The organism is Mycobacterium sp. E2989, from assembly GCF_001667595.1.
Lineage (GTDB): Bacteria > Actinomycetota > Actinomycetes > Mycobacteriales > Mycobacteriaceae > Mycobacterium.
Genome location: NZ_LZJX01000132.1, coordinates 1 through 56,838, shown reverse-complemented (window position 1 = coordinate 56,838; position 56,838 = coordinate 1). Strand labels below are relative to the sequence as shown.

The 56,838-nt window shown below is 68.2% G+C and carries 55 protein-coding genes and 1 tRNA gene (1 of these 56 only partly in view); 33 read left to right on the top strand and 23 right to left on the bottom strand.

The features are described from left to right. A protein-coding gene (locus A5680_RS24125) for an alpha-1,4-glucan--maltose-1-phosphate maltosyltransferase (RefSeq protein WP_067824023.1) crosses the window boundary here: on the bottom strand, positions 1-1,469 show its 5' portion. It extends 646 nt beyond the left edge of the window; 1,469 of the gene's 2,115 nt are visible here — the first part of the coding sequence; its start codon is at positions 1,467-1,469; its stop codon lies off the left edge, out of view. A gap of 246 nt (positions 1,470-1,715) precedes the next feature. On the opposite strand from A5680_RS24125, the gene glgP reads away from it, so the two are divergent. Continuing rightward, on the top strand, positions 1,716-4,361 hold the full coding sequence (gene glgP, locus A5680_RS24120) for an alpha-glucan family phosphorylase (protein ID WP_067824020.1): 2,646 nt from the start codon (positions 1,716-1,718) through the stop codon (positions 4,359-4,361). On the opposite strand, the gene A5680_RS24115 is transcribed toward glgP, so the two are convergent. Together A5680_RS24115 and A5680_RS24110 are read right to left on the bottom strand one after the other, a co-directional pair. Further along, on the bottom strand, positions 4,345-6,354 hold the full coding sequence (locus A5680_RS24115; RefSeq protein ID WP_156675218.1) for an ATP-dependent DNA helicase: 2,010 nt from the start codon (positions 6,352-6,354) through the stop codon (positions 4,345-4,347). The genes glgP and A5680_RS24115 overlap by 17 nt on opposite strands. A 26-nt stretch (positions 6,355-6,380) precedes the next feature. Next, positions 6,381-7,694: a nicotinate phosphoribosyltransferase gene (locus A5680_RS24110; protein WP_067824017.1), complete on the bottom strand. Its 1,314-nt coding sequence runs from the start codon at positions 7,692-7,694 to the stop codon at positions 6,381-6,383. Positions 7,695-7,761: 67 nt separating this feature from the next. Here A5680_RS24110 and clpS point away from each other — a divergent pair, with 67 nt between their 5' ends. The 8 genes from clpS to rdgB all read left to right on the top strand — a co-directional run bounded on the left by clpS (position 7,762) and on the right by rdgB (position 13,501). Next, positions 7,762-8,067: an ATP-dependent Clp protease adapter ClpS gene (gene clpS / locus A5680_RS24105; RefSeq protein ID WP_055404466.1), complete on the top strand. Its 306-nt coding sequence runs from the start codon at positions 7,762-7,764 to the stop codon at positions 8,065-8,067. Positions 8,068-8,092: 25 nt separating this feature from the next. Continuing rightward, positions 8,093-8,680, top strand: coding sequence for a DUF2017 domain-containing protein (locus A5680_RS24100; RefSeq protein ID WP_055404464.1), 588 nt, complete (start codon positions 8,093-8,095; stop codon positions 8,678-8,680). Continuing rightward, the gene (locus A5680_RS24095) at positions 8,677-9,717 is read left to right on the top strand and encodes a P1 family peptidase (RefSeq protein ID WP_055404462.1); all 1,041 of its coding nucleotides are present in this window, start codon (positions 8,677-8,679) and stop codon (positions 9,715-9,717) included. The genes A5680_RS24100 and A5680_RS24095 overlap by 4 nt, the downstream gene beginning before the upstream one ends. A 36-nt stretch (positions 9,718-9,753) precedes the next feature. Further along, on the top strand, positions 9,754-10,434 hold the full coding sequence (locus A5680_RS24090) for a rhomboid family intramembrane serine protease (RefSeq protein ID WP_231633853.1): 681 nt from the start codon (positions 9,754-9,756) through the stop codon (positions 10,432-10,434). Next, complete coding sequence (murI, locus tag A5680_RS24085; protein WP_055404457.1) at positions 10,431-11,246, top strand: glutamate racemase; 816 nt, start codon at positions 10,431-10,433, stop codon at positions 11,244-11,246. Before A5680_RS24090 ends, murI begins: the two co-directional genes overlap by 4 nt. 73 nt (positions 11,247-11,319) lie before the next feature. After that, positions 11,320-12,102: a cyclic nucleotide-degrading phosphodiesterase gene (locus tag A5680_RS24080; RefSeq protein WP_055404455.1), complete on the top strand. Its 783-nt coding sequence runs from the start codon at positions 11,320-11,322 to the stop codon at positions 12,100-12,102. Positions 12,103-12,125: 23 nt separating this feature from the next. Further along, positions 12,126-12,905, top strand: coding sequence for a ribonuclease PH (rph, locus tag A5680_RS24075; RefSeq protein WP_055404453.1), 780 nt, complete (start codon positions 12,126-12,128; stop codon positions 12,903-12,905). Continuing rightward, entirely contained in the window at positions 12,902-13,501 is a 600-nt protein-coding gene (gene rdgB, locus A5680_RS24070; protein WP_067824014.1) for an RdgB/HAM1 family non-canonical purine NTP pyrophosphatase, read from the top strand. The genes rph and rdgB overlap by 4 nt, the downstream gene beginning before the upstream one ends. A gap of 6 nt (positions 13,502-13,507) precedes the next feature. Here rdgB and A5680_RS24065 read toward each other — a convergent pair whose 3' ends face one another. Together A5680_RS24065 and A5680_RS24060 are read right to left on the bottom strand one after the other, a co-directional pair. After that, a complete protein-coding gene (locus tag A5680_RS24065; RefSeq protein WP_055404449.1) occupies positions 13,508-13,858 on the bottom strand; it encodes a DUF3817 domain-containing protein in 351 nt (116 codons plus the stop codon). Continuing rightward, positions 13,855-14,232, bottom strand: coding sequence for a hypothetical protein (locus A5680_RS24060; RefSeq protein WP_067824011.1), 378 nt, complete (start codon positions 14,230-14,232; stop codon positions 13,855-13,857). Before A5680_RS24060 ends, A5680_RS24065 begins: the two co-directional genes overlap by 4 nt. Positions 14,233-14,329: 97 nt before the next feature. Here A5680_RS24060 and A5680_RS24055 point away from each other — a divergent pair. Both A5680_RS24055 and A5680_RS24050 read left to right on the top strand, forming a co-directional pair. After that, positions 14,330-14,416, top strand: a tRNA-Leu gene (locus A5680_RS24055). A 73-nt stretch (positions 14,417-14,489) separates the two neighbouring features. Beyond that, positions 14,490-14,807 (top strand): hypothetical protein, encoded by a 318-nt coding sequence (locus tag A5680_RS24050; RefSeq protein WP_067824008.1) that lies wholly within the window; start codon positions 14,490-14,492, stop codon positions 14,805-14,807. Here the strand turns inward: A5680_RS24050 and A5680_RS24045 are convergent. Further along, positions 14,804-15,229, bottom strand: a complete 426-nt coding sequence (locus A5680_RS24045; protein ID WP_067824005.1) for a thiol-disulfide oxidoreductase DCC family protein — start codon at positions 15,227-15,229, stop codon at positions 14,804-14,806. The two genes, A5680_RS24050 and A5680_RS24045, sit on opposite strands and share 4 nt — an antisense overlap. Positions 15,230-15,385: 156 nt before the next feature. On the opposite strand from A5680_RS24045, the gene A5680_RS24040 reads away from it, so the two are divergent. The 3 genes from A5680_RS24040 (at position 15,386) to A5680_RS24030 (ending at position 20,858) form a co-directional block, all read left to right on the top strand. After that, positions 15,386-17,968, top strand: a complete 2,583-nt coding sequence (locus A5680_RS24040; protein ID WP_067824002.1) for an ABC transporter ATP-binding protein/permease — start codon at positions 15,386-15,388, stop codon at positions 17,966-17,968. Continuing rightward, entirely contained in the window at positions 17,965-19,701 is a 1,737-nt protein-coding gene (locus A5680_RS24035) for an ABC transporter ATP-binding protein (protein WP_067823999.1), read from the top strand. The genes A5680_RS24040 and A5680_RS24035 overlap by 4 nt, the downstream gene beginning before the upstream one ends. Before the next feature lie 80 nt (positions 19,702-19,781). Next, complete coding sequence (locus tag A5680_RS24030) at positions 19,782-20,858, top strand: phosphotransferase family protein (RefSeq protein ID WP_067824072.1); 1,077 nt, start codon at positions 19,782-19,784, stop codon at positions 20,856-20,858. A 5-nt stretch (positions 20,859-20,863) separates the two neighbouring features. On the opposite strand, the gene A5680_RS24025 is transcribed toward A5680_RS24030, so the two are convergent. The 3 genes from A5680_RS24025 to A5680_RS24015 are packed head-to-tail and all read right to left on the bottom strand — an operon-like array spanning position 20,864 to position 23,336. Then, positions 20,864-21,289 (bottom strand): pyridoxamine 5'-phosphate oxidase family protein, encoded by a 426-nt coding sequence (locus tag A5680_RS24025; RefSeq protein ID WP_067823996.1) that lies wholly within the window; start codon positions 21,287-21,289, stop codon positions 20,864-20,866. Between the two features lie 43 nt (positions 21,290-21,332). Continuing rightward, the gene (locus tag A5680_RS24020) at positions 21,333-22,154 is read right to left on the bottom strand and encodes a mycofactocin-coupled SDR family oxidoreductase (RefSeq protein WP_055405189.1); all 822 of its coding nucleotides are present in this window, start codon (positions 22,152-22,154) and stop codon (positions 21,333-21,335) included. 9 nt (positions 22,155-22,163) lie between these two features. Further along, positions 22,164-23,336 carry an acyl-CoA dehydrogenase family protein gene (locus A5680_RS24015; RefSeq protein WP_067823993.1) on the bottom strand — a complete coding sequence of 391 codons (1,173 nt, stop codon included), beginning with the start codon at positions 23,334-23,336 and terminating at the stop codon, positions 22,164-22,166. A 113-nt stretch (positions 23,337-23,449) separates the two neighbouring features. Between A5680_RS24015 and fabG the strand changes: the two genes are divergently transcribed. The 6 genes from fabG (at position 23,450) to A5680_RS23985 (ending at position 28,935) form a co-directional block, all read left to right on the top strand. Beyond that, positions 23,450-24,199: a 3-oxoacyl-ACP reductase FabG gene (gene fabG, locus A5680_RS24010; protein WP_067824069.1), complete on the top strand. Its 750-nt coding sequence runs from the start codon at positions 23,450-23,452 to the stop codon at positions 24,197-24,199. Further along, positions 24,196-25,416: an acetyl-CoA C-acetyltransferase gene (locus A5680_RS24005; RefSeq protein ID WP_067823990.1), complete on the top strand. Its 1,221-nt coding sequence runs from the start codon at positions 24,196-24,198 to the stop codon at positions 25,414-25,416. The genes fabG and A5680_RS24005 overlap by 4 nt, the downstream gene beginning before the upstream one ends. Beyond that, positions 25,413-26,606, top strand: coding sequence for a CoA transferase (locus tag A5680_RS24000; RefSeq protein WP_067823987.1), 1,194 nt, complete (start codon positions 25,413-25,415; stop codon positions 26,604-26,606). The genes A5680_RS24005 and A5680_RS24000 overlap by 4 nt, the downstream gene beginning before the upstream one ends. A gap of 25 nt (positions 26,607-26,631) precedes the next feature. Beyond that, positions 26,632-27,825, top strand: coding sequence for an acyl-CoA dehydrogenase family protein (locus A5680_RS23995; RefSeq protein ID WP_067823984.1), 1,194 nt, complete (start codon positions 26,632-26,634; stop codon positions 27,823-27,825). 2 nt (positions 27,826-27,827) lie between these two features. Next, positions 27,828-28,505, top strand: coding sequence for a GntR family transcriptional regulator (locus A5680_RS23990; protein WP_067823981.1), 678 nt, complete (start codon positions 27,828-27,830; stop codon positions 28,503-28,505). Between the two features lie 67 nt (positions 28,506-28,572). After that, positions 28,573-28,935: a hypothetical protein gene (locus A5680_RS23985; RefSeq protein ID WP_055405207.1), complete on the top strand. Its 363-nt coding sequence runs from the start codon at positions 28,573-28,575 to the stop codon at positions 28,933-28,935. Between the two features lie 16 nt (positions 28,936-28,951). Here A5680_RS23985 and A5680_RS23980 read toward each other — a convergent pair whose 3' ends face one another. Beyond that, positions 28,952-29,896 carry a GlxA family transcriptional regulator gene (locus tag A5680_RS23980; protein WP_067824066.1) on the bottom strand — a complete coding sequence of 315 codons (945 nt, stop codon included), beginning with the start codon at positions 29,894-29,896 and terminating at the stop codon, positions 28,952-28,954. Positions 29,897-29,971: 75 nt separating this feature from the next. Between A5680_RS23980 and A5680_RS23975 the strand changes: the two genes are divergently transcribed. Further along, positions 29,972-30,628, top strand: a complete 657-nt coding sequence (locus A5680_RS23975) for a DJ-1/PfpI family protein (protein ID WP_067823978.1) — start codon at positions 29,972-29,974, stop codon at positions 30,626-30,628. Position 30,629: 1 nt separating this feature from the next. After that, a complete protein-coding gene (locus tag A5680_RS23970; protein ID WP_055405205.1) occupies positions 30,630-30,938 on the top strand; it encodes a hypothetical protein in 309 nt (102 codons plus the stop codon). Between the two features lie 13 nt (positions 30,939-30,951). Here A5680_RS23970 and A5680_RS23965 read toward each other — a convergent pair whose 3' ends face one another. From A5680_RS23965 to A5680_RS23940, 6 genes are read right to left on the bottom strand one after another with little or no spacing between them, the layout of a single operon-like run. Then, entirely contained in the window at positions 30,952-32,475 is a 1,524-nt protein-coding gene (locus A5680_RS23965) for a class I adenylate-forming enzyme family protein (protein WP_067823974.1), read from the bottom strand. Beyond that, positions 32,468-34,051, bottom strand: coding sequence for a class I adenylate-forming enzyme family protein (locus tag A5680_RS23960; RefSeq protein WP_067823971.1), 1,584 nt, complete (start codon positions 34,049-34,051; stop codon positions 32,468-32,470). Before A5680_RS23960 ends, A5680_RS23965 begins: the two co-directional genes overlap by 8 nt. Further along, a complete protein-coding gene (locus tag A5680_RS23955; protein WP_067823968.1) occupies positions 34,041-35,507 on the bottom strand; it encodes a class I adenylate-forming enzyme family protein in 1,467 nt (488 codons plus the stop codon). Before A5680_RS23955 ends, A5680_RS23960 begins: the two co-directional genes overlap by 11 nt. Beyond that, complete coding sequence (locus A5680_RS23950; protein WP_055405201.1) at positions 35,507-36,292, bottom strand: enoyl-CoA hydratase/isomerase family protein; 786 nt, start codon at positions 36,290-36,292, stop codon at positions 35,507-35,509. Before A5680_RS23950 ends, A5680_RS23955 begins: the two co-directional genes overlap by 1 nt. Next, on the bottom strand, positions 36,289-37,101 hold the full coding sequence (locus A5680_RS23945; RefSeq protein ID WP_055405200.1) for an enoyl-CoA hydratase/isomerase family protein: 813 nt from the start codon (positions 37,099-37,101) through the stop codon (positions 36,289-36,291). The genes A5680_RS23950 and A5680_RS23945 overlap by 4 nt, the downstream gene beginning before the upstream one ends. 9 nt (positions 37,102-37,110) lie before the next feature. Further along, positions 37,111-37,923: an enoyl-CoA hydratase/isomerase family protein gene (locus tag A5680_RS23940; protein WP_067823966.1), complete on the bottom strand. Its 813-nt coding sequence runs from the start codon at positions 37,921-37,923 to the stop codon at positions 37,111-37,113. Between the two features lie 131 nt (positions 37,924-38,054). Between A5680_RS23940 and A5680_RS23935 the strand changes: the two genes are divergently transcribed. Both A5680_RS23935 and A5680_RS23930 read left to right on the top strand, forming a co-directional pair. After that, positions 38,055-38,762 carry a hypothetical protein gene (locus tag A5680_RS23935; RefSeq protein WP_067823964.1) on the top strand — a complete coding sequence of 236 codons (708 nt, stop codon included), beginning with the start codon at positions 38,055-38,057 and terminating at the stop codon, positions 38,760-38,762. Then, entirely contained in the window at positions 38,759-39,655 is an 897-nt protein-coding gene (locus A5680_RS23930; protein WP_067823961.1) for an enoyl-CoA hydratase/isomerase family protein, read from the top strand. Before A5680_RS23935 ends, A5680_RS23930 begins: the two co-directional genes overlap by 4 nt. Before the next feature lie 15 nt (positions 39,656-39,670). On the opposite strand, the gene A5680_RS23925 is transcribed toward A5680_RS23930, so the two are convergent. Next, positions 39,671-40,480, bottom strand: a complete 810-nt coding sequence (locus A5680_RS23925) for a TetR/AcrR family transcriptional regulator (RefSeq protein WP_067823958.1) — start codon at positions 40,478-40,480, stop codon at positions 39,671-39,673. Between the two features lie 221 nt (positions 40,481-40,701). Between A5680_RS23925 and A5680_RS23920 the strand changes: the two genes are divergently transcribed. Both A5680_RS23920 and A5680_RS23915 read left to right on the top strand, forming a co-directional pair. After that, on the top strand, positions 40,702-41,499 hold the full coding sequence (locus A5680_RS23920) for an SDR family NAD(P)-dependent oxidoreductase (protein WP_067823955.1): 798 nt from the start codon (positions 40,702-40,704) through the stop codon (positions 41,497-41,499). A gap of 35 nt (positions 41,500-41,534) precedes the next feature. Next, positions 41,535-42,542, top strand: a complete 1,008-nt coding sequence (locus A5680_RS23915; protein WP_055404617.1) for a dihydrodipicolinate synthase family protein — start codon at positions 41,535-41,537, stop codon at positions 42,540-42,542. A 76-nt stretch (positions 42,543-42,618) separates the two neighbouring features. Here the strand turns inward: A5680_RS23915 and A5680_RS23910 are convergent, their stop codons facing one another. Further along, positions 42,619-42,855 (bottom strand): CsbD family protein, encoded by a 237-nt coding sequence (locus A5680_RS23910; protein ID WP_067823952.1) that lies wholly within the window; start codon positions 42,853-42,855, stop codon positions 42,619-42,621. A gap of 282 nt (positions 42,856-43,137) precedes the next feature. On the opposite strand from A5680_RS23910, the gene A5680_RS23905 reads away from it, so the two are divergent. The 6 genes from A5680_RS23905 to A5680_RS23880 are packed head-to-tail and all read left to right on the top strand — an operon-like array spanning position 43,138 to position 49,960. Beyond that, positions 43,138-43,980 (top strand): enoyl-CoA hydratase, encoded by an 843-nt coding sequence (locus A5680_RS23905; RefSeq protein WP_067823949.1) that lies wholly within the window; start codon positions 43,138-43,140, stop codon positions 43,978-43,980. 31 nt (positions 43,981-44,011) lie between these two features. Further along, positions 44,012-45,214 (top strand): amidohydrolase family protein, encoded by a 1,203-nt coding sequence (locus A5680_RS23900; protein ID WP_067824063.1) that lies wholly within the window; start codon positions 44,012-44,014, stop codon positions 45,212-45,214. Positions 45,215-45,225: 11 nt separating this feature from the next. Continuing rightward, a complete protein-coding gene (locus A5680_RS23895) occupies positions 45,226-46,893 on the top strand; it encodes an acyl-CoA synthetase (RefSeq protein ID WP_067823946.1) in 1,668 nt (555 codons plus the stop codon). Continuing rightward, positions 46,874-47,707, top strand: a complete 834-nt coding sequence (locus tag A5680_RS23890) for an amidohydrolase family protein (RefSeq protein WP_067823943.1) — start codon at positions 46,874-46,876, stop codon at positions 47,705-47,707. The genes A5680_RS23895 and A5680_RS23890 overlap by 20 nt, the downstream gene beginning before the upstream one ends. Before the next feature lie 2 nt (positions 47,708-47,709). Further along, positions 47,710-48,753 carry an acyl-CoA dehydrogenase family protein gene (locus tag A5680_RS23885; protein ID WP_067823940.1) on the top strand — a complete coding sequence of 348 codons (1,044 nt, stop codon included), beginning with the start codon at positions 47,710-47,712 and terminating at the stop codon, positions 48,751-48,753. Positions 48,754-48,766: 13 nt separating this feature from the next. Continuing rightward, positions 48,767-49,960: an acyl-CoA dehydrogenase family protein gene (locus A5680_RS23880; protein ID WP_067823938.1), complete on the top strand. Its 1,194-nt coding sequence runs from the start codon at positions 48,767-48,769 to the stop codon at positions 49,958-49,960. A 77-nt stretch (positions 49,961-50,037) separates the two neighbouring features. Here the strand turns inward: A5680_RS23880 and A5680_RS23875 are convergent, their stop codons facing one another. The 5 genes from A5680_RS23875 to A5680_RS23855 form a co-directional block, all read right to left on the bottom strand. Next, positions 50,038-51,255: a CaiB/BaiF CoA-transferase family protein gene (locus A5680_RS23875; RefSeq protein WP_067824058.1), complete on the bottom strand. Its 1,218-nt coding sequence runs from the start codon at positions 51,253-51,255 to the stop codon at positions 50,038-50,040. A 22-nt stretch (positions 51,256-51,277) separates the two neighbouring features. Beyond that, on the bottom strand, positions 51,278-52,474 hold the full coding sequence (locus tag A5680_RS23870; protein WP_369827709.1) for a cytochrome P450: 1,197 nt from the start codon (positions 52,472-52,474) through the stop codon (positions 51,278-51,280). Positions 52,475-52,616: 142 nt separating this feature from the next. After that, the gene (locus A5680_RS23865; RefSeq protein WP_067823930.1) at positions 52,617-53,510 is read right to left on the bottom strand and encodes a 2-hydroxy-3-oxopropionate reductase; all 894 of its coding nucleotides are present in this window, start codon (positions 53,508-53,510) and stop codon (positions 52,617-52,619) included. Positions 53,511-53,562: 52 nt separating this feature from the next. Next, positions 53,563-54,522: an alpha/beta fold hydrolase gene (locus tag A5680_RS23860; RefSeq protein WP_082970485.1), complete on the bottom strand. Its 960-nt coding sequence runs from the start codon at positions 54,520-54,522 to the stop codon at positions 53,563-53,565. A 99-nt stretch (positions 54,523-54,621) separates the two neighbouring features. Beyond that, positions 54,622-55,485, bottom strand: a complete 864-nt coding sequence (locus tag A5680_RS23855) for an alpha/beta fold hydrolase (protein ID WP_197499841.1) — start codon at positions 55,483-55,485, stop codon at positions 54,622-54,624. Positions 55,486-56,363: 878 nt separating this feature from the next. Between A5680_RS23855 and A5680_RS23850 the strand changes: the two genes are divergently transcribed. Next, a complete protein-coding gene (locus A5680_RS23850; RefSeq protein WP_231977686.1) occupies positions 56,364-56,645 on the top strand; it encodes a putative quinol monooxygenase in 282 nt (93 codons plus the stop codon). Positions 56,646-56,838: the final 193 nt, after the last annotated feature.

Here is a 56,838-nt window from a genome sequence, read left to right as displayed (position 1 = left end):
CGCCGGAAATCCGCGGCGGCGGCGATGGCGTCGCCGAACTCGGTGAGTTCCTGCTTGGCCGTGCGCCAGGTGAAGTAGCTGTAGGACTGGGTGAAGCCGAGCTTGGCCAGCCCGTACTGCCGGGCCGGCGGGGTGAAGGCCTCCGACAGGAAAAGCACGTCGGGGTCGATGCTCTTGGCCTGGGCGATCAGCCATGCCCAGAAGTTCGGCGGCTTGGTATGCGGGTTGTCCACCCGAAAGAACTTGACCCCGTGGTCCATCCAGTGCCGCACGACCCGCAGCACCTCGTCGTAGAGGCCGGCCGGGTCGTTGTCGAAGTTGAGCGGGTAGATGTCCTGGTATTTCTTGGGCGGGTTTTCCGCGTAGGCGATGGTGCCGTCGGGCAATTCGGTGAACCACTCGCGATGCTCGCGGGCCCACGGATGGTCCGGTGCGCACTGCAACGCCAGGTCCAGTGCCACCTCCATGCCCAGTTCGCCCGCCGCGGCCACGAAGGCGTCGAAGTCCTCGATGGTGCCAAGCTCCGGATGGATGGCGTCGTGGCCGCCCTCGTCACTACCAATTGCCCAGGGGGAGCCCACATCTGAAGGGGCGGCGGTCGGAGAGTTGTTGCGGCCCTTGCGGTGGACCTTACCGATCGGGTGGATCGGCGGCAGGTACACGACGTCGAATCCCATTGCCGCGATGCGGGGAAGCTGGGCGGCCGCCGTGGCGAACGTGCCGTGCACGGGTTTGCCTTTGGCGTCCCACCCACCGGTCGAGCGGGGAAACATCTCGTACCACGAACCGAAGCGCGCCAGCGGCCGATCCACCCAGACCCCGTACTGATCGCCGCGGGTGACCAAATCGCGCAACGGATACTCGGCGAGGATCTCGTCGATCTCCGGCGCCAGGGCCAGCGCGGTGCGGGTGGTCGGGTCCCCGGGGCTTCGCAGCGCCGTGGCGGCCGCCAGCAGCGGGTCGCGCCGCGCGCGCGGCACTCCGGTGGCGGCGCGCTCGTACAGCGCGGCCCCCACCAGCAGGTCGTTGGACAGTTCGGTCTCGCCCTGACCGGCCTCGAGCTTGGCGACCAGACCGTGCCGCCAGGAGTCGATGGGGTCACCCCAACCGTCCACTCTGAACGTCCACAGGCCGACCCGGTCGGGCGTGAATTGGCCGTGGAACACGTAGGGCTCGAGGCCCAGTGTCATCGGCAGGAGCAGCGGCTTGATCCGTTGCTGGTCCACGCCGCCGTCGACCTCGGATGCGAGCTTGACCGGAGCCTGCACCGCCTTGAGTCGGCGCGTCTCGGTCACTTGCGGATAGCGTGGCCCGAGGTAGCGCACCACCAGGGTCGCCGCTACGGCCTCGTGGCCTTCCCGCCACACCGCCGCGCTGACCGGTACGGTCTCGCCGACCACGGCCTTGGCGGGATAAGCGCCGCAGGAGACGACGGGTTGGACGTTATCGATCTCGACACGACCAGGCACAACACTCCATTTCCGAATCGTCGTCGGCTGGTTCCGATTGTGTGCGGCCAAACCGCGGTGTGCTCCGTCGCGGAATGCCTCTCGTCTGGCGAAACTTCCTGTCGTGGGGAACTTCCTCTGCGGGGAAGCGCCGTTGCGGCCCCAGTAACTAACCGATACCCACCCTAGTGTCCGGTCACACCCTTGGCTCGAAAAGCGCTCTCCGCCGCCGTGCACCGAGCGAAATCCTCAGTAAGGTAAGGACGCGTGAAAGCCCTCCGCCGCTTTACCGTCCGAGCTCACCTTCCCGAGCGGCTGGCCGCGCTGGACCAGCTGTCGACCAACTTGCGATGGTCATGGGACAGGCCCACCCAGGACTTGTTCGCGACGGTGGACGCGGGGTTGTGGCAGCGGTGCGGCGCCGACCCGGTCGCGTTGCTGGGCGCGGTCAATCCGGCCCGCCTCGACGAGCTGGCGCTCGACGAGGCGTTCCTCGGTCGGCTCGACCAACTGGCCGCCGACCTGAACGATTACCTGAGCCGTCCGCTCTGGTATCAGCAGCAGCAGGCCGAAGGTCGGGCGATGCCGGCGGCCATCGCCTACTTCTCGATGGAGTTCGGCGTCGCCGAGGTGCTGCCCAATTACTCGGGCGGTTTGGGCATCCTCGCCGGGGACCACCTGAAGGCGGCGTCGGACCTGGGCGCGCCGCTGGTGGCGGTCGGCCTCTACTACCGGTCCGGGTATTTCCGGCAGTCGCTGACCGCGGACGGCTGGCAGAACGAGACCTACCCGTCGCTGGACCCGCAGGGGCTGCCGTTGCGGCTGCTCACCGATGCCGCCGGCGACCCCGTCCTGGTCGAACTGACGCTGCCCGACGCCGCCCAGCTGCACGCACGGATCTGGGTGGCGCAGGTGGGCCGGGTGCCGCTGCTGCTGCTCGATTCCGACGTCCCCGAGAACGAGCACGAGCTGCGCAGCATCACCGACCGGCTGTACGGCGGCGACCAAGAGCACCGGATGCGTCAGGAGCTGCTGGCCGGCATCGGAGGGGTGCGCGCGATCCGCGCGTTCACCGCCATCGAGGGCCTGCCCGCCCCCGAGGTGTTCCACATGAACGAGGGGCACGCCGGGTTCCTCGGAGCCGAACGCATCCGCGAGCTGATGACCGATGCGGGGCTGGACTTCGACACCGCGCTGGCCGTCGTGCGCTCCAGCACGGTCTTCACCACCCACACCCCGGTGCCCGCCGGCATCGACCGGTTTCCGATCGACATGGTGCGGCTCTACTTCGACGGGCATGTCGAGGAGGACGCCGGCAAGAAGACCGAGAAGGCCGGTGGCAAGAGCGCGCCCGTGTTGTTGCCGGGCGTGCCGACCGCCCGCGTTCTCGCGCTCGGCGCCGAGGACGATCCGACCAAATTCAACATGGCGCACATGGGTCTGCGGTTGGCGCAGCGGGCCAACGGCGTATCGCTGCTGCACGGCGAGGTAAGCCGGGCCATGTTCAGCGAGCTGTGGTCGGGCTTCGACGCCGACGAGGTGCCGATCGGGTCGATCACCAACGGAGTTCACGCGCGCACCTGGGCGGCTCCGCAATGGTTGCAGTTGGGGCACGAGCTGGCGGGCTCGGACTCCTTCGCCGACCCGGGTGTCTGGCTGCGCCTGAACCAGGTTGATTCGGGCCATCTTTGGTGGATCCGGTCCCAACTGCGCTCGCTGTTGGTCGAGGACGTGCGGCGGCGGCTGCGCAAATCGTGGCTGGAACGCGGCGCGTCCGACGCCGAATTGGGTTGGATTGCAAAGGCGTTCGACCCCGACGTGCTCACCATCGGTTTCGCGCGGCGGGTGCCCACGTACAAGCGGTTGACGCTGATGCTGCGTGACCCGGAGCGGCTCGAACGCCTGCTGGTCGACGAGCAGAGGCCGATCCAGCTGATCGTCGCGGGTAAGTCGCACCCGGCCGACGACGGCGGCAAGGCGTTGATCCAGCAGGTGGTGCGCTTCGCCGACCGGCCGGAGGTGCGGCACCGCATCGCGTTTCTGCCGGACTACGACATGTCCATGGCGCGGCTTCTGTACTGGGGATGCGATGTCTGGTTGAACAACCCGCTGCGGCCGCTGGAGGCCTGCGGCACGTCCGGAATGAAGAGCGCGCTCAACGGCGGGTTGAACCTGTCCATTCGCGACGGCTGGTGGGACGAGTGGTACGACGGCGAAAACGGTTGGGAGATACCGTCCGCCGACGGTGTGACGGACGAAACCCGTCGCGACGACCTGGAGGCCAGCGCCCTCTACGACCTCCTGGAACAGTCCGTGGCGCCCAAGTTCTACGAACGAGACGAACACGGGGTGCCGCCGCGCTGGATCGAGATGGTGCGGCACACCTTGCAGACGCTCGGGCCGAAGGTACTGGCGTCGCGGATGGTGCTCGATTACGTGCAGCAGTACTACCTGCCCGCGGCGCAGTCGCTGCGCAGGACCGTGGGGCCAGCCGAGGACGGCGAGGACGGCGGCGAGTTCGGCGCGGCGCGCGAGGTGGCGGCCTACCGTCGGCGCGCGGAGGAGGCCTGGCCCAAGATCACCATCACCGACGTCGACAGCACCGGATTGCCGGACACCCCCGTGCTCGGCTCCAAGTTGACCCTGACGGCCACCGTCGCGCTGGACGGGCTGGCGCCCGACGAGGTCACGGTCCAGGGCCTGGTGGGCCGGGTGGACTCCAGCGATGCGCTGCTGGACCCGGTCACCGTCGAGATGTCGTACACCGGCACCGCCGAAGGGGGCAACCAGGTGTTCTCGACGACGCTGTCGTTACCGCTGGCGGGTGCGGTCGGGTACACGGTGCGCGTGCTGCCCCGTCACCCGATGCTGGCCTCCAGCGCCGAGTTGGGTCTGGTCACCCTGGCCCGCTGACCGTCGGCGGCCCCTCCGGCGCGGCGCGCAGTCGCTCCAGCGCCGCGCGGACCTGCGCGGGGTCGGTGGTCTGCCAGAACGGCGGCAGCGAGGCGCACAGGTAGGCGCCGTAGCCGGCGGTGACCATCCGCGAGTCCAGCACCGCGACCACTCCGCGGTCGGTGACGCGCCGCAACAGCCGGCCCGCGCCCTGGGCCAACAACAAGGCGGCGTGGCTGGCGGCGACGGCCATGAAACCGTTGCCGCCGCGCGCGGCGACCGCGCGCTGCCGGGCGCCCAGCAGCGGGTCGTCCGGCCGCGGAAACGGGATGCGATCGATGAGTACCAGGGACAGCGACGGCCCGGGAACGTCGACACCCTGCCACAGCGACAGCGTGCCGAACAGCGAGGTCTGAGGGTCGGCGCTGAACTGCTCGACCAGCGCGGAGGTGCTGTCGTCACCCTGACACAGCACCGGCGTCGACAATCGCTGGCGCATGGCCTCGGCGGCGGCCCGCGCGGCGCGCATCGACGAGAACAGGCCCAGGGTCCGCCCGCCCGCCGCGGTGATGAGCTCGGCGATCTCGGCCAGCTGCTCGGCCGAGCCGGTGCCGTCCCGCCCCGGCGGCGGCAGGTGGGCGGCGACGTACAGGATGCCGGCCTTGGCGTGGTGGAACGGCGAACCGACGTCGACACCGCGCCAGCGCGCAGCGGGGGCGTCGGGAGCGGTCAGGCCCCACGCCGCGGCCATCGCGTCGAAGGTTCCGCCGATGGCCAGGGTCGCCGACGTCAACACCGCGGTGGATCGGGAGAACACCCGCTCGCGCAGCAGGCCCGCGACCGACAGCGGCGCCACCCGCAGCACCGGGCGCATCGCGCCCCGGTTGTCCTCGTGATCCAGCCAGACCACATCGGTGCGATCGGGGATCGCCGGGGCGAACGAGGTGAGGACCCGCGACGCGGTATCCGATATCTCGGCGAGCGCCGCGATCGCCTCGGCGCGTGCCGCGGCCGCTTTCGCGTCGCTGGTGGTGTCGATCGCCGAGCGCGCCGCGCCGGCGGCGTCGCGCAGCGCGGTCAGGTAGGTCGCCAGCTCGTCGTCGAGGCGGTCGATGCGGCCCGGGGTGGCGTCATGGATGGCCGCGGCGAAGTTGGCCGTCGCGGCCTCCAAGCGTTGGGACAGTTCGGGATTGACCAACCGGGCGATCCGGCGCGCCGCTACGCCCAGGGCGGCCGGCGTCAATTCCGCGGTGGCCACCGACGTGACCCGGTCGACCAACTCGTGGGCCTCGTCCACCACCAGCAGCGCGTGTTCGGGCAGCACGGCCGATTCGGAGACGGCGTCGATAGCAAGCAGCGCGTGGTTGGTCACCACGATGTCGGCCGCGCCGGCCCGGCCGCGCGCCCGTTCGGAGAAGCACTCGGTGCCGAACGGGCAGCGGGCCACGCCCAGGCATTCCCGCGCCGAAACGCTGACCTGCGACCAGGATCGATCCGGCACACCGGGTTTCAGGTCGTCGCGGTCGCCGGACTCGGTCGTCGACGCCCAGGCGGTGAGCCGTTGGACGTCGCGGCCCAGCGCGGTGGCCGCCATCGGATCGAAGAGTTCCTCCTGCGGCCGCTCGCCGGCGTCTTCCTCGGCCTCGGCGCCACCGTTGTGAATCTTGTTCAGGCACAGATAGTTTCGCCGGCCCTTGAGCAGTGCGAACTGCGGGCGGCGCGGCAGCGCGCCGGCGATCGAGTCGATCAGCCTGGGCAGGTCGCGATCGACGAGCTGGCGCTGCAGCGCGATGGTGGCCGTCGACACGACGACCGGCGAGTCGTCGTCGATGGCGCGAACGATCGCGGGCACCAGGTACGCCAGCGACTTTCCCGTGCCGGTGCCGGCCTGCACGACCAGGTGCTCACCGGTCGCGAACGCGCGCGCGACGGCGTTGGCCATCTCGAGTTGACCGCCGCGCTCACTGCCGCCCAGCCCGGCCACGGCGGCGGCCAGCAACTCGGGCACGGACACTTCGGACGTGGCTACCCTCTCTGGTGCTACCGGTGACCGGCGGGAATCTGCGTCGTCGGGATCGCGGGCTCGCCGTGCGACAGGTTCAGGCCCTCCCACGGCAGGCTGCGCAGTCCGGAAGCTACCAGCTCGCGCGCCTCGGCCACATTCGGTTTGGCGACGACGTCGCCCCCGCGGACCAGCGGGACGGTCAGCACCCGGGCCGGTTCGCTCGCGGTGGGCCGGCGGCCCGCCGGGTACACCACCTCCTCGGTGACGGTGCCCGACGGCCGCGTCAGGCGCAGCGCCTCCTTGCGGCCGCCGCGGGATTCCTTGCGGCTGCTGCGCTTTTGCACCGGTATCCCGTCCACTTCGACCAGTTTGTAAACCATGTTCGCGGTCGGCGCGCCCGAACCCGTCACGAGCGACGTGCCGACGCCGTAACTGTCCACCGGTTCGGCGCCCAGCGCCGCGATGGAGAACTCGTCGAGGTCACCGGAGACCACGATGCGGGTGCCGGTGGCGCCCAACCGGTCGAGCTGGTCGCGGACCTGGCGCGCCAGCACGCCCAGCTCACCGGAGTCGATCCGCACCGCACCGAGGGACGTCCCGGCGGCGGCGACGGCGTTGGCCACACCGGTCGTCACGTCGTAGGTGTCGACCAGCAACGTGGTGTCGACGCCCAGCGCCTCGACCTGGGCCCGGAACGCGGCCAGTTCGGTCTCTTCGGCGGTTTGGTCGCTCGCGTGCAGCATGGTGAACGCGTGCGCCGAGGTGCCCTGCGCGGGTATGCCGTATCGGCGCTGGGCCTCGAGGTTGGAGGAGGCGGCGAAGCCGGCGATATAGGCGGCACGCGCCGCGGCGACCGCGGCGTATTCGTGGGTCCGGCGCGATCCCATCTCGATCAACGGTCGGTCCCTGGCCGCACTGACCATCCGCGCCGCCGCCGAGGCCACCGCCGTGTCGTGATTGAAGATCGACAACGCCAGCGTCTCCAGCACGACGCATTCGGCGAAAGTGCCGGTCACCGACAGGACGGGGGAGCCGGGGAAGTACAGCTCGCCTTCGGCGTAGCCGTCGATGTCACCGCCGAACCGGAAATCACCCAAGTAGCGCAACGTATCTGGATCGAGGAACTGCGCCAGCACGTCGCACGCCTCGTCGTCGAACCCGAACTGCGGCAACGCCGCGAGCAACCGGCCGGTCCCGCAGACCACGCCGTAACGACGGCCCTCGGGCAGTCGGCGGGCGAACAGTTCGAAGGTCGTCGGGCGGTCGGCGGTGCCGTCTTGCAGCGCGGCCGCCAACATCGTCAACTCGTACTTGTCGGTAAGCAGCCCAGTTACGACCGCGTCGTTCATTCCATAACGGTATCGGCTGCCGTCGGGGGCTCGGAAACCTCACCTGTCGCTCGGTATCGTGTAGACCATGGTTGTTATGTCAGCGCCCACTAAGCCGGGCACTACAGGACAACGTGAGTCCGCGCCGGTAGAGGTAACCGCGAGTCCGTGGGTCACCATCGTCTGGGATGACCCGGTCAACCTGATGACCTATGTGACGTACGTGTTCCAAAAGCTGTTCGGCTACAGCGAGCCGCACGCCACCAAGCTGATGCTGCAGGTGCACAACGAAGGCAAGGCGGTGGTGTCGGCCGGCAGCCGGGAGTCCATGGAAGTCGACGTGTCCAAGCTGCATGCTGCCGGATTGTGGGCGACCCTGCAGCAGGACCGGTGATCTTCGAGGGCTTCGGCGATCACCTGTGCGCAAATGGAAGCGCGTCGAGACCGCGGACGGTCCCCGTTTCCGGTCCGCCCTGGCGTCTCACGAAGCCGCCCTGCTGAAGAACCTGGCCACCGCAATGGTCGGGTTGCTCGATGAGCGTGAATCATCCTCGCCCGCAGACGAACTCGAGGAGATCACCGGCATCCGGACCGGAAACAGTGATCCGCCGAAGGACCCGACCCTGCGCCGGCTGCTGCCCGATTTCTTCCATCCCGACCACCGCAACGCGTCGGACCCCGAGGCGGCGAACAGCCTCAACGCCGCGCTGCGCAGCTTGCACGAGCCCGAAATCATCGAGGCCAAACGCGTTGCCGCACAACGCTTGTTGGAATCCGTTCCGAACGACGGCGGCCGCTTCGAGCTGACCGAGGACGACGCCAACGCGTGGATCGCGGCCGTCAACGACATCCGCCTGACGCTGGGCGTGATGCTCGAGGTCGGCCCGCAGGGACCGGAGCGCCTGCCCGCCGACCACCCGCTGGCGGTGCACTTCGACGTCTATCAATGGCTGACCGTGTTGCAGGAGTACCTGGTCCTGGTGCTGATGGGCAGGCCGGCCGGATGAACGCCATCACCGACGTCGGCGGCATCCGCGTCGGTCACCATCACCGACTCGACCCCGACGCGACCATGGGCGCCGGGTGGGCCTGTGGCGTCACCGTCGTGCTGACCCCGCCCGGGACCGTCGGCGCCGTCGATTGCCGCGGCGGCGCCCCCGGCACCCGCGAGACCGACCTGCTCGACCCCGCCAACACCGTCCGGTACGTCGACGCGGTGCTGCTCGCCGGCGGCAGCGCCTACGGCCTGGCGGCCGCCGACGGGGTGATGCGCTGGCTGGAGGAACGCGAACGTGGCGTGGCGATGACCGGCGGGGTGGTGCCCATCGTGCCCGGCGCGGTGATCTTCGACCTGCCCGTCGGCGGCTGGGACCGTCGCCCGTCGGCGGAGTTCGGGTACCGGGCCTGCGAAGCCGCCGAAGCGGCGGGCGCGCCGGACGTCGGGAGCGTCGGCGCGGGCGTGGGGGCGCGGGCCGGGGTGTTCAAGGGCGGCGTCGGGACCGCCTCGACGGCGTTGCCGTGCGGGGTGACCGTGGGCGCGGTGGTCGTGGTGAACTCCGCCGGGGACGTCGCCGACCGGGCCACCGGCCTGCCGTGGATGGCGGACCTGGTGCACGAGTTCGGGCTGCGACAGCCGCCGGCGGAGCAGGTCGACGCCTTCGCGCAGTTGCCCACCGCGGCGGGCCCGCTGCAGAACCCGCTCAACACCGTGATTGCCGTGGTGGCCACCGACGCGGCACTCAGCGCGGCCGCATGCCGGCGCGTCGCCGTCGCCGCCCAGGACGGCCTGGCCCGCGCCGTCCGCCCGGCGCACACCCCGTACGACGGCGACACGGTGTTCGCGCTGGCGACCGGGGCGGTGGAGGTCCCGCCCCCACCCGACGCGCCCGCCTCGTTCTCGCCGGAGATGCGGCTGGCCGCGGAGGTGGGCGCCGCCGCGGCCGACTGCCTGGCGCGTGCGGTGCTGGTCGGCGTGTTCGCCGCGGAATCGGTGGCGGGGATACCCACCTACCGCGACGTGCTGCCCGGGGCGTTTGCCCGATGATGAGTTCGCCGCCGGCCGCGCCGGTAACCTGCAGCTATGGCTAAGACCACCCCGACGGGACGATCGGGTGCATCCGGGGCGCGGGCGAAGCGGCCCGCGTGGATGGTCGGCGGGGCCACGATCCTCACCTTCGTCGCGCTGCTCTACCTCATCGAGCTGATCGACCAGCTGACCCGGCATTCGCTGGACGCGAACGGCATCAGGCCGCTCGAGGCCGACGGGCTGTGGGGGATCGTCTTCGCCCCGGTGTTGCACGCCAATTGGCAGCACCTGATCGCCAATACGATCCCGCTGCTGGTGCTGGGTTTTCTGATGACGCTGGCCGGGCTGAGCCGGTTCGTCTGGGCCACCGCGATCGTGTGGATCCTGGGCGGCTTCGGCACGTGGCTGATCGGCGACGTGGGCAGCTCCTGCGGGCCCACAGATCACATCGGCGCCTCCGGCCTGATCTTCGGCTGGCTGGCCTTTTTGCTGGTGTTCGGGATCTTCGTCCGGCGATTCACCGACATCGTGATCGGGCTGGTGGTGCTGTTCGCCTACGGCGGAGTGCTGCTGGGCGCCATGCCGGTGCTGGGCAGGTGCGGGGGCGTGTCGTGGCAGGGGCACCTGTGCGGCGCGATCGCCGGCGTCATCGCCGCGTACTGGTTGTCCGCGCCGGAACGCAAGGCGCGTGCCAACAGAAAGGGCGGCGCCGCCACGCCGCGACCCTCCGCATGAGCTCGCCGTTGGCGCCCGTCGGGATCTTCGACTCCGGCGTCGGGGGACTGACGGTCGCGCGGGCGATCATCGACCAACTCCCCGACGAGGACATCGTCTACGTCGGTGACACCGGCAACGGGCCGTACGGTCCGCTCACCATTCCGGAGGTGCGCGCGCACGCGTTGGCCATCGGCGACGACCTGGTCGGGCGCGGCGTCAAGACGTTGGTGATCGCGTGCAATACGGCGTCGGCCGCCTGCCTGCGTGACGCCCGCGAGCGTTACGACGTACCCGTCGTCGAGGTGATCCTGCCGGCTGTGCGCCGCGCGGTCGCAACGACGCGTAACGGCCGGATCGGGGTCATCGGCACGCAGGCGACCATCAACTCGCACGCGTATCAGGACGCGTTCGCGGCGGCCCGCGACACCGAGATCACCGCCGTGGCCTGCCCGCGCTTCGTCGACTTCGTCGAGCGGGGCGTGACGAGCGGCCGTCAGGTGCTCGGGCTGGCCGAGGGATACCTCGAACCGCTGCAGCGCGCCCAGGTCGACACGCTGGTGCTCGGGTGCACGCACTACCCGCTGCTGTCGGGGCTGATCCAGCTGGCGATGGGGGAGCACGTGACCCTCGTGTCGAGCGCCGAGGAAACCGCCAAGGAGGTGCTGCGGGTGCTCACCGAGCGCGACCTGCTCCGACCGCATGATGCGCCGCCCGCGACCCGGGTCTTCGAGGCCACCGGCGACCCCGAGGCATTCACCCGATTGGCGGCCCGATTTCTGGGTCCCGCGGTCACCGGCGTGCAACCCGTTCACCACGTGCGGATCGACTAGCTCCGATGGCGAGATTCTCATCACATGAATGCGGCGATGTTTTCGTCACGGTCCCATCGGGCATGGCACAGTAGTGTCCGTGCGAATAACCGTGCTCGGCTGCTCGGGCAGCGTGGTGGGGCCGGATTCGCCCGCGTCGGGATATCTGCTCCGGGCACCGGACACCCCGCCGATGGTCATCGACTTCGGCGGCGGTGTGCTTGGCGCGCTCCAGCGCTATGCCGATCCCGCCTCCGTGCACGTGCTGTTGTCCCATCTGCACGCCGACCACTGTCTGGATCTTCCCGGTTTGTTCGTGTGGCGCCGGTACCACCCGTCGCGACCGGACGGCAAGGCGTTGTTGTACGGGCCCGGCGACACCTGGTCCCGCCTGGGCGCGGCGTCGTCACCCTACGGCGGCGAAATCGACGACTGCTCAGACATTTTCGACGTTCGGCACTGGGTCGACGGCGAGCCGGTCACGTTCGGGTCGCTCACCGTGACGCCGCGGGTGGTGGCCCACCCGACGGAGTCCTACGGCATGCGGATCACCGATGCCACCGGCGCCTCGTTCGTCTACAGCGGCGACACCGGCGTCTGCGACCAGCTCGTCGAGCTGGCCCGCGACGCCGACGTCTTCCTCTGCGAAGCCTCCTGGACCCACTCGCCGGACCGCCCGCCCGCCCTGCACCTGTCGGGTACCGAGGCCGGCAGGATCGCGACCGAGGCCGGCGTCCGCGAGCTGCTGCTGACGCACATCCCGCCGTGGACCTCGCGCGAGGACGTGATCACCGAGGCCAAGGCGGAGTTCGACGGACCCGTGCATGCGGTGGTGTGCGGCGAAACGTTCGATATCCGCCGCTCTGAAAGGGTCTGACCGTCCCGCGTTAGGGTTGCGTCGTGACCAGACGAGAAGACGGCCGCCTTGACGACGAGCTTCGCCCGGTAGTCATCACCCGCGGTTTCACCGACCATCCGGCGGGATCGGTGCTGATCGAATTCGGCCACACCAAGGTCATGTGCACCGCCAGCGTCACCGAGGGGGTGCCGCGCTGGCGCAAGGGATCCGGTCTGGGTTGGCTGACCGCGGAGTACGCGATGCTGCCATCGGCCACCCACACGCGCTCCGACCGCGAATCCGTGAAGGGGCGGTTGTCCGGCCGCACCCAGGAGATCAGCCGGCTGATCGGCCGGTCGCTGCGGGCCTGCATCGACCTTAGGGCGTTGGGGGAGAACACGATCGCCGTCGACTGCGACGTGTTGCAGGCCGACGGCGGCACCCGCACCGCCGCCATCACCGGCGCCTTCGTGGCGCTGTCCGACGCCGTGACCTACCTGGCCGCGGCGGGCAAGCTGTCCGACCCGCGGCCGCTGTCGTGCGCCATCGCGGCGGTCAGCGTCGGGGTGGTCGACGGCAGGATCCGGGTGGACCTGCCCTACGAGGAAGACGCACGCGCCGAGGTCGACATGAACGTCGTCGCCACCGACACCGGGACCCTCGTCGAGGTTCAGGGCACCGGTGAGGGGGCGACCTTCCCGCGGTCGACGCTGGACAAGCTGCTCGACGTGGCGCTGGCCGCCTGCGACAAGTTGTTCGCCGCCCAGCGTGAGGCGCTGGCCCAGCCGTATCCGGGCGAGCTGCCCGAGGGGGCGCCGCCGCCGAAGGCGTTCGGCAGCTGACGCGCGTATTGGTCGCCAGCCGCAACCCCAAGAAGCTGGCCGAATTGCGCCGGGTGCTCGACGCCGCCGGCCTGACGGGGCTGACGTTGCTGTCCTTGCGGGACGTGCCCCCCTTCGATGAGGCGCCCGAAATGGGCGCCACCTTCGAGGACAACGCGCTGGCCAAGGCGCGGGACGCGTTCGCCGCGACCGGGCTTGCCGCGGTGGCCGACGACTCCGGCCTTCAGGTGGCCGCGTTGAACGGGATGCCCGGGGTGCTGTCGGCGCGCTGGTCGGGCAACCACGGCGACGACGCCGCCAACACCGCGCTGCTGCTCGCGCAGTTGCGCGACGTGCCCGACGAACGGCGCGGCGCCGCGTTCGTGTCCGCCTGCGCCCTGGCCGGGCCGACCGGCGAGGTCGTCGTCCGCGGCGAGTGGCCCGGCAGCATCGCGCGGGCACCGCGCGGCGACGGCGGCTTCGGTTATGACCCGGTCTTCGTTCCGAACGGGTCCGGGCGCACCGCCGCGGAACTCAGCCCCGAAGAGAAGGACGCGGTCTCCCATCGCGGGCGCGCCCTCGCGCTGTTGGTGCCGGCGCTGCGCGAGTTGGTCTAGCGCGCCTTAAAGGCCGAAGCGGGTCTTGACGTCCCTGGTCTGGACCTGCTCGACGATGATGCCCAGCACCGGGATGGTCCCCGCGAGCAGCACACCGATCGTCTTGGCAATCGGCCACCGCACCTTGACCGCCAGATTGAACGCGGCCAACACGTAGATGAAGTAGACCCAGCCGTGGACCACCTCGATCCAGCGGATCTCGTGGTGCATGACGAGGTGCGAGACGATCTCGTAGCACAGCGCGATCAACCAGAGGCCGGTCGTCCACGCCATGATCCGGTAGGCGAGCAGTGCGGTGCGAATCTTCTCGATGGGGAAGGCGGACGCCGGCGCTCCGGGCGGCTCGGGTGTGGTCATGCGGTGGTCCTGTTCTGTTTTTCGGTGTCGTGTTTGGCCAACTCGGCAAGGTAGGCGTTGTACTCCGCGAGCGCCGGATCGTCGGGCGGCTGGGGCGTCGGCTTGGGGCGCTCGGGGAGCAAGCCGGCGGGTAGCTCGGTTTGGGCTTCCCGGCGGGGCTCGGGTGGCATCTCTTCGTAGCGGACGTATTTGCGGTAGGCGTACACGCAGAACCAGGCGAACAGCGGCCATTGCAACGCGTAGCCGAGGTTCTGGAACGTGCCCGAGACCGACTGGAACCTGGTCCACTGCCACCAGCCCAGCGCCAGGCATCCGCACGCCGCGACGATCACCAAGGCGATCAGCGCGGGCCTGCGACGACGGGTGGTGGACACCCCATGAACCTACCGCTCACGACTTGGGGCCGACGAATTCGTCGAGGCGCGCTGTCGGCGGGTAGGGCCGCGAACGCAGCGGTACGATCGGCACGCTGCGGGCGTGATGAAATTGGCAAACATGCCGGCTTTAGGTGCCGGTGCTCGTGAGAGCTTGAGGGTTCGAGTCCCTCCGCCCGCACCACCAGTTCTCCTTCGCCAGGCGTTAAACCCTCCGTGCGGGGTACCTGCACCTGCACGGGACCCAAGGAGGCGCCATGGACACCAGAGACCAGCCGGGCGAGAAAGCCTTCAGTTCAAAAGACGTGGAGCGCGCCGAACGCAGAGCCGCGCAGGCTCGCGAACGCGCCGCACACGCGGGGCTCTCGGCGGCCCGCAGCTTGGAGGAGTCGGCCCGCAAGCACGACCAGATCGCACGGATGCAAGACCGGACCGTCGAGCTCGGTGTTTCTCATGTGGGCGCCCACCGCGAGTCGGCGGTCAAGCATCGGGAAGCGGCGGTCGAGGACCGCAAGCTGGCCCAACTGAAGCGCGAGGAGTCCGAGGCCGACTTGGCGCTCGGGGCGGAGGGCTAGGTGTCCAGGAAGCGGGCGCGAACCTGCGGCGGCGGCAACGGGCAAGTGTCGTACTTGCCGAAGACGCGATAGCGGATGCCGGCGAACTTGTCGTAGAGCCAGTCGCGCACCGGAGCCGGAATGATGCGGGCCATTCCGAACAGCTGCCACGGCCCGCCGAGGTAATCCACCACGCGCAGCGCGGCGGCGGATCGGACGGCTACCCGTTCGCCGGGCCGGCCCGGCTCATCGACGAACACCACGGAGTCGACGCCCTCCATGGCCGGGTGCCGAGCGAAGACCGCGCGGGCGTAGTCGCTGTCCAGGGCCGCGAAGCGCAGGGTGCCGGCGCGGTCGAACCGAAGTACCGTGCGCACCGCCGCATTGCACACGCCGCAGACGCCGTCGTAGAGCAACACCGGCGGAACCGATTCACCGCTCACGCCACCAGGCTACCGAGCCAGCTCCGGCAACCCGGGTTTGACCTTTGGTAAGGCAACCCTTAGTTTGTGGGCGGTAGCGTATTCAGCGAAGGGGCCGCCCGCCGGCCCGTTCGCTGACGTCGCCGCGGAGCTGAGCGCCGCGGGAAAGGACCGGTGATGGCGCGCGGACTCTCCGGCGTGATGTTGCGAAGCTTCGGCGCCCGCGACCACACCGCAACCGTGATCGAAACCGTCCAGATCGCACCGCATTTCGTGCGGGTGCGGATGACGTCGCCGACCTTGTTCGAAGACGTGGACGCCGAACCCGCGGCCTGGCTGCGGTTCTGGTTCCCGGACCCGGACGGATCCAACACCGAATTCCAGCGCGCCTACACGATTTCCGAGGCCGACGTCCCCGAGGGCCGCTTCGCCGTCGACATCGTGCTGCACGAACCCGCGGGCCCGGCGTCGAAATGGGCACGCACCGTGCAACCCGGCGCCACCATCGCCGTCATGGCGCTGATGGGCTCGTCGCGCTTCGACGCGCCCCACGAACAACCGGCCGGCTACCTGCTGATCGGGGACTCCGCGTCGATCCCGGGGATGAACGGCATCATCGGCGTCGTCCCCGACGAAGTGCCGATCGAGATGTATCTCGAGCAACACGGCGACCACGACGTCCTGATACCGATCGCCCAGCATCCCCGATTGCGCGTGCACTGGGTGGTCCGCCATGACGAGAAATCCCTTGCCGCGGCGATCGATAGCCGGGACTGGTCCAACTGGTACGCGTGGGCGACGCCCGAGGCCACCGTGCTCAAGCACGTGCGAACGCGGCTGCGCGACGAATTCGGCTTCCCCAAGTCCGAGGTACACGCCCAGGCCTATTGGAGCGCCGGACGGGCGATGGGCACCCGCCGCGGCGATGAGCCCGAACCCAATGAGATTGCCCCCGAACGAGTTTCATCACCAGAGCCGCACGGTCCGGCGCCCGTCGCCGCGGCGCGCGGCAGCTGGCGAGCCCAGGGTGCCGGCCGATTGCTCGCGCCGCTGCGCTCGGCGCTGATCCTGTCCGGGGTGCTGCAGGCCGTCATCACGCTGGTGCAGCTGGCACCGTTCGTGCTCCTGGTCGAGCTGGCCCGACTGCTGGTTTCCGGGGCGCCGGCCCCACGGCTCTGGGATGTCGGGATCGCGGCCGTCGCGCTGCTGGGAACCGGCACCGTGCTCGGGGCGGCGCTCACGCTGTGGCTGCACGTCGTCGACGCCCGGTTCGCCGCAGACCTGCGTTCCCGCTTGCTGCGCAAGCTGTCTCGGCTGCCGCTGGGTTGGTTCACCGCGCGCGGATCCGGCTCGATCAAGCAGCTGCTGCACGACGACACGCTGTCGCTGCACTATCTGGTCACCCACGCGATCCCCGACGCGGTCGCGGCGATCGTCGCGCCGCTGGCCGTGCTGGCCTACCTGTTCGCCGTCGACTGGCGGGTGGCGCTCGTGCTGTTCCTGCCCGTCCTGGTGTACCTGGTGCTGACGTCTTCGCTCACCATCCAGTCCGGCCCGCGCATCCCGCAATCACAGCGCTGGGCGGAGAAGATGAACGGCGACGCCGGCGCCTACCTGGAGGGCCAACCGGTGATCCGCGTCTTCGGCGGGGCGGCCGCATCCAGCTTCCGGCGCCAACTGGACTCCTACATCGAATTCCTCGTCTCCTGGCAGCGGCCGCTGGCGGGCAAGAAGACGCTGATGGATTTGGTCACCCGGCCCTCGACCTTCCTGTGGCTGATCGTGCTCACCGGCACCCTGCTGACCGTGAGCGGCCGAATGGATCCGGTCAATTTGCTGCCATTCCTGTTGCTGGGCACCACATTCGGCGCCCGGCTGCTGGGAATCGCATACGGGGTGGGTGGCATCAGCGCCGGCATGCTGGCCGCCCGCCGCCTGCAGAACGCCCTCGACGAGCCCGAGCTCGACGTCTGTGGGCACGACCAGTCCGGCGATCCGTCGGCGACCGTGGAATTCGACGACGTCAGCTTCGGCTACCGCCCGGGCGTCCCGGTGATCCAGAACGTGTCGTTGGCGCTGCGGCCCGGCACCGTCACCGCCCTCGTCGGCCCGTCGGGCTCCGGGAAGTCGACGCTGGCCGCCCTGTTGGCCCGGTTCCACGACGTCGAGCGGGGCTCGATACGCGTTGGGGGCCGCGACATCCGGTCGATGACTGCCGATGAGCTCTACGCGAACGTCGGGTTCGTCCTGCAGGAGACGCAACTGGTGCACGGCACCGTCGCCGACAACATCGCGCTGGCCGTCCCCGATGCCAGCGCGACCCAGATTCAGGAGGCGGCGCGCCAAGCGCGAATCCACGACCGCATCATGCGACTGCCGGACGGCTACGACACCGTGCTGGGCGCGGGCAGCGGCCTTTCCGGCGGGGAGCGGCAACGGCTTACGATCGCCCGCGCGATCCTGGCGGACACGCCGGTGCTCATTCTCGACGAGGCCACCGCGTTCGCCGACCCGGAATCGGAATACCTTGTGCAGCAGGCGCTCAACCGGCTGACGCGGGATCGCACCGTGCTGGTGATCGCCCACCGATTGCACACCGTCACCGGCGCCGACCAGATCGTCGTGCTCGACCACGGGCGGATCTCCGAACGCGGCACGCACGAGGAGTTGCTGGCCGCCGACGGCCGCTACCGACGGCTCTGGGAGGGCGGCCGACGAGACCCGGTCGCGGCCAGCCCGGCTCGGGAGGGGGCGCGATGATCCGCACGTGGTTACACCTGGTCCCGGCGGATCGCCGCGCCAGGGTCAGCGCCTACACCGTGCTCGCGCTGCTCTCCGTGGTGGTCCGCGCGGCGGCCGCGGTGCTGCTGGTGCCATTGGTGGGCGCGCTGTTCGGCGACGCCCCGCACCGCGCGCTGGGGTGGCTGGGCTGGCTCACCGCCGCCACCGTGCTCGGATGGGTGATCGACACCGCGACGGCACGCATCGGCTTCGAACTGGGGTTCGCCGTGCTCGATCACAGCCAGCACGACGTGGCGGACCGGTTGCCTTCGGTGCGGCTGGACTGGTTCACCGCCGAGCACACCGCGACGGCACGGCAGGCGATCGCCGCGACCGGTCCCGAACTGGTCGGCCTCGTCGTCAACCTGCTGACGCCGCTGACCTCCGCCATCCTGCTGCCCGCCGCCATCGGGCTGGCGTTGCTCCCGATCTCGTGGCAGCTCGGCGTGGCCGCGCTGGGCGGGGTGCCGCTGCTGCTGGGTGCGTTGTGGGCGTCGTCGCGACTGGCGCGGCGCGCCGACGCCGCCGCCGACGAAGCCAACAGCGCGCTCACCGAACGGATCATCGAATTCGCGCGCACCCAGCAGGCGTTGCGGGCCGCCCGGCGGGTCGAGCCGGCGCGCAGCCTGGTCGGCGACGCGCTGGCCGCGCAGCGCGGGGCGACCATGCGGTTACTGGCCATGCAGATTCCCGGCCAGCTGTTGTTCAGCCTGGCCAGCCAGCTCTCGCTCATCCTGCTGGCGGGGGCGACCGCGGCGCTGACCATCAACAAGACGGTCACCGTGCCCGAGGCCATCGCGTTGATCGTCGTCATCGTGCGCTACCTGGAGCCGTTCACCACGATCAGCGAACTGGCGCCGGCCCTGGAAAGCACCCGCGCCACGCTCGGCCGCATCCGCTCGGTCCTCACGGCGCCGGTGCTGAACGCCGGGTCCGCCAGGCTGCCCGCCGCGACGGCGCCAAGGATCGAATTCGACGACGTCACGTTCGGCTACGACGGCGCGACCGCCCCGGTGCTGGACGGGGTGAGCTTCAGCTTGGCGGCGGGCAGCACGACGGCGATCGTCGGACCGTCCGGATCGGGCAAGAGCACCATCCTGGCGCTGATCGCCGGGCTGCACGAGCCGACCCGCGGCCGGGTCCTGATCGACGGTGTCGACGCGGCGACGCTGGACGCCGAATCGCGGCGGGCGGCCAGCAGCGTGGTGTTCCAGCACCCCTACCTGTTCCACGGGTCGATCCGGGACAACGTGTTCGCCGGGCATCCCGGCGCCGACGCAGAGCAGTTCAAGCGGGCCGTGGCGCTGGCCCGCGTCGACGAACTCATCGGCCGGCTGCCCGAGGGCGCCGACACGATCGTCGGCGAAGCGGGTTCCGCGTTGTCCGGTGGCGAACGCCAGCGGGTCAGCATCGCCCGGGCGCTGCTCAAACCGGCGCCCACGCTGTTGGTCGACGAGGCCACCAGCGCCCTGGACACCGAAAACGAGGCGGCGGTGGTCGACGCGCTCACGCTCGACCCGCGGTCGCGCACCCAGGTGATCGTCGCGCACCGGTTGGCCAGCATCAGCCATGCCGACCGCGTCCTGTTCCTCGATGGCGGTCGCGTTGTCGAGGACGGAACGGTCGACGAATTGCTCGCGGCGGGTGGGCGTTTCGACGAGTTCTGGCGGCAGCAGCACGAGGCCGCCGACTGGCGGGTCGGCTCCGGCTAGGTCTTGACCGCGGCTCTTGCGGTATGCCTTACAGTTTGTCAGTCGGGCAAGGCGGCCCGGTGACAGGAGGCGTGCTGTTCATGAGTGCTGTGGTGTCGATTCCGCGGTATCCGGGCGACGTGACACCGGAGTGGTTGTCGAACGCGCTCAGTGGGGGCGGCGCACCCGTCGAGGTTGCCGACGTCGACGTGGTCGCGATCGGCACCGGGCAGACGGGCGCGACCTACCGGGTGACCGCCCGCTACGCCGGGAGCCCCGGTGACCTGCCCCAGACCTTCGTCATCAAATTGCCCGCCCAGGACGACACCGTCCGCGATCGGGTGGTCATCGGATATCGCAGCGAGTGCGCGTTCTACTCGTCCGTGGCCGGCCGGGTGCGGGTGCCGACGCCGCGGTGCTACTATTCGGAGATCTCCGAGGACGCAATGGATTTCGCCTTGCTCCTCGCCGATCAAGCGCCCGCCGTGCAGGGCGACCAGCTCGCCGGTTGCGGGCAGCGCGAAGCGCGGCTGGCGGTCACCGCGCTGGCCGGCTTGCACGCGCCCAGTTGGTGCGATCCGTTCTGGCTCGACTTCCCGGGCATCGCGTTCGGCCGGCCCGACGAGGCGGGCGCCGCCGGCATGGGCGAGGTGGCGAAGATGAGCGCCGACATCACCCTCGACAAACTGGGCGATCGGATGAGCGCCGAGGATCGCGATACCTTCAGCGCGGCAATGGGATTGGTCACCCCGTGGCTGATGACCGAGTATGACCGGTTCGCGCTGCTGCACGGTGACTACCGCCTGGACAACCTGCTGTTCGATCCGGACCGAACCCGGGTCAGCGTGGTCGACTGGCAGACGCTCGGGGTGGGTCTGCCGGCCAGGGATCTCGCCTACTTCACCGCCACCAGCCTCGATTCGGCGCTGCGCGCGAGCATCGAGTGGGGTCTGGTCACCGACTATCATCGCGCCTTGACGACGTCGGGGGTCGCCGGCTACGACCGCGAAACGTGTTGGCGCGATTACCGTCTCGGGGTGTTGCAGGCACCCCTGATCTCGGCGCTGGGGTTCGCGTTCGCCGCCGCGACCGACCGTGGTGACGACATGGTGCTGACCATGCTCACCCGCGGCTGCCAAGCGATCCGTGAGCTCGGAACGCTGGACCTGATCGGCTGAGACCTCTACAGGTCGCCGGTGAAGTCCGCGCTCAGCCAGCGGTCGGGGCGGATGGTGTACATCACCTCTTCCACCCCCTCCATGCTGCGGATGAACGCCCGCCCGCCCTCCTCGCCGAGGAAGCGGATGGCGATCGCCTCCTGCACGTCGTGGGGAGCCGGATCGGTGGTCTCGACGATCGAGCCCTCGACCACCACGTACTGATACGGCGGCTCTTCGCGCTGGACGACCAGCGTCACCGCCCCGGCCCGCTCGATGAGCCGCGTCTTGCGACTCGACGCCCCGGTCATGATCCGGATGTCCCCACCCGGCGTGTAGTCGTACCAGATCGGGACGCTGGCCGGGGGCCGGCCGTCGGCCGCGACGGACAACACGGCGACGTGCTTGCCGGCCAGAAACTCCTGACGTTCGCTCTCGGTGAAGGCTTTCATGTGGCCTGCAATCGCCGCTCGCGGGAATCTATTCCCACGCCGGTCAGTACTGCGTGGAGCCCTGATCGACCGGGATCCGCGCGGCGGTGATCTTGCGGGACTCGTCGCTGGCCAGCCAGCAGACCGTGTCGGCGATCTCCTCCGGCTCGGCGACCCAGTCGGGCAGGAACGGCGTGAGCACGCTGGACAGCTGCGGGTTGGTCTCCATGGCCTTGCCCACCGCCGCGACCATGTCGCCCGTGCCCATCGGCGTGTTCACCGGCCCGGGATGAACGCTGTTGACCCGGATCGAATGCTTGCCCAGCTCGGCGGCGAAGGCGCGCGCCATCCCGGTGACGGCGTGCTTGCTGGCGGTGTAGTGCACCATGAACGGCTGCATCTTCATCCCGGCCGCGGAACTGATCAGGATGATCGAGCCGCCGCGGCCCCCTTCGATGATCTTGTCCGCGCCGGCCATCACGGTGTTCCACGTGCCGGTCACGTTGATGTCCATCACGTCGCGGAAGTCCTGCGGCGTGATGTCGTTCCAGGCCTGCGGGGCGGCGACGCCGGCATTGGCGACGATGATGTCCAGCCGCCCGAACGCGGCGACGCCGTCGTCGACGGCCTGGCGAAGCGCCTCGAAGTCGCGGGTGTCCACGACCGAGGCGACGATCCGGCGGCCCGTTTCCTTAACCAGCCGAACGGTCTCGGCCAGGTCGTCGGGGCTCGCCGGGTCGTACGGGACACAGGACGGAAGCTTGCCGGCGATGTCGACGGCGATGATGTCGGCGCCCTCCCGCGCCAGCCGAACCGCGTGCGCCCGGCCCTGACCGCGGGCCGCCCCGGTGATGAATGCCACTCGGCCTGCGAGCTTGCCGCCCATAGTTGCTCCTTATCGCTGCGCCGCTTTGACGAGGTTGGACCCGATGATCAGGCGTTGAATCTCGCTGGTGCCCTCATACAGTCGTAGCAGCCGCACGTCGCGGTAGATGCGCTCGACCGGGACCCCGTGCATGTAACCGCTGCCGCCGTGGATCTGCACCGCGAGGTCCGCCACGTTGCCGGCCATTTCGGTGCAGAACAGCTTGGCCGCGGACGGCGCGACCCGGCGGTCCTCGCCGGTAACCCACTGCCGCGCGGCGTCGCGCACCAGCGCCCGGCCGGCCAGCACGCCGGTCTGCTGGTCGGCGAGCATCGCCTGGACCAACTGGAAGCTTCCGATCGGCGTCCCACCCTGCGTCGCGGTGGCCGCGTAGCCGACCGATTCGTCGAGCGCCCGCTGGGCGGCGCCGACGGCGAGGGCGGCGATGTGCACCCGTCCGCGCGCCAGCGACGTCATCGCCGCTCGATACCCGATGTCCTCGCTACCACCGACCAGCGCGCCGTCATCGACCCGGACGTCGTCGAAGCTGACGTCGGCGGTCCACGCGCCCTCCTGACCCATCTTGGCGTCCTTGGCGCCGACTTCGACGCCGTCGGCGTGCGCGGGCACCAGGAACACGGCGATCCCGGGTCCCTGGTCGTCGGCAGGTCGGGTGCGCGCGAACACCACGAACAGGTCGGCGACGGGCGCGTTGGTGATGAAGCGCTTCTGCCCGGAGATCACCCAATCATCCCCGTCACGAACGGCTTTGGTGCGCAGGCCGGCCGGGTTGGAGCCGGCGCCGGGCTCGGTCAGCGCGAACGAGGCGACGACGTCGCCGGTCGCGATCGCCTCCAGCCAGCGGGATTTCTGTTCGTCGGTGCCGAAGCCGACCAGCACCTGTCCGGCGATGCCGTTGTTGGTGCCGAACATCGACCGCAGCGCCAGCGAGGTGTAGCCCAGCTCCATCGCCAGCTCGACGTCCTGCATCAGGTTGAGGCCCAGGCCGCCCCACTCCTGGGGAATCGCGTAGCCGAACAGCCCCATCTTCTTCGCCTCGTCGCGGAGGTCGTCCGGCACGCGATCGGAGTCGAGGATCTCCTGCTCGCGGGGAACGACGGCGCTGCGGACGAATTGCCGTGTCTGGGCAAGGATCTCGCGAAAATCTTCGTCGCTGACTTCCGCGGATTCGGTGGCTGCCATTGGCTGCACGCTCCTCTCCTGGTCGGGGAGACCCCGGTTCAGAGCAGGATCCTATATCAAATATGATATTTGCCCTGAGGGTGTCCGGCGGCGGCTACGACAGTGAAGGATGTGTGACCCAGGTGGGGTTGTTGGCAGGTCAGACGGCGGTAATCACGGGCGGAGCGCAAGGGCTGGGGCTGGCCATCGCGGAGTGCTTCGTCGCCGAGGGCGCGCGGGTTGTGCTCGGCGACGTCAATCTCGAAGCGACGCAAGCGGTGGCCAAACAGCTCGGCGGTGATGACGTCGCCGTCGCGGTCCAATGCGATGTCACGCAGGCATCCGACGTCGAAAAACTGATCCAAACCGCGGTCGAGCGTTTCGGCGGGCTGGACATCATGGTCAACAACGCGGGCATCACCCGGGACGCGACGATGCGCAAGATGACCGAGGAGCAGTTCGATCAGGTCATCGCCGTGCATTTGAAGGGAACCTGGAACGGCACCCGATTGGCGGCCGCGGTCATGCGGGAAAACAAGCGGGGCGCGATCATCAACATGTCGTCGGTGTCGGGCAAGGTCGGCATGGTCGGGCAGACCAACTACTCGGCTGCCAAGGCCGGCATCGTCGGCATGACCAAGGCGGCCGCCAAGGAGCTGGCCTACTTGGGCGTCCGGGTGAACGCGATCGCCCCCGGCTTGATCCGCTCGGCGATGACCGAGGCTATGCCGCAACGTATTTGGGATTCGAAGGTCGCCGAGGTGCCGATGGGCCGGGCCGGTGAGCCCAGCGAAGTCGCCAGCGTGGCGCTGTTCCTGGCGTCCGACCTGTCGTCCTACATGACCGGCACCGTCATGGAGATCACCGGCGGCCGACACCTATGAGCGCGCTACGCGAAGCCGTTATCTGTGAACCGGTCCGCACGCCGATCGGCCGCTACGGCGGCATGTTCTCCTCGCTGACGGCCGTCGACCTGGGCGTCACCGCCCTGAAGGGGTTGCTCGAGCGGACCGGGCTGGCGCCCGACGCGGTGCAGGACGTGATCCTCGGCCACTGCTATCCCAACAGCGATGCCCCGGCGATCGGGCGCGTCGTGGCGCTGGACGCCGGCCTGCCGGTGACGGTGCCCGGCATGCAAGTCGACCGGCGTTGCGGGTCGGGCCTGCAGGCGGTGATCCAGGCGTGCCTGCAGGTGGGCAGCGGCGATCAGGATCTGGTGGTCGCCGGCGGCTGCGAGAGCATGAGCAATGTCGCGTTCTATTCCACCGACATGCGTTGGGGCGGCGCGCGAAGCGGGGTCCAGGTGCACGACGGGCTGGCCCGCGGACGCACCACCGCCGGCGGCCGTCACCACCCGGTCCCCGGCGGCATGCTGGAGACGGCGGAGAATCTGCGCCGCCAGTACGGCATTCCGCGGTTGGAACAGGACGAACTCGCCGTGCGGTCACACCAGCGGGCCGTGGCCGCGCAGAAGGACGGGGTTCTCGCCGAGGAGATCATCCCGGTCACCGTCCGCACGCGCCACGGTGAAGAACTGATCGACACCGACGAACATCCGCGCGCCGACACCTCGGTCGAGTCGCTGGGCAAGCTCAAACCCGTTCTGCTCAACCAGGATTCGGAAGCCACCGTCACCGCCGGCAACGCCAGCGGCCAAAACGACGCGGCGTCGATGTGCGTGGTGACCACACCCGAGAAGGCCGCCGAATACGGTCTGACCCCGCTGGTCCGCCTGGTGTCATGGGGGCTGGCTGGAGTGGCGCCCCACGTCATGGGCATCGGGCCCGTACCGGCGACCGAGGCGGCGCTGCGCAAGGCCGGCCTGCGGCTGTCCGACATCGACCTGATCGAACTCAACGAAGCCTTTGCCGCTCAAGCGCTTGCGGTGATGCGGGAGTGGAATTTCGGCGCGGCCGACCACGAGCGGACGAACGTGCACGGATCCGGCATCTCGTTGGGCCATCCCGTCGGCGCGACGGGTGGGCGGATGCTGGCCTCACTGGCGCGCGAGCTCAACCGCCGCGAGGCGCGCTACGGGCTGGAGACCATGTGCATCGGCGGCGGCCAGGGCCTGGCAGCGGTGTTCGAGCGGGTGACGTGACCGGTCCCCTGGGCGGACTCACCGTCGTCGAGGTGTCCAGCTTCGTCGCCGCCCCGCTGTGTGGCATGACGCTGAGTCAGCTTGGTGCGGAGGTGATCCGGATCGATCCGATCGGCGGCGCCTCCGACGTGCAGCGGTGGCCGCTGGCGGCCGACGGCACCTCGATCTACTGGACCGGGCTGAACAAGGGCAAGCGTTCGGCCACCATCGATTTGCGCTCTCCCGACGGGCAGGAACTGGTCGCGCGGCTCATCGTCGAGGGCGACGGCGTGGTGGTGACCAACGCCGCCGGCCTGTCCTGGCTCAGCCACGAGGCGTTGGCCGACAAGCGTTCCGACGTCATCCACGTGCAGCTGCTCGGGCGTGGCGACGGTTCCACCGGGGTGGATTACACGGTCAACGCCGGGATCGGATTCCCGCTCGTCACCGGCCCCGCCGGGCACGCCGGCCCGATCAACCACGTGTTGCCGGCCTGGGACGTGTGCTGCGGCCTGTACGCCGCCCTGGCCGTCGTCACCGCGGTCCGCCGCCGAGACGAATCCGGTGCCGGTGCGCGGATCAGCCTGGCCCTCGAGGACGTCGCGCTGGCCACCGCCGGAAACCTGGGGCTGTTGACCGAGCCGCAGATCACCGGCACGCAGCGCGAGCGCCTGGGCAACGCCATCTATGGCCAGTACGGGCAGGACTTCGTCGCCCGTGACGGCGCCCGGTTCATGGTTGTCACCTTGACCCGCAGGCACTTTCGCGACCTGGTCGACGTGACCGGCACCGGCGTCGCGGTGACGGCGCTCGCCGATGCGCTGGGTGTCGACTTCGGTTCGGAGGGCGACCGCTACCGATACCGCGACGTGCTGTCCGGGTTGTTCGCCACCTGGTTCGCCGACCACTCGGCCGACGAGGTCACCGCCGCGCTCTCGGGCACAACGGTGTTGTTCGAGCGGTACCGCACCTTCGCCGAGGTCGCGGCGGGCCCGAAGGTGACCGACAACCCGCTGTTTTCCCCACTGCGGCAGGAAGGCCTGGGTGAGTACCTGGCCCCCGGGCTGCCGGTCGCGTTCGACGGCGTGCATCCCGCCGGCGCGCCCGCGCCCGCGTTGGGGCAGGACACGGCCGAGGTTCTCGAGCGCCGGTTGGGATTGACCACCGCCGACATCGAACGCCTGGCGAAGGCGAAGACCATCGCTTGCTGAGCAAGCCCGGACCGAAAGACAGCGCATGACCAAGCTCGCTCAGACCCTCGGGCTGACCGAATTCCAGACCGAAATCGTCGCTACAGTACGGCAATTCGTCGAGAAGGAGGTGATCCCCAACGCCGCGGAGCTCGAACGCGGCGACACCTACCCGCAGGACATCGTCGACCGGATGCGCGACATGGGCCTGTTCGGCCTGATGATTCCGCAGGAGTACGGCGGGCTGGGGGAGTCGCTGCTCACCTATGCGCTGTGTGTGGAAGAGCTCGCGCGTGGCTGGATGAGCGTGTCCGGCGTGCTCAACACCCACTTCATCGTGGCTTACATGTTGCGCCAACACGGCACCGAAGCGCAGCAGCAGCGGTTCCTGCCGCGGATGGCGACCGGCGAAGCGCGGGGCGCTTTTTCGATGTCGGAGCCGGAACTCGGGTCCGACGTCGCCGCGATTCGGACCCGGGCGGTACGCGGCCCGGACGGCGACTACACCATCAACGGCCAGAAGATGTGGCTGACCAACGGCGGAAGCTCCACGCTCATCGCGGTGCTGGTGCGCACCGACGAGGGTGCCGACAAGCCGCACCGAAATCTGACCGCCTTCCTGGTCGAGAAGCCAACGGGATTCGGTGAAGTCGCGCCGGGCTTGGTCATCCCCGGCAAGATCGACAAGCTGGGCTACAAGGGCATCGACACCACCGAACTGATCTTCGACGGCTACCGGGCCAGCGCCGACGACGTTTTGGGTGGCACCCCGGGGCAGGGCTTCTTCCAGATGATGGACGGCATCGAGGTCGGCCGGGTCAACGTGTCGGCGCGGGCGTGCGGTGTCGGCATCCGCGCCTTCGAGCTCGCGGTCCGCTATGCGCAACAACGGCACACCTTCGGCAAGCCCATCGCCGAGCACCAGGCCATCGCCTTCCAGCTCGCCGAGATGGCCACCAAAGTCGAAGCCGCACACCTGATGATGGTGAACGCGGCGCGGCTGAAGGACTCGGGGGAGCGCAACGACGTCGCCGCCGGGATGGCCAAGTATCTGTGCAGCGAGTATTGCACCGAGGTCACGCAGCAGAGCTTCCGAATCCACGGCGGCTACGGCTATTCCAAGGAATACGAGATCGAGCGGCTGATGCGCGACGCGCCGTTCCTGCTGATCGGCGAGGGAACCAGCGAAATCCAGAAGTCGATCATCAGCAAGCGCCTCCTTGCCGAGTACCAGGTGTAGCGATGAGCGTTCCGGATTTCGCCGCGCGACCGCAACTTTCCGACGACGTCGCGCGCCTCATCCGCCGTCGGATCTTCGACGGCACCTACCTCGCGGGGTCCTACGTCCGGCTGGACCAGTTGGCCGCCGAGTTGGGAATCAGCGTCACGCCGGTGCGGGAAGCGCTGTTCGCCCTGCGCGCGGAAGGTCTGATCGCCCAGCAACCCCGGCGGGGTTTCATGGTGTTGCCGGTGACCGGCCGCGACGTCACCGATGTCGCCAACGTGCAGGCCCATGTCGGTGGCGAACTCGCGGCGCGGGCCGCGATCAACATCACCGACGACCAACTGCGCGAGCTCAAGCAGATCCAGGCGGAGCTCGAAGACGCGTACGCGGGTGACGACGAGGAGCGGACGGTGCGCCTGAACCACCAATTCCACCGCGCCATCAACGTTGCCGCGGATTCGCCGAAACTCGCCCAGCTGATGCTGCAAATCACCCGCTACGCACCGGAATCGGTGTTCCCGGCCATCGAGGGCTGGCCGGAGCAGTCGATGCGGGATCACCGTCGCATCCTGTCGGCGCTGAAGAAGCGCGACGGGGGGCTCGCGCGCGCGGCCATGTCGCAGCATCTCGCCGCGGGCGCCGTGCCGTTGATCGATCACCTCACCGCGCGAGGCGTGGTCGTCGACGGTGGCTGATGGTTGTTACCCCGCGCGCCTCGGCATAGGCTGCGTGACAGGGGGCAACAACATAAAGCGAGGAAAAGTGCCCCGAACGGTTACCGCATCGGCCCTGTTCGTTTCGGTGGTGACGGCCGTCGCCCTGGCACCGCCGGCGCTGGCCGACCCGCTCGACCCCATCCCCGGCAACGGTGTCTTCATCGTGGGCCCGGACATCGCGCCGGGCCTCTACCACACCGGCGGTTCCGGGTCGGCCTTCGGTGTTTGGATCAACGACGTGCCGACCCAGGGTTCGATGTGCTCCTGGTTCACCTACAGCACGCCCGACGCGAACAAGGACCATGTGCTGCAGACGAATACGTCGATCGGTCCGATGTACGCGAACATCAACACCTCGGTCAAGGCCTTCGAGTCCCAGAACTGCCAGCCGTGGACCCGGGTGCCCTAGGGCTGGTCGGCGCCGGTCAGGGCTGCTGGTCGCGAAAAGCGTTGCGGTAGCCCTGCGGCGCCACTCCAACCAGTCGGCGGAACTGCTCGCGAAAATTCGTGGCCGACGCGAATCCGACCAGCCGCGAGATGGTTTCGACACCGGCGGAGCTCGTCTCCAGCAACTCCTCCGCGTGCCGGATCCGAATGCCGTTCAGCCACTGCATCGGTGTTTGGCCCGTCTCGCTCTTGAACCGCCGATTCAGGGTTCGTTCGCTGGTGGCGGCCTGACGGGCGATTTCACCGAGGGTCAACGGGAGGTGCGCGTTGCTTTCCAGCCAGACCAGCAAGCCATCGAGTTCGGTGAGCGACTTTCCGCGATTGCGGATGACGAATTGGGCTTGATCACCGGTGCGGTGCAGGGGCGTGACCGCTAACCGGGCGGCGTCGGCGGCCACCGCGGAGCCGTAATCGCGCGCGACCATGTAGAGGCACAAGTCGAGACCCGCGGAAGCCCCGGCCGAGGTGAGTACCTGGCCCTCGTCCACGTACAACGCGGCGGCATCGAGCCGGACGTTGGGATAGCGGGCCGAGAACGAGTCGGCGGCGGCCCAGTGGGTGGTCGCGCGTTTGCCGTCCAGGATGCCCGCCGCGGCGACGGTGAAGGTGCCGCTGCAGATGGAGGCGATGCGGACTCCCTTGCGGTGCGCCGACTTCAGCGCCGCCACGACGTCCTCGCGCACACCCACCGTGACGTCGTTGCGTCCGGGCACCACGATGGTGTCCGCACCGTCGAGTCCTTCCAGGCCGTGATCGGTGGCGACCCGGATCGGTCCGGCCGGCACGACGGGCTCGCAGCCGCACACGCGCACGCGATAGCCGGGCGCACCGGTCGCGAGGGCGACCCGCCCGAAAACCTCGATCGCAATGGCGAGGTCGAACGCGATGACGTCCGGCTCGGCCAGAATCGCGACGGAATGCATGGCTTGGCAATATACCGGTGCATAGTGGCAATCCAGCCACTGGTGCGGCCGGCGCAAGGCGGTGACCATGACGGGATGCATGCGCAAGTCGTGTTGTACGACGGATTTGACCCGCTCGACGTGATCGCCCCGTTCGAAGTGCTGGCGGCGGGCAGCGACTGCGTGGGCGGCGACCTGACGGTGACGTTGGTGTCGGCGGAGGGGCCGCGCAGCGTCACCAGTGGCACACGTGGTTTGGCGCTCAGCGCCAGTGCCGCGCTCGATCCGTCCGTGCCCGGCTGCGTGATGGTTCCGGGCGCCAGCGGTCCGATAGCCGGCGACCCGGACGATGGCGTCGAGACCATCCCGGTGCTGTTGGCCCGGGCGGCGCAGACGGAGCTGACCCCGTTGTTGCGGAAGGCCTTTGACAATCCGGAGATCACGGTGGCCGGGGTTTGTGGCGGATCGGTGGTGATGGCCATGTCGGGCCTGATCGAGGGGCGCCACGCGGTGACCCATCACTTGGGGCTGGAGCTGTTAGAGGCGGCCGGCGTGCATGCGGTGGCCGCCCGGGTGGTTGACGACGGGGACGTGGTCACCGCCGGCGGGGTGACCTCGGGGCTCGATCTGGCGCTGTACCTGCTGGATCGGTGGTACGGGCCACGGGTCGCGCACGCCGTCGAGAAGCTGTTCGAGTACGAGCGTCGGGGCACCGTCTGGCGTCCGGCGGGACGAGAACCGATGGAGGCATAGGTTGGGCATCGAGGGTGAGTGGGACGTGACGATCAAGACGCCGATCGGCACGCTCGCGGTGCGGTACGTGTTCACCGAACTGGGTGACGGGCTGGTGGGTACGGCTACCTACAAGAACGAATCAGTTCCGTTGCGGGACTTGATGTCCAGTGCGGTCGCGGGAGGTACCCGGCTGACCTGGCGGCAATCGGTGACCAAGCCCATGCGGCTCAATCTGGACTTCGACGTCGTGGTCGACGGGGAGTCCATGAGTGGACATTCGCGCGCCGGTCGGCTTCCGCGGTCGCCGGTCTCCGGCGTCCGGCACTGACGGTCGCCAACGGTCACCCCGCCGACGCCAGCATCTCGCGCAGCCGGCCGGTGTCGACCTTACCGGTCCCGCCGCGCGGGACGTCGTCGTCCGACCCCAACAGCAACCACACCGTCGGTACCTTGAAGGCGCTCAGCAGCTTTCGCGCGCTCCGGCTCAGCTCATCGGTGGACACCGCGCCGTCGCACAACACGGCCGCGCCCACCCGTTGGCCCGCCGGCCCGGGGACGTTGGTGACAACGGCGCCGCGGACGCCGTCGATGGTGCGCAGCGCGCGTTCTACCTCGCCGGGATATACGGTGGCGCCGCTGACCTTGAACATGTCGTCGCAGCGTCCGTGGTAGAACAGGAACCCCTGCTCGTCGAGCCGGCCCAGGTCGCCGGTGGCGTAAAACCCGTCGGCGGTGAACAACTCCTCTCGGCTGCGACCGCAGATGCCGCGCAGCGTGTGCGGGCCCCGAATCTGGATCACGCCGACGGTGCCGGCCGCGGCGGGCTCGCCGGTGTCGGCGTCGACGATGCGAACCTCCATGCCGCCGAACGGCTTTCCGCAACTGCCCCACGCCGCCGGTGGCAGGTCGGTGTCGGCGGGGTAGCCGCAGTATGGGCCGAACGCCTCGGTCATGCCGAACAGCGCGGCCCGGGCGCCGGGTTGGGCACGCCGCTCGGGCGGCAGCAGGGCCTGCAGGCTGCCCGCGCCCAGGGCCGACAGGTCGGCGCCGACCGCGGCGGCGTGCCGCGCCAGGGTCTCGGCCTGATCGGGCCAGCCGCGAAACAGCGTCACCCGCTCGGCCTCCAGCAGCCGCAGCGTGGTCTCCGGCCGCGGTATCTCCTCGGTCACCAGGGTGGCGCCGGCCAGCAGCGTCGACAGCACTCCGCTGCCGAATCCGCCGACCCAGAAGAAGGGCATCGGCAGATACAGCCGGGTGTCGGCGGTGATGCAGCGCGTGGCCAGGCCCGAGTTCACGGCGCCCAGCGCGCTGCCGTGCGAATGCATGACCCCCTTGGGCGCCCCGCTGCTGCCGGAGGTGAACGTGATGACCAGCAGGTCGGCGGGCGCGACCGTCTGCGTCATGGCGTCCACGAGTCCATGGGCCCGATCGCCGGCGGTGGTGCCGGCGAGCCGGGCGGCCGTCCAGACCCCGCGCAGGGCCGGCAGCCGGCTGCGCGGTGGGAGGTCGTCGAGGTAACGATGACCGCGGAATTCCTCGACGCTGATCAGGATTTGCACCGCCGCGGCACGCAGCTGCGCGGTCAGTTCGGTCGCCGTCAGCAGGGTGCTCAGCGGGACCAGCACGCCCCCGATCCGGGTCACCGCGAGTGCCACCTCGACCCAGCGGGTGCCGTTGGGCATGATCAGCCCGACCCGGGTGCCCTTGCCGACGCCGGCCTCGACGAAGACCGCGGCGAGATGCCTTGTGGTCGCCTCGAGTTGGCGGTAGCTGGTGCGCGACCCCGGGTCGATCACCATCGGCTTGTCGCCGTAAAGCTCGGCGCGAGAACGCACCAGCTCGTCGATGGTTGTTTTGTCAGTCATCGAGGAGCTTCCTCAGCTGTGCCCGGTCGACCTTGCCGCTGGAGAGCAGCGGCAGCTGCGAGCGCGACACGGCGAGCAACCGGCGGGGAATCTTGTATGCCGACAGTTCCGTCTTGAGCCGGTCGCGCAGGGCGGCACCGTCGAACGTGGCGCCGTCGGGCACCACCACGACCGCCGCGACCAATTCTCCCCGTTGGGCGTCGGGCACGCCGGTGACGTGCGCGGCCAGCCCGCCGGTGACCTTGGTGATGGCCCGCTCGACCTCTTCCGCCGAGACGTTGGCGCCCGCGGTCTTGATCATCGTGCTGAGGCGGCCGACGTAGTAGAAGAATCCCTCGGCGTCGCACCGCACCAAATCGCCGGTGTGGAACCAGCCGTCGGCGTCGAAGCACTCCTCGCGACTGCGCCGGTAGTACCGCTGCATCACGTACGGTCCGCGGATGCACAGTTCACCGACTCCCGAGGGATCCGGGTCCAGGATCATGGTCTCGAAGCCGGGCGCCGGCTTGCCGAACGACCCGCGCCTGCGCTCGGGTTGATCGGTGTCGTCGTCGCTGATCAGCACGACGCTGCCGGCTTCGGTCATCCCGAGCATGTTGTGCCGCAGCTCCGGATCCGCCGGTCGAACGTCGGGCGCCATGATCGGGTACAGGTTGCCCCGCCGTGATGACAGGTCACGACGGCCGAAACTCGGATGATCGGCCAGGTGAGCGATCGTGGCGCTGAAACCATTGGTCAGGGTGGGTCTTTCGGCCTCCAGCAGGTCGAGCGTCGCGCCGGGATCGTCGGCATTCGAGCACACCAGCGTCGACCCGGCGACCAACGTCGCGAGCAGCCCGAACGCGAATCCGCCGATCCAGAAGAACGGCGAATTGCAGAACAGCTTGTCGTCCGCGGTCAATCCGCGGATCTCGTTGAGGTTCCGCTGATGCGCAAGCAGCGCGGCGTGCGTGTGCACCACCCCCTTGGGGGCGCTGGTGGAGCCCGAGGTGTACACGATGGCCAGCGGATCGCAGCCGTGGACATCGTCTTGCGTCGCCGTCAGCAGCTCGGGGCTCACGGTGCCGGCCAGACGATAGAACCGGTCGATGTCGCGGACGCGTCGCACCGCGTCGGGGCGGTGGTCGATGCCCACCTGCCGCAGTTGCGGTGCGGCCACGCAGAACAAGGGCAGGTCGGATTCGAACTCTGGATCCGAAAGCAGCTCTTCGAGTTGTTGCGCATAGTTGTGGCGGCGGAAAGACGCCGCCGCTAACAGGATTTCGGCGTCGCTGTCGAGCAGCTGCTCGTGCAACTCGCGTGCGGTGACGAACGTCGAGAACGGGACGACCACGGCTCCGATCCGCGCCGCCGCCAGCATCGCGACGACGAAGCCCACGCCATTGGGATAGAGCAGGCCAACATGGGTGCCCTTGCCCGCGCCGGCCGCGATCAGTCCGCGGGCCAGCTCCGCCGACCGCTCCTCGGCTTCCCGGTAACCGATCCGGTCGCCGTCGCAGACGAGCAGCGGGCGGTCTCCGCGCGAGCGGGCCTGGTATGCCAGGACCTCGGCGACGGTCGGGGCGTCACCGCGCATGGTCGGTGTGGGCGGCGGGCGCGCTGAAGAAGCGCTGGACCGCGCCCAGATCGGGTTTGCCCGACGGGGTCCGCGGGATGGCGTCGACGATCGCGATCTCGGTGGGAATCTCATAGCGCGCCAACTTATTTCGGAGATATCGCGCCAGCGCTTCGGGTTCGACGGACGCGGATTCGCGCAATTCCACCATGGCGACCGGCGTCGCGCCCAGGCGCTGATCGGGGCGGCCGATCACCGCCGCGCCGGCGACCGCGGGGTGGCTCTCCAGGGCGGTGCGCACGTCGTCGGGCATCACCTTGAACCCCCCGCGGATGATCGCCTGATCGGCCCGGCCGACGATCCAGACGAAGCCGTCCGCGTCGATGCGGGCCATGTCCGTGGTTCGCATCCACGGCGCCGACGGGCCAAGCTGGCCCGGCTTGACTTCGACCAGGCCGACCTGGTCGGCGCCGAGCGGCGTGCCGTCGTCCCCGACCACCCTCAGCTGCGCCCCGGGGTTTGCACGGCCGACGCTACCCCGTTTGGCGGTCCAATGCCGTTGGTAATCGGGCAGGGTCCAACCCGCCACGCCGCCACCGAATTCCGTTGCGGCATAGGAGGTCAGGACCGGGATGCCGTACTTGTCGGTGAAGGCATCCGCGTCGTCGGCCGTCAGCGGGGCCGTGCCGCAGGTGACGGCCCGGATGCTCGCGAGATCGGCCCTCGGCACGTCGGAGTGCAGCACCGTTCGCAGCGCCGCGGGTACCAGCGATACGGTCCGCGGCCGGTGCCTGCGCACCGCGTCGGTCCACGCATTGAGTTCGAACCGCTCGAGGAGTGCGAACGGTCTGGCCTCGGCGACGCACTGCAGCACGCGGAACACGCCGCCGATGTGCACCAGCGGTGAGTTGACGATCGCCACACCCCGCCGTAGCTCTTGGGGCGCCGGGGCGCTGTCGGGGTCGGCGCCCATCACGCTGCGGGCCAGCATGTCGTAGCCGATGTCGATGCGTTTGGGCGGGCCCGTCGTACCGCTGGTCAGCATCCGAACCGCGACGTCGGCCCGGGCGATGGGACCCTCGCCATGGCGCACGGGCCCACCCTCCAGGCAAGCCGAGATCGCCAGCGTCCGGATACCCGGCGGGACCTGCGCGGCCAGGTCGTCGGCCTCGCCGATGATCAACGGCAACTCCAGCGGGGCGATGTCGGCGCGCGTGCGCTCGTCCCCGCGCGAGGGGTTGATGGTGACGACCGTTCCGCCGCCCAGGAGCACCCCGAGGAAGGCCGCCACGTGGCCGGGCCGGTTGCGCAGCAGCATCCCGACCCCCGGGCCTGGGCCGGCCTGCGACGCGATGCGCCGCGCCGCATCGCCCACCTGCCGCCACGAGTGCCATTGGCCCGCAAACTCAATCGCGTGCGCGTCCGGCTGCAGGTCGAGAACGTCGGCGATGCGCTGACTGAGGGGGTGACGCACCATCAACGGATCTTCGGTTCGCCCGCACCGGCCTCGCCCCGCTGGGCGGCGAGTTCGGCTGTACCGAGCGGATTGCCCAGCCGGGTATAGATCAGGCCCTGCTCCATGGCCGCGCGGTAAGGCTTGTCGAGCGACTCCCAGATCGCCTTGACCGTGCCCTGAGTCGCGGTCGGTGGCTTCGCGGCGATGGTCGCGGCGATCTCGTGCGCGCGGTCCCAGAGCCGGTCGGCGGCGACCACCTCCGATACCAATCCGATTCGCAACGCGGTGTCGGCGCTGACCCGTTCGTCGTTGCCCATCAGTGCTATGCGCAAGGTCTCGCCCAGGCCGATGCGCCGCATCAGGCCGATCGGCTCCAACGCACAGACCAGGCCGGCCGACACGTGCGAGTCGAAGAAGGTGGCGCCCTCCGAGCAGATGACGATGTCGGATTCGTTGATGAAGTAAAAGGCGCCCGCGGTGCAGATGCCCTGGACGGCACACACGACCGGCTTCCACATCTTTTGCCACTTCGGGCTGAGGGCCTCGCCGGGATCCTCGTGGTTCCAGACGTTTTCGGGCTGCCCGTACGGTGTTTTGATGTCCAGCCCGGCGCTGAACGCGCGGTCACCCGCCGCCCGCAGCACCACGGCGTTCACCGACTCGTCGAGCTTGACCGCGCGCCAGGCGCGGGCCATCTCCTCACACATGGTGCGGTTGAACGCGTTCAACTGGTCGGGCCGGTTCAGCGTGATGGTCGCCACCCGGTCGGCCGCGTCGATTTCGAGCAGGATCGTCTCGAACGTCATCGACACTGCCAATCCGGCGCCCGCTTCTCGACGAAGGCTTTGGGGCCCTCGAGCGCGTCCTCGGTCCGCAGTACGCGCTCGCGAAACGCTTCGGCGAGCATCTCGGCTTCGTGCAGCGGCAGATCGAGGCCCTTGAGGATCGCCAGCCGGGTCCCGCGCACGGCCAGCGGCGCGTTGGAATTGACGATCCCGGCGAGTTCGTGGGCGCGTTCGAGAAGCCGTTCGTGCTCGACGATTTCGCTGATCAATCCCAACTCGAAGGCCCGCTGGACGCCCATCCGCTCGTGCTTGCCCAGCAACGCCATCCGCAAGGCGACCGAACGGGGCAGCACCCGGGCCAGCCGCACCAGCTCGCGCCCGGCCACCAGGCCGATGCTGACGTGGGGATCGAAGAACGTCGCGCGGTCGGACGCGATGACGATGTCCGACGTGGTCACCCAGTCGAGGCCCGCACCGCAGCACAACCCGTTGACGGCGGTCAGCACCGGTTTGGCCATCTGGCGGAATGGCGGTGTGCCCTCCTGGGGGGCCTCCCATTGCTCGTACGTCGACAGGTACGGCCGCTCGTAGATGACCTTGCCGTCGCCGGGTATGGCCTTGACGTCGGCCCCGGTGCAGAAGGCGCGACCGGTGCCGGTGACGACGAGTACCCATACCTTGTCGTCGTTTTCGGCCTCGTCGTAGGCGGCCCGCAGTTCGGTGATCATGTGCGGGCTGAGCGCGTTGAGGGCATCCGGACGGTTCAGCGTGATGGTGGCGGTATGCCCGTCGACCTCGTAATTGATGGTGTCGAACGAGTCAGTAGGCATCCTGCTCCCTCATCGGCCGTGAAACTTCGGTGGTCGCCGCTCCCGAAAGGCCGCCAGGCCCTCTTTGAAATCGGCTGTCCGGCAGGACAGTTCGAGGTTGAACAGTTCCTGGGTCATGGATTGGGTCAGGGTCGCGTGCTGACCGAAGCCGAGCGCCTGCTTGGCCAGCCCGATCGCGGTCGTCGGCCCCGCGGCCAGCCGCTCCAGCAACTTCTCGGCGGTGTCATCGAGTTCGGCGGGGCTCACCGCTTGGTGAATCAATCCCCAATCCGCCGCGTCCACCCCGCTGACCTGCTCGCCCAGCAGCAGCATGCGCCTGGCCCGCGCCAGGCCCACCAGCCGGGGCAGCAGCCAGGTGGCGCCCGAATCGGGGCTGAATCCGCGGTCCACGAAAGGTTCCCAGAACACCGCGTCGGCCGCGGCGACGGTGAAGTCGGCGGCCAGCGCGAGATTGCAGCCGAACCCCGCCGCCCGGCCTCGCACGCTGCAAAGCACCGGCAGTTGGATGCTCGTCACGAGCTCGATGACGCGGTGAGCTTGGTGGGGGATGCGCCGCACCAGATCCCCGGTGCGCGGGCGCTGCCGGTCGTTGCCGGCGACCCAGTCCACCCCGGCGCAGAAGTCCTCACCGCCCCGGATGTGAAGGGCGCGCAGCGCATCGTCGGTGGCGGCATCGGTCAGTGCCCCCACCAAGGCTTCGATCATGTTCTGGGTCAACGAGTTACGCCGGGACGGGCGATCGAGCGTCACCCGCAACACCGCGCCCTCCCGGCGCACTGTCACCGAGCCGTCGGCACCGGCCGCCTCGGCCTCCTGACTCACCGTCGAATCCGGCCTTTCTGCCGATACGGTTACCCATACAGTAGGCAATACGATTGATACGCTGTATAAGTTAGCAGGGTACGCTGCCGCCGGAAATAGCCGGGCCGGAACCCGAGCGAAAAGAGAGAAGCATGGCCTTGCAGGAGGGGCGAACCGACGGGCAGGTCGCGCCCGAATCGACCCGCGCAGGCGACGCCCGATTCGGCGAGCAGCCCCTTGCCCAGACCGTGGCCGCCGCCGGCGCCATGCGGCGCCTGACCGCACTGCTGCTTTCGCTCGAACACCCGCACCCGACGGTGGATGCCATGGTGACGAAGTTCGCGGAGTGGGAGCGCGAGCTGAGCGCCGCGGCGCCGGCCGACAACGCGCCGCGCATAGGTGACGTCCCCGACGATCCCCGACGTGTCTACCTCAACCATGCGACCGACATCGGCGCCTACAACCCCTGTTTTCCGGAGTATCAGTTCGACCACCTCGACGCCGAAAAGGCGGCCGGGCGAGTGAATTTCCCGCTGGCCTACGAGGGTCCCCCGGGATTGGTGCACGGCGGCTTCCTGGGTGTCTTCTTCGATTGCGCCATCCAACACCACAATTGCGTCACGGGTCTTTCGGGCAAGACGCGTTCGCTGGTCGTGACATTCCGCCGGCCGACGCCGGTGTTGACCGAGCTGCGGTTCGACATCGCCCGCTCGCACATCGAACGCGGCATCGCCTCGACGGCACGGCTGCTGCTGGACGACGAAGTGCTCTGCACCGGCGAGGTGAACACGTTGGCATCACGGCCGGAGAAGCTGACCGGATTTCGATTCGGCAGGCGGCGAAAGGAGTCCGATAGATGACTGCCCCGAGCCCCCCGGACGATCGCGTGCTGTTCGAAGTCGACCGCGATCGCCGGATCGCGACGATCACGCTGAACAACCCGGCGCAGCGCAACTCCTACGACGCCGCGATGCGCGAGGCGGTGGCCCGCTGCCTGGACCGGGTGGCCGAAGACGATGACCTGACGGTGGTGTTGTTGCGCGGCGCCGGTGGCGTCTTCTCCACCGGGGCCGACATGAACAACGCATATGGCTGGTATGGCAAGCCGGAACAACCGGGCGATGACTCGTCGGCAAGGCGCCGCCCCAGTCAGCGTCGGCGCCTCACGGTGGACCGCAAGTCATTTGGCTTCTATCACAACTTCATGGGGTTCCCCAAGGTCACCGTGGGGGAGATCGCCGGCTACGCGCTCGGCGGCGGCTTCGAGATGGCGCTGATGACGGACATCTCGGTGATAGCGCGCGACACGAAGATCGGCATGCCGGCGACCCGGTTCCTCGGCCCCGCGCTGGGGAGCCTGCACATGTTCTTCCACCGGCTGGGGCCGGTGCTGGCCCGGCGCCTGCTGCTGACCGGCGACGTGATCGAGGCCGGCGAGCTCGAACATCTCGGAATCTTCACCGACACATGCGATTCCGCCGCCGTCCCGGCGCGGGCGCGGTACTGGGCAGAGAAGGCGGCGAAGATGCCCGCCGACGGGGTGGTCATCGCCAAGGAGGCATTCCGGCTCGTCGAACAGAGTCAGGCGTACCAGGGTGAGGAGGTCGCCAGCTATCTGTTTCACGCCTTCGGCACCAATCTGCAATTCGGGCCGGGCGAGTTCAACTTCGTCAAAACCCGCGCACAGCACGGAACAAAGGAGGCGTTCCGGCTTCGAGATGAGCACTTCGACGTGCCGGAACCCGAAGCGTGATAAGCGGTTCGCCGGCTAGCGCGCCGGGGCCTTGGTGCGCGCCCGCGACCCGGGTGACTTGGCGGCCTTACGCTGCCGGGACGGCGCCGCCTTGCCGGCTTTCGCTCCCTTGCCCTCTTCGATCAGCCGGCTGGCGTGGTCGAGGATGCAGCCCAGGCCGTACTCGAAATTGGTCTCGTCGGGGGCGCCGATCCGGTGACCGATCCGGCTGATCTGAGCAAGCAGCGGGGTGTTCTCGGGATCGATGGCGACGGCGTCCTCGATGGCACGCTGGCCGACATCGGTCGATTGGTTCTTCTCGTACAACCGCTGCAACACCACCGACCCGCGGACGTGCACCGAAACGGCCGAATACGTGTCGAAGGCGTCCTCCGGCGACAGGCCGGCCTCGACCAGATTGGCGATCGCCTTCTCCATCTCCTGGGCACCCAGCCGCGCGGCCTTCGGGCTGAGCGCCGCGCGAATCAGGATCAAATCACACAGAATTGGGTTGCCCATGAACGTCTTGCGCATCAAGCGCGCGTGGTTGCGCAACGTCTCCCGCCAGTCACTGGCTTCGACGTAGGGGGTCGCGAACACATACTTGCTCAACGCCCGATCGGTCATCGCGTTGAGCAGGTCGTCCTTCTTGCGGAAGTACCAGTAGATACTGGTGACGCCGACGCCCAGGTGTTTGCCCAGCAGCGGCATGCTCAAGTTGTCAATCGACACTTGTTCCGCGAGTTCGAATGCGCCACTGATGATGTCATCGGGATTGATGGATCCGCGTTCGCGTCGTTGACGCTTATCGGCGGTAGCTTGCTTTGCCACTACGGGCACCTCCATCACGATGTATCCTGTGCATGCGGTCGGCGAGCCCTGCCGACTCACCTGCGCATACGTAGGCGTATCGCCGCTCGACGATGACCGTCAACCGGCCTTCCGTGCGTTTTTCCATCTGCTACTGTAATACCTATCGTAGGCTTTTTGGTAACGACGGCTGGACGGGCGAAGATGACCGGGCACAAGCCATTGAACGAGTCACCCGATAAGCCACGGGAATTGCCATGGATTTAGGCCTGGCGAATGCCACAACGGCGGTCGTCGGCGGCAGCCGGGGGATGGGTTTGGCGGCCGCCCGTTGCCTCGCCGACGAGGGCGCCAGGGTCGCGGTCGTCGGCCGTAGTCGTGACGCGCTCGACTCGGCGGTGGCCGATCTGCAGGCGCGCGGAAGCGCCGATGCGCTTGGGCTCGTCGCCGACATCGCCGACGCCGGCCAGGTCGACGCGGCGTTCGCCGAGCTCGACCGCCGCTGGGGCGGCGAACTCAACGTGCTCGTCAACACGGTCGGTCCCGGCGCCGCGGGCACATTCGACGATCTGACCGACGAGCAGTGGCGCGAGGCCGTCGAAGACGGCGTGCTCGGGATGGTGCGCTGCGTCCGCGCGGCACTTCCGTTGCTGCGCAAGGCGCCATGGGCGCGGATGGTCAACTTCTCGGCGCACTCGACCCAGCGGCAGAGCGTCATGCTGCCCGCGTACACGGCGGCCAAATCGATGCTGACGAGCGTCTCGAAAAACCTCTCGCTGTTGTTGGCCAAGGACGAGATTCTGGTCAACGTGGTGTCGCCCGGCAGCATCGCCTCCGAGTCGCTCGTCGGCTGGGCCAAGTCGGTCGGTGTCGACGGCGACGACCCCTACGCGCTGATGGACGCCATTGCCAAACACTTTGGCCACCCCGCGCACATGCCCCGGGCGGGCCTGCCGGAGGAGATCGGGCCGGTGGTCGCCTTCCTCGCCTCGCGGCGCAACTCCTACATGACCGGGGCCAACATCAACGTCGACGGTGGTTCGGACTTCACCTGAGGGTCCGAAAGTCGGCTGAGAAGAAGGAGGTCGCCGTGGCGACGGCAAGCGAGGCGCGCGCGTGGGCGCGCGGGGCACTGCGGGGAATCGGCGACTCCCTCTACACCCCATTCTGCGGTCCGGACGGGGACGACATCGACTGGGAGGCATATCGGACGCTTGTCCGCTACTGCGTCGGCGACCTCGGACACCCGATGCTGTGGTGCACCAGCGGGCTGTCCGAGTTCTGGTCGTTGACCCTCGACGAGCGAAAGCGCTTGCTGGAGGTCGCAATTGAAGAGGGCCGCGCCGCCAACCCCGACGTTGTCGTGCAAGCGTGCACGGCGGCCATGTCCGCGAAGGATTGTCTGAACCTGACGCTGCACGCCCAGGAGGCCGGCGCCGACATCGCCTACATCCAAACGCCGATGATGGAGGCGCACGGCGGGGAGGGCGTGCTGCGATTCTTCAAATACATCGCCGCCCGCACCGACATCGCCCTGGGCATGTTCAACTCGCCGTCGTCCGGCTATGTGCTGACCGCGGCGGAAAGCGCGCGGATCTACGACGAGGTGCCCGCGGTGTGCGCCACCAAAGAGGGCGCCTTCCGGCCCGCGAGCAGTCGGCTGCTGCACCAACTGGCCCCCGGCTTGGTGCTCTGGGAGTGCGACAAGACGGTATATCGCGCTGGGTGGCTACGTGACGGCATCGTCTGCCCCGCGCAACTGGGCACCGCAGGCTACCTGTTCGAGACGCCGCGGCGGCGATTGTTTTCCCAGTACTGGGATTTGGTGCAAAACGACAAGCTGCTGGAGGCAATGGACTTCGGCCGCGAGTCGGGACTGGACCAGTTCGACCTCGACGTCGGATCGTGGTGGACGTGCTACCCCGGGCGGCCCGACTATTTCACCCATTGGGGCGGCGCGTTCAAGTACGCCGCCTCGCTGCTGGGCTTGCCAATCGGCTCCTACCCGCATTCGCGGCCGCCGCAAGCGGAGCTGCCGCCCGAAGCCAAGTCCCAGATCGAGCGGGCCTACCGCCGCCTCGGCCTCATCGGCGCGTAGCGGCTCAAAAGGGCTGCCCCACAGTAAAAACCGAGCGGCCCGGCCACCGACGGTGACCGGGCCTCTCGAGAACCGTTTACTGCTCGGCCTTCTCCCGCGCCTCCGCGGCCTTGGCCTTGCCGCGGGCCTTCTCGGCCGCGGCTTCCTTCTTGGCCGCGCTGCGCTGGGCGTCGGCCTTGTCCTGCTGGGCCTGGCCCTCGTTGACCAGATCGTTGCGACCGATGATGGTGCCGACGATCTCCTTGGCCTTGCCGAACACAGCCTCGACGATGCCCTGGATCGCCTCGATCGGGCCGCTCTTGACGTCAACCATTGCGTTTCCCTCCCTGGTAGTGGGTATCTGTGAGGGCTTTCCCGATTCGCCGCTGATAGCAAACGTGGATGGGACGTGGCGCTCGCCACACCCGCGGACGAGCCGATCGGCAGGCGTCGGCGACCGCTGTCGCAGGTGCGGTTCAGTGACTCGAAATCCGCAGTTCGGCCGGGGTTCGCGGGGGTCCGGCGGCGGTTGTGGAAAACGGTACCGATAGGTATACAGTATGCGTACAAAATATCGCGCAATCCGGTAGGCGATCGTGAGGAGGTAGCGGGGGAGATGTCCGGCAGCGACGGCGCTTCCGAGGACGCAGTGCTCTACGAGGCCACCGGCAGCGGCGTCGCGATCGTGACCTTCAACCGGCCGGAGCGCCTCAACGCCTGGGGGCCGGACATCGCCGCCGGGTTCTACTCCGCCATCGACCGCGCCGAACGGGACCCGGCCATCCGGGCGATCGTGCTGACCGGCCGGGGCAAGGGTTTCTGCGCCGGCGCGTATCTGGGCGCGCCGAGTTCCGCTCCGACCTACGGGGACACGATGGAGAAGGCGAGTCAAACCAACCTCGCCGATCTGGTCGGGGAGCGGCCGCCGCATTTCGTGACGACGCTGCGCAAGCCCGTCATCGCGGCCATCAACGGCGCCTGCGTAGGCATCGGATTGACCCAGGCGCTGATGTGCGACGTCCGGTTCGCGGCCGCCGGCGCCAAGTTCGCCGCGGTCTTCGCCCGGCGCGGGCTGATCGCGGAGTTCGGCATCTCCTGGATCCTGCCGCGCCTCACCACCTGGGGTGTCGCCCTGGACCTGCTGCTCAGTGGCCGCACCTTCCTCGCCGAGGAGGCGGCCGCGCTCGGCCTCGTCAAGGAAGTGCTCGCGCCCGAGGACCTGATGAAGCGCGCGCTGGACTACGCGGAGGACATCGCCCGCAATTGCTCGCCGGCCTCGATGGAAGTGATCAAGCGGCAGGTGTACGGCGACGCCACCCGCGACGTCGTGGACGCCACGTCGCGCGCCGAGGTGCTGCTGCACGAGGCGATGCCACGTCCGGACGTCATCGAAGGCATCACCAGCTTCCTCGAGAAGCGACCCCCGCAATTCCCCTCGCTCAACTCGACCGACGCTTAGTGTTTCGCCGGTAGGGCCGGAAAGGATGATCATGTCCACCTTGGGTTATCAGGCGATCGACGTCGACAACCACTACTACGAGCCGCTGGACGCCTTCACCCGCCACCTGGACAAGAGGTTCAAGCGCCGCGGCGTGCAGATGGTCAACGACGGCAAGCGCACCTGGGCGGTGATCGGGGATCGGGTCAACCATTTCATCCCCAACCCCACCTTCGACCCGATCATCGTGCCGGGATGCCTGGACTTGTTGTTCCGCGGTGAGATTCCCGAGGGAGTTGACCCGGCCTCGCTGATGAAGGTCGAGCGGCTGGCCAGCCACCCCGAGTACCAACACCGCGACGCGCGGGTGGCCGTGATGGACACCCAGGACATCGAAACGGCGTTCATGCTGCCGACTTTCGCGTGCGGCGTCGAGGAGGCGCTCAAGGGGGACATCGAGGCGACGATGGCGTCGCTGCACGCGTTCAACCTGTGGCTCGACGAGGACTGGGGATTCGACCGGCCCGACCACCGCATCATCGCCGCGCCGATCGTCTCGCTCGCCGATCCGGCCAATGCGCTCGAAGAGGTCGACTTCGTGTTGGCCCGGGGTGCCAAGCTGGTGCTGGTGCGGCCGGCCCCGGTGCCCGGTGTCGTGAAGCCGCGGTCGCTGGGCGATCGCAGTCACGACCCGGTGTGGGCGCGCCTGGCCGAGGCCGGGGTGCCGGTGGGCTTTCACCTCAGCGACAGCGGCTATCTGCACATCGCGGCGCAGTGGGGCGGCAAGGCGACCTTCGAGGGGTTCGGCGAGAAGGATCCCCTGGACCAGGTTCTCCTCGACGACCGCGCCATCCATGACACGATGGCCTCGATGATCGTGCACGGCGTGTTCACCCGCCACCCCGCACTGCGGGCGGTCAGCATCGAAAACGGTTCGTACTTCGTGCATCGGCTGATCAAGCGGCTGAAGAAGGTGGCCAACAACTACCCGCGGCATTTCCCCGAGGACCCGGTGGAGCAGCTGCGCAACAACGTGTGGATCGCGCCCTACTACGAGGACGATCTGACGGAGTTGGCCGACGTCATCGGCATCGACAAGATCCTGTTCGGTTCCGACTGGCCGCACGGCGAAGGCCTCGAGTTGCCGGTGTCGTTCGCCGACGAGCTCAAGGGCTTCAGCGAGTCCGATATTCGAAAAGTGATGCGCGACAACGCCCTCGAACTGCTGGGCATTCCGGTCGCGTCGACCGTCTAGCCGCTTACGCGATGAGTGAATGGACGGTAGGCGCGGTTCTCGACGCCATCGCAGACGTCGTGCCCGACCGCCTGATGACCGTGTGCGGTGACCGCAAGAGCACGTTCGCCGAATCCGCGCGGCGCACCGACCGATTGGCGAACTATCTGGGCGGCAAGGGGTTCGGTGTCTACGCGGAGCGTGCCGGGCTGCAGCGGTGGGAGTGCGGCCAGGACCGCATTGCGCTGCTGATGTACAACGACCTCTACCCCGACATGCTGATCGGCTGCCTCAAGGCGCGCACGGTCCCGGTGAACGTCAACCATCACTACTCGCCGCGGGAAATCAGCGATCTGCTCGACTACGTCAAGCCCCGCGGCATCATCTATCACCGCTCGCTCGGCGCCCGGTTCGCCGACGTGTTGCCGCCGGCCGGCACCGAGTTGCTGATCTCCATCGACGACGGCAGCGCGGTTCCGCAGCTGCCGAAGGCGGTTTCGCTCGACGACGCCCTGGCGGCCGCCAGCCCCGAGCGCGAGGACCAGGGATCCCCGGACGACCTGATCATGATGTGCACCGGCGGAACGACCGGCCGCCCGAAGGGCGTGTTGTGGCGGCAGAGCGACATGTACGTGTCGTCGATGGTGGGCGCCGATCATGCCAGCGTCACCGAGATCCACGACAAGGTCGCCGGTGGCGGGCAGCCGTGGTTCGCGGTGTCTCCGCTCATGCACGCCGCCGGCATGTGGACCGCCTTCGCCGCGCTTTGCGCGGGCCTGCCCGTGGTGCTCTACGACGACCGCAACAAGCTCGACGTGCGTTCGGTTTGGGAAACCGCCGAGCGCGAGAAGGTGGGCATGATGACGATGGTGGGCGACGCGTACGCCGGGCCGCTGATCGCCGAGCTGCGCGCGCGTTCGTACGACCTGTCCTCGTTGCAGGCAATCGGCACCGGGGGGGCCGCGACCAACGCGAAACACAAACGCGCACTGATGGAATGCCTGCCCCACATCACCATCATCGAGGGCTACGGGTCGTCCGAGAGCGGCAACATGGCGTTCGGGCACAGCCGCGAGGGGACCGCCAGCGAGACGTTCCAGCCCAGGGAGGGGGCCACCGTGGTGTCGGCCGACCGCACCCGCTTCCTGCGCCCCGGTGAGCGGGAGGTCGGTTGGGCCGCCCGGACCGGCCGCATTCCGCTCGGTTACTTCGGCGACGCCGAGGCCACCCAACGGACGTTCCCGGAAATCGAGGGCCAGCGGGTGGTGATTCCGGGCGACCGGGCATCGCTCGAATCCGACGGCACCATTCGCCTGTTCGGCCGCGACTCGCTGGTCGTGAACACCGGTGGGGAAAAGGTTTTCGTCGAAGAGGTCGAGGAAGTGCTGCGCGCGCAGCCGGGCGTCGTCGACGCCCTGGTCGTCGGGCGTCCGAGTGAGCGGTGGGGGCAAGAGGTGGTCGCCCTCGTCGCGGCGCACCCGGACGCGCCCCTGCGCCCAGACGCCCTGCACGACGCGTGCACGGCGCAACTGGCGCATTTCAAGGCGCCCAAGGCCATCATCTTCGTCGAGCAGATCGAACGCCTCGGCAACGGCAAGCCCAACTACCGGTGGGCCAGAGAGCAAGCTACCCAACATGTTCCGGTGACCGCGCTGGTTCCGTCCGACCCTGAAGGAAGTCATGAACACCAAAGCGATTGACTGCCTGGTGAACGTCCACTTCGGGGAGGCCGAATCCCAGCCGACGTGGATGCTCAAGGTCAGGGACGACTATTTCAAGGGGCCCGAGTCGATGTTCGCGCCGGTCGACCTGTCCGAATTGCTCGCCGAGATGGACGAACAGGGTGTGCGCAAGGCGATCCTGATGGACTCGCTCGCCAACCCGTCCACGACCGCGCGCAAGTTCGTCGAAGCCAAGCCCGACCGGTTCGCGCTGGCCATGGGTGGGGTGAACCTGCTGCGCCCGGTGCGGTCACTGCGCGAGCTGACCGCCGTCGCGGGCGAGCTGCCCGTCGCGTATGCCGTAGTGGGGCCTAGCTTTTGGGGTGACGGCCAGTACCCGCCCAGCGACGCGGTGTACTACCCGCTCTACGCCAAGTGCGCCGAGCTCGATCTCCCGCTCTGCATCAACACGGGCATCCCGGGACCGCCCATACCCGGCGAGGTCCAGCATCCCATGCACCTCGACCGGGTCTGCGTGCGCTTTCCCGAACTGCGGCTGTGCATGATCCACGGCGCCGACCCGTGGTGGGACGTCGCCATCCGGTTGCTGCTCAAGTACGCCAACCTTCGGCTCATGACGTCGGCGTGGTCGCCCAAGCGGCTGCCGGAGAGCCTGCTGCACTACATGCGCACGCGCGGTGCCAACAAGGTGATCTACGCGTCGGACTGGCCGGTGTTGCCCATGCGGCGGGTGATACCGGAAGCCCGTGCGCTGGATCTACCCGCCGAGGTGCTGGACAACTACCTTTACAACAACGCGCAGGACTTCTTCTTCTTCGGGAAGGACGAGTAACGATGGACCGCTTCGAACTACGCAGACTGGACTACAGTCTGTCGCCCGACCATGTGGCCCTGCAGGATGCTTACAAACAGTTTTTCAAGACCCACTGTTCGATCGAAACCGTCCGCGCCGCAGAGCCGTCGGGTTTCGACAAGAACCTGTGGGAAAGGCTGTGCGGGATGGGCGCGACCACGATGGCGCTGCCCGAGTCGTGCGGCGGGGACGGCGCCACCCTGGTCGACCTCACCCTGGTGGCCGAGGAACTCGGCCGGTCGCTGGCGCCGGTGCCGTGGATCGACCACGTCTGCGCCGCACGGCTGCTTGGGCGTCTGGGCGCCGACGTCGCCGGGGTGGCCGATGGAGAGCAGCTGGCCGCGCTCGACCCGCGCATCGACGCCGGCCGCGGCCCGCGGCTGATTCCCTCCGGTTCGATCGCCGACCAGATCATCGTGCGCGATGGCGACGAGGTCGTCCGCCTGACCTTCGCCACCCGCCCGGCGAAGGTCGACAACATCGGCCGCCTGCCGATGGCCTGGGTGGACCCGGCCGCGGCGGATGCGCGTGAGACCCTCGCCGCGGGGCCCGACGCGACCGCGGCTTACCTACTGGCGCTGGACGAGTGGCGGCTGTTGACCGCGGCGGCGCTGGTCGGGCTGGTGGAGGAGACCATGACCATCGCGGCCGAGTTCGCCAAGACCCGATACACGCTGGGCGTGCCCATCGCCACCCTGCAGGCGATCTCGCATCCACTGGCGAACATGGCCATCACCGTCCAGGGCGGGCGGAACCTGGCGCGCCGTGCCGCCTGGTTCCTGGACAACGAACCCGACGAGCGTCCCGAATTGGCGCCGTCCGCTTTCGTCTTCATGGCCGAGGAGGCCGCCAGGGCCGCCACGATGGCCGTCCACATCCAAGGCGGCCTCGGGGTCTCCTCGGAAGCCGCCGCGACGGCGTACCTCGTGCGAGCCCGGGGATGGCCACTGGCGGGCGGCGATCCGGGCACCGCGGCCCAGCGCATCGCCGAGATCGTGGCCGCCCGCGAGGCCCAGCCGGCCTAGGAAGGAGCGCACCATGGATTTCTCCCGCGTCGAGCTCTCCGACGAGGACAAGGCATTCCGCGACGAGGCGCGCAGCTTTCTGGCCACGCACATGACCGAAGAGGTAAGGCGCCGGGACCGGGAAACGGGCGACAATTTCGACGAGGGCCTGCACCTGAAGCTGGGCGCCGCAGGCTATTTGGCGGCCGAGTGGAAGCCCGAATCCGAGGGCGGTTTCAGCCGGGTGCGGCGCCGGGTCTGGGAGCTGGAGAAGCGGCGGGTGCACGTTCCCTGGGTGACGTGGGGGACCACCGCGATGGTGGCCCGTTCGGTGGACAAGTTCGGGTCGCCGCAACTGCGCGAGGAGGTGCTGCCGAAGGTCTTCAGCGGCGAGGTGCGGTTGTGCCTCGGCTACACCGAACCCGAGGGCGGCTCCGATGTCGCCACCTGTAAGACGCGTGCGGTACGTGACGGGGACGAATGGATCATCAACGGCTCCAAGATGTTCACCACCGGCGCCCACAACTGCCAGTACGTTTTCCTGATCACCAACACCGCCCCCGACGCGCCGAAGCACAAGAGCCTGACCATGTTCCTGGTCCCGCTGGATTCGCCGGGCATCGAAATCCAGGGCATCCGCACGGTGGACGGTGATCGGACGAACATCGTCTACTACAGCGACGTCCGGGTGGCCGACAAGTACCGGCTGGGCGAGGTGAACGGCGGCTGGACGGTGCTGCGCGAACCGCTCAACGTCGAGCACGGTGCCGTCGCCGCCGCGCCGGACGGGCTGCAGGACACGTCAATCATGATGCACCAGGCCGGATTTCTGTCCCAGGCCGTGGACCGGGCCGCGGCGGCCGTGACACGACCCGACGGTGACGGGCGCCGGCTCATCGACGACAGGTCCGTCGCGTATCGGCTGGGCCGCTGCGTTGCCCGACTGGAGACGGCGCTGGCCACCCCGAGCATCTTCGGCCGGGTCGCCATCGCGCAGACGATGCGTGACATCTCCCCGGAACTCATGGACATCCTCGGCACGGCCTCGACGCTGCCCTTCGGGACCGACGGGGCCGCCGATGACGGCAGCGCCGAATACGCGTACCGATTCGCCCCGCTGGTCGGAATCTATGGCGGCACGCTGGAGGTGTTCCGCAACATGATCGCCCAGTACATGCTCGGTCTGGGCAAGCCCGCGTACGCGCCGCCGGCCAAGAAGGCGGGTTGAATCGCGCGCCGAACGTGCATCCAGGGCGGGAAATCAGCCCACTTTTCGCCCTAAGTGCACGCTCGGCGAAAGCTCAGTCATGCAATGGCTCCCGACTCCTTCAGTTCCTCGATGCGGTCCCAATCCATGCCCAGCTCCATCAGCACGATCTCGGTGTGCTCGGAGGCCTGCGGTGCCCGCGTGGTCACCAGCGGCTCGTGGTTAAACTGCACCGGGCCGCGCACGACGCGGAAAGGCTTTCCGCCGCTGGCGAGCTCGACCTCGCTGACCATGTCGTTGGCCAGCGCCTGCTCGTCTTCGACCAGGTCGAGCAGGCTCTGGAACGGCGCCCACTGGCCCTTCATCGTCTTCAGGTGTTGCCGCCAGTAGTCGAAGGGCTTGGCGGCGAAGGCCTTTGTGATCAGCTCGGCGGCCGCGCTGGCGTTCTGGATCAGGGGCAGCACGTCGGAGAAGCGGGGGTCGTCGGCCGCCTCGGGGATGCCGAGATGCTCGAACGTGTCGCGGATCAGACCGGTCGGGCTGATGATGCACAGGTTGATGGTGCCGCCGTCGGAGGTTTCGTAGTTGCCCATGAAGGGGTTCACCGACACCGCGCCGGCGGCGCCCGGCATCGGGGTGCGCATCACCTGTCCGGTCTCCATGCCCTGCGTCACGCTCGCGCCCGCCGCCCACCACGCGGTGCTCAGCAACGACACGTCGAGCTCGAGGGCTTCGCCGGTGCGCTCGCGATGCAGCAGCGCCGCGGAGATGCCGCCGGCGATGAACATGCCGCCGATGGAGTCGCCGAACGCTGGGATGCCTTGTCCCAGCGCACCACCCAGCTCCTCCGGGGTCAGCGCGTACCCGATGCCGCTGCGCGTCCAGAACGCCGTCCCGTCGTAGCCGCCCGTGTCACGCTCGGCGCCCTTGTCGCCGTATGCCGAACCGCGCGCGTAGACGATGTTCGGGTTCACCGCGCGAATGTGCTCCACATCGAACCTGTGCTTCTGCCGCTGTGCCGGCATGTAGTTGGTGAGGAACACGTCGGAGGTCTTGGCCAGTTCGTAGATCACCTCCTGACCGCCCGGCGTCGAGACGTCGATCCCGACGCTGCGCTTGCCCCGGTTGGGATGTTCCATCAGCGGGTGCCGCTCCGGATCGAGTTGGATGCCACCCATGTTGATGAAGCCGCGTTGGGTATCGCCGCGCAGCGGGTGTTCGACCTTGATGACGTCCGCGCCCCAGTCGGCCAGGATGGCGCCCGCCGCCGGGACGAAGGTGAATTGCGCAAGTTCGAGGACCCGGAAGCCCGACATCACTTTGACCATTTTCGGGACCCTACTTGGCGTCGAACGTCACGGGAAGCGAAGTCGGCGAACGGAAGGGCTGGCCGTGGATGTGGGGGTCGTCGTCGGTCACCAAGCTGACGTTGGTTACCCGATCCAGCAGGCACTCCACCGCGACGCGGGTCTCCAACCGCGCCAGGTGCAGACCCAGGCACGTGTGCTCGCCGGCGGCGAAGGAGATGTGCGGCAGGTGCTTGCGGAAGATGTCGAACTGCTCCGAGCGCTCCCAGCGCCGCTCGTCGCGGTTGGCGGCCCCGATGCACATGCCGATCACCGACCGCGCCGGAATCTCGACGCCCTCCAGTTCGGTGTCCTCGGTGGTGAAGCGCTGCACGGTGGTCAGCGGCGTCTCGAAGCGCAGTCCTTCCTCGATCGCCTGCGGCAACAGCCCGGGGTCGGCTTGCACCGCGGCGAACTGGTCGGGATGAGTGAGCAGCAGGTAGAGCAGGTTGCCCGACGAGCGGTACGTGGTCTCCAGCCCGGCCGGCAGCAGCAGCCGCAGGAAGGAGTAAATGGCTTCGTCGCTTAGCTTTTCGCCGTCGATCTCCGCGGTGACCAGATCGCCGATGATGTCCTCGGTGGGAGTGGACTTGCGCCGTTCGATCTGCCCGACGAAGTAATCCTTGAGCGCCGCCGACGCTTCAAAGGCGCGCTCATAGTCGACGTGGTAGCTGATCAATTGCACCGCGCGCTTGCGGAACGCCGGCAGGTCGTCGGCGGGTAAGCCCAAAAGTTGGGCGATGACGCGGGTGGGGAATTCGAAGGTGAAATTGCGGACCAGGTCGGCGTGGCCGTTGTCGATGAACTCGTCGATCAGCGCGTTGCAGATCGGCCGCACGATGGTGTCCTCCCAGCGGGCCAGCGCCTTGGACTTGAACGCCGCGGACACCAGGTTGCGATGGTCGCGGTGCTTCTTTCCCTCCATCGCCAGGATGGTCGGCCCCATGAACAGGCCGATCGTCTTGTCGTACGGCGCGGAGCTGAACACCCGGCCGTCCCGAAACACCTTGTTCACCGCTTCGAAGGAGACCGCGGAGTACTCGCGCTTGGGCATCAGCGCCTCGGGCGTCTTGGAGTAGTCCATCACCGTCCCCCGAAAAACCCCGGCCTCGCGGCGCTTACGGGCGAAGAACGGGTAGGGGTCGCGCAGGCTGACGGTCTCGTTACTGCTGCGAACGTCGGTCGTCACGTAGCACTCCAGCATCTCCAGCAGGAACGGGGCAGGCCTTGCGTAAGATCGTACTGTAGTTCTTACAGTAGACAATATTGGCGGGCTGCCGATGCGCCCCGCGGAAGTCAGCGGCGACTGCTGAGGTGCCCGGGATGCGGACTCAGGCGCTATCCCTTACCTCTCGACCGGAGAGCCGTTCAACTCCGCGCAGGAGTGCGGAGTGGTCGAGGCTTCCGTCACCGTTGGCCCGGGCGGCGGCCACGAGTTGAGCAACGAGGGAACCGACAGGGCTGATGGCGCCGACGTTGCGCGCTGCCTCGGCGAAGATGCCGAGGTCTTTGTGGTGCAGGTCTATGCGGAAGCCTGGAGCGAAAGACCTGCTCAACATGTTGTGGGCTTTCTGATCAAGTACCGCTGATCCGGCGAGGCCTGCGCTGAGGACGTCGATCGCCGCGTGAGTGTCCACACCATGCGCTTCGAGGAAGACGAGCGCCTCGGCAAGAAGTTGGATGTTGCCCGCGACGATGAGCTGGTTGGCGGCTTTCACCGTCTGCCCTGAGCCGCAGGTTCCGACCAGTGCGGCGTGGGCGCCGACCGCTTGCAGCACCGGTTGCGCCGCCGCGAAATCCTCGGGGCTGCCGCCCACCATGATCGAGAGTTCGGCGTTGATGGCGCTAACCTGGCCGCCCGAGACCGGGGCGTCGATCATCCGGAGGCCGCGCTGGCCCGCCCGGCTGGATAGCGCGCGCGTGACGTCGGGCCGAATGCTGGAAAAGTCGATGATCAGCGCACCCGGTTGGGCATTCTCGAAAACTCCACCGTCGTCGGTCAGCACGGCTTCGACGTCGGGGGAGTCGGGCAGCATGAGGGCGACGGTGTCGGCGTGCTGGACTGCGTCGGCGATGGACTCGGCGGCAACACCGCCGGCGGCGACGAGGTCGGAAGCTCGGTGAGGCGATCGGTTGTATCCGACCACGTGATAACCCGCGCGGACGAGATTGACAGCCATGGGACTGCCCATGATTCCGAGACCGATGAAGGCGACCGCACTCACTAGGACCCTCGCTTTTTCTGTGATTCAACCGATTCGGAGTGGCAGACCCGGGTCAGGTGCGAAAGAAGCTCACTAATGCCGCGGCGGTCTCGTCGGGCAGCGTTTCGGGGATGAAATGTCCCGAAGGCAGCGTCATCGTGGTGACAGTTGCAGCACACTGGGCTTGCCAGAGGACGTGAGCGTCGAAAAGGCGGTGCACTGCTCCGTTCTCAGCGGTCAGAACCTGTGTGTCGCAGGCGATCCGATGTCCGCGATCGCGACTGCGTTGATCGTGTTCGAGGTCGATGCCGGCGCTCGCCCGGTAGTCCTCGGCGGTGCTGTGTAGCGTTTCGGGAGTGCAGAAGGCGCGTTCGTACTCGGCAATCACATCGCGTTCAAGGTAGTCGTCGTTCCCGCCTGATAGTTGTCGCAGCACGATGGCGAGGTAAGCGGCCGGGTTGCCTCCGATGAGAAGTTCGGGCAGTGGGGCGGCCTGAATGAGCAGGAACCAGTGAAAGTAGGCGGTCGCGAACTCTTGGTTGGTGGCCCTGTACATGTCGAGGGTAGGGGCTATGTCGATTAGAGACAGCTTCCGGACTCGCTGTGGGTGGTCCAGCGCCAGGCGGGCCGCAACGCGCGCCCCGCGGTCGTGCCCACAGAGGTAAAACGACTCTCGGCCGAGTTGATCCACGACCGCGACGAGGTCGTTGGCCATGGTCCGCTTGCTGTAATTGCTGTGATCGGGTAACCCGACCGGTTTGGCGGAGGCGCCGTAGCCGCGGAGGTCGGGTATGACCAGGAAGTAGCGGTCCCGCAGCCGGTCGGCGATGTGGCGCCACATCAGGTGGGTCTCGGGGTAGCCGTGCACGAGCAGTAGTGCGGGTCCGTCAGGGTTGCCGCCCCACCGGGCGTAGATGGCCGTTCCGTCGATATCGAAGGTACCGACGTCGAACCCGGAGAACCAGCGCGAATCCGGTTGTTCGACAGCGTGTTTTGGGCCTAGGTGGTGGCCGGGTTGGGCGTTGTCGACCACGTTCAGTGCGGCTCAGCGAGTAGAACCGACGATCTCATGACGATGGCCTTTTCGTGAGTGATGCGAGCTGCGAAACCGGGATTTCGGTGTGGCCGATGGTCACCGGCTGATGTGTTCCAGCAGGCGCTTGGACCAGGTGTCAGGCGACTCGAGTGGGCTGAAATGGCCGCAGTTGTCGAGGTATTCGAGGGTGAAGTCTGCGTAGAAGTCATCGAGGGTGTCGCTCCATGCCTGCGGAAACAACGGGTCATGGTCGGGCCACAAGATGGTGATGGGCTTGGAGAACCTGCCGTCGCGGGCCGGTGTTGTCTCGTTTGCGTAGTAGGTGATCGGGTTGCCTTCAGGGTTGCGGAACCACAGCACACCGGCCAGGAAAGCTCCTGGTGCTGAATGGTTGTCGGTCAAGTGGTCCAGGAGGTCGTCGACGACGGTCGATCCGGGCGCCGACCAGTTCACGAGGTTCTCCTTGAGTGCAGCGCGGACAGCCTCGGGGTTGCCGTCGATGATTTCTTCGACCAGCTCGGATTTGTAAAAGATTGCGTGCACGAACGCGTTCACCGCGTCCTCTTCAAGGATCCGTCGCCCAACACCGAGGGTGGGCGGCGCAATGACCAGTGACCGCACCAGGTCGGGTCGGGTCGCAGCGATCGTCTGCGCGGTGAAGCTGCCGATGTCGTATCCACCCAGCACCGCGTTGCTGATACCCAGCTCTTCGAGCAGGGCGATGACGCCGCCGACCTGGCGGCTGAGAGCGTAGGCGGTTGGGTCCTCTAGGTGCTTGTCCGACTTGCCGTAGCCGCGCAAGTCGATGGCTGTGACGTCGGCGTGCGCCACGAGCTGGGGGATGACCTTGGAGTACTCCCGGTGGTCGCCGGGGTTGCCATGAATCAGGACGACCGGGACACCTTGCCCGGAGCGCTCGTAATAGAGCTTGAACCCATCGTGTTCGGTCGAGTAGGGCACGGAACTTTCCTCCATTCAGCGCACCAGCGCCGCCGCGATCGACGCCCCGCGACGGTGCCACCACGAAAAGGATCTATTAGGAACCGGTCACGGATCCCACCAGTGATCGTACGAGCCGCCACCGAGGTCTGCTCGCTTTTCTGGCTGGAGTCGATCGCTGTCCGACTCGTTTGCCCGTTATGTTGCCTTCCGGGCGCTGGCGTCCGGACCACCCGGTTGCCGGTGGTCTCGCCGACGCAGACGGCCAGGTTACCCAGCGGGGTAACCAGCTCATGAGCAGTCGCGCCCGGGCCGTCGTCAACCCAATGTCACTCCACAGATACCATGGCCGCGCTCATCGCCCAATGCAGGTACTCGGAGCGTTCTGGTTGGTCGACGGGTCGGTGTTGAGGACGATGGCCATTGCCGAAGATCTCCTTCCACCTCATTGGCGACCTGCCTGGTGCGTGGTTCGCCGAGACACTCATCGCCGGAAGCGAATTCCCGCGTCCACGCTCGTTTTGCAGGCGGCTGAGTGCCAACCACGACGCGATCGATATCGGAACGCGCGACGATACGTCGCCGACTCCCCGGTCCCGAGGCCAGACGTGCCGGCCTTAACTGTCCCCCGCCTTGAAGCAGGACGCGGTCGATAATCAGCGCATTCTGGCGGAGAAGGGTAATCTCAGGGTGCCCGTGCCCGTGCCGGGCGACGCGAGCTCTCGGTTCCGATCGCCGAGGCCGCGTTCTCGAAGGTCTGCGACATTGTCACGGTCTGGGCTATCGAAAACTCTTGCCACTGGATTGCAGAGGAACAACCCGAGACACACGTGCTGCGTTCGCGCGAATTCATCGACTCAGCCGATAGCAACCCGAAGGGCGGGTAAGGAATGATCATTTTGAACGTTTTCTTCGACGTGGCTCAGGAGCACGAAGCCAACTTCCTGAAACTGTTGAACCACATGGTGATCGAGTCCAATAAGGAAGTCGGTTGCAGTCTTTATCAACTATGGCGCAACGCCCACGATCCGTACAGCTACGTCCTCGTCGAACACTGGGCCTCGCAGGAGAGCCTGACCGCCCACGGCAAGACACCCCACTGGACCAATTTCAACGAGACTGTTAACGGATACCTCAAATCTGACTACGAGGAGCATCATTACCACGAAATTCCACGCTGAGCCCGAGCGTGCGAGCCTATTAAGAACGAGCCGCCGAGACCGCTGGGCCCGCAACGCCATCGCCGAGTGATTCACGCAGGAGCTCTCCGAACGGAGCGAACGTCGAATGTTCGAGTTCGCCGGTCAAAGCGCGTACAACGCCGGCAGAGTTAGTCATTGCCCGGAGTAGCCAGGAGGCGATCGTCGTTAACCT

Bases quoted from the DNA above. Each gene is read 5' to 3' on its own strand.
- A5680_RS23885 (WP_067823940.1), top strand. From the start codon at position 47,710: ATGGACCGCTTCGAACTACGCAGACTGGACTACAGTCTGTCGCCCGAC.
- A5680_RS24110 (WP_067824017.1), bottom strand. From the start codon at position 7,694: ATGAACGACGCGGTCGTAACTGGGCTGCTTACCGACAAGTACGAGTTG.
- A5680_RS23895 (WP_067823946.1), top strand. From the start codon at position 45,226: ATGAGTGAATGGACGGTAGGCGCGGTTCTCGACGCCATCGCAGACGTC.
- A5680_RS23920 (WP_067823955.1), top strand. From the start codon at position 40,702: ATGGATTTAGGCCTGGCGAATGCCACAACGGCGGTCGTCGGCGGCAGC.
- A5680_RS24030 (WP_067824072.1), top strand. From the start codon at position 19,782: ATGAGTGCTGTGGTGTCGATTCCGCGGTATCCGGGCGACGTGACACCG.
- A5680_RS24020 (WP_055405189.1), bottom strand. From the start codon at position 22,154: ATGGGCGGCAAGCTCGCAGGCCGAGTGGCATTCATCACCGGGGCGGCC.
- A5680_RS23980 (WP_067824066.1), bottom strand. From the start codon at position 29,896: ATGCATTCCGTCGCGATTCTGGCCGAGCCGGACGTCATCGCGTTCGAC.
- A5680_RS23890 (WP_067823943.1), top strand. From the start codon at position 46,874: ATGAACACCAAAGCGATTGACTGCCTGGTGAACGTCCACTTCGGGGAG.
- A5680_RS23950 (WP_055405201.1), bottom strand. From the start codon at position 36,292: ATGACGTTCGAGACGATCCTGCTCGAAATCGACGCGGCCGACCGGGTG.
- clpS (WP_055404466.1), top strand. From the start codon at position 7,762: ATGGTTGTTATGTCAGCGCCCACTAAGCCGGGCACTACAGGACAACGT.
- A5680_RS23880 (WP_067823938.1), top strand. From the start codon at position 48,767: ATGGATTTCTCCCGCGTCGAGCTCTCCGACGAGGACAAGGCATTCCGC.
- A5680_RS23900 (WP_067824063.1), top strand. From the start codon at position 44,012: ATGTCCACCTTGGGTTATCAGGCGATCGACGTCGACAACCACTACTAC.
- A5680_RS23945 (WP_055405200.1), bottom strand. From the start codon at position 37,101: ATGCCTACTGACTCGTTCGACACCATCAATTACGAGGTCGACGGGCAT.
- A5680_RS23995 (WP_067823984.1), top strand. From the start codon at position 26,632: ATGACCAAGCTCGCTCAGACCCTCGGGCTGACCGAATTCCAGACCGAA.
- A5680_RS24065 (WP_055404449.1), bottom strand. From the start codon at position 13,858: ATGACCACACCCGAGCCGCCCGGAGCGCCGGCGTCCGCCTTCCCCATC.
- A5680_RS23960 (WP_067823971.1), bottom strand. From the start codon at position 34,051: ATGCGCGGTGACGCCCCGACCGTCGCCGAGGTCCTGGCATACCAGGCC.
- A5680_RS23935 (WP_067823964.1), top strand. From the start codon at position 38,055: ATGGCCTTGCAGGAGGGGCGAACCGACGGGCAGGTCGCGCCCGAATCG.
- A5680_RS24005 (WP_067823990.1), top strand. From the start codon at position 24,196: ATGAGCGCGCTACGCGAAGCCGTTATCTGTGAACCGGTCCGCACGCCG.
- A5680_RS23910 (WP_067823952.1), bottom strand. From the start codon at position 42,855: ATGGTTGACGTCAAGAGCGGCCCGATCGAGGCGATCCAGGGCATCGTC.
- A5680_RS24015 (WP_067823993.1), bottom strand. From the start codon at position 23,336: ATGGCAGCCACCGAATCCGCGGAAGTCAGCGACGAAGATTTTCGCGAG.
- A5680_RS24025 (WP_067823996.1), bottom strand. From the start codon at position 21,289: ATGAAAGCCTTCACCGAGAGCGAACGTCAGGAGTTTCTGGCCGGCAAG.
- A5680_RS24040 (WP_067824002.1), top strand. From the start codon at position 15,386: ATGGCGCGCGGACTCTCCGGCGTGATGTTGCGAAGCTTCGGCGCCCGC.
- A5680_RS23930 (WP_067823961.1), top strand. From the start codon at position 38,759: ATGACTGCCCCGAGCCCCCCGGACGATCGCGTGCTGTTCGAAGTCGAC.
- A5680_RS23955 (WP_067823968.1), bottom strand. From the start codon at position 35,507: ATGGTGCGTCACCCCCTCAGTCAGCGCATCGCCGACGTTCTCGACCTG.
- A5680_RS24050 (WP_067824008.1), top strand. From the start codon at position 14,490: ATGGACACCAGAGACCAGCCGGGCGAGAAAGCCTTCAGTTCAAAAGAC.
- A5680_RS23905 (WP_067823949.1), top strand. From the start codon at position 43,138: ATGTCCGGCAGCGACGGCGCTTCCGAGGACGCAGTGCTCTACGAGGCC.
- murI (WP_055404457.1), top strand. From the start codon at position 10,431: ATGAGCTCGCCGTTGGCGCCCGTCGGGATCTTCGACTCCGGCGTCGGG.
- A5680_RS24095 (WP_055404462.1), top strand. From the start codon at position 8,677: ATGAACGCCATCACCGACGTCGGCGGCATCCGCGTCGGTCACCATCAC.
- A5680_RS23965 (WP_067823974.1), bottom strand. From the start codon at position 32,475: ATGACTGACAAAACAACCATCGACGAGCTGGTGCGTTCTCGCGCCGAG.
- A5680_RS23990 (WP_067823981.1), top strand. From the start codon at position 27,828: ATGAGCGTTCCGGATTTCGCCGCGCGACCGCAACTTTCCGACGACGTC.
- A5680_RS24035 (WP_067823999.1), top strand. From the start codon at position 17,965: ATGATCCGCACGTGGTTACACCTGGTCCCGGCGGATCGCCGCGCCAGG.
- A5680_RS23875 (WP_067824058.1), bottom strand. From the start codon at position 51,255: ATGTCGGGCTTCCGGGTCCTCGAACTTGCGCAATTCACCTTCGTCCCG.
- A5680_RS23925 (WP_067823958.1), bottom strand. From the start codon at position 40,480: ATGGAGGTGCCCGTAGTGGCAAAGCAAGCTACCGCCGATAAGCGTCAA.
- A5680_RS24090 (WP_231633853.1), top strand. From the start codon at position 9,754: ATGGCTAAGACCACCCCGACGGGACGATCGGGTGCATCCGGGGCGCGG.
- A5680_RS23975 (WP_067823978.1), top strand. From the start codon at position 29,972: ATGCATGCGCAAGTCGTGTTGTACGACGGATTTGACCCGCTCGACGTG.